Annotated in this window: 49 protein-coding genes; 27 read left to right on the plus strand and 22 right to left on the minus strand. The window is 62.0% G+C overall.

Features of this window, described 5'->3' with window-relative positions:
• Positions 1-62 precede the first annotated feature (62 nt).
• Together D3242_RS26815 and D3242_RS26820 are read left to right on the plus strand one after the other, a co-directional pair.
• A complete protein-coding gene (locus D3242_RS26815) occupies positions 63-1349 on the plus strand; it encodes an NAD(P)/FAD-dependent oxidoreductase (RefSeq protein WP_019860334.1) in 1287 nt (428 codons plus the stop codon).
• 359 nt (positions 1350-1708) lie between these two features.
• Positions 1709-2584, plus strand: a complete 876-nt coding sequence (locus D3242_RS26820; protein ID WP_027047236.1) for an SH3 domain-containing protein — start codon at positions 1709-1711, stop codon at positions 2582-2584.
• Between the two features lie 123 nt (positions 2585-2707).
• Here the strand turns inward: D3242_RS26820 and D3242_RS26825 are convergent, their stop codons facing one another.
• Positions 2708-3454, minus strand: coding sequence for an SDR family oxidoreductase (locus D3242_RS26825; RefSeq protein ID WP_020628988.1), 747 nt, complete (start codon positions 3452-3454; stop codon positions 2708-2710).
• Positions 3455-3763: 309 nt separating this feature from the next.
• Between D3242_RS26825 and zwf the strand changes: the two genes are divergently transcribed.
• The 3 genes from zwf to edd all read left to right on the plus strand — a co-directional run bounded on the left by zwf (position 3764) and on the right by edd (position 7827).
• On the plus strand, positions 3764-5233 hold the full coding sequence (zwf, locus tag D3242_RS26830; RefSeq protein WP_019860336.1) for a glucose-6-phosphate dehydrogenase: 1470 nt from the start codon (positions 3764-3766) through the stop codon (positions 5231-5233).
• Positions 5215-5931, plus strand: a complete 717-nt coding sequence (pgl, locus tag D3242_RS26835) for a 6-phosphogluconolactonase (RefSeq protein ID WP_019860337.1) — start codon at positions 5215-5217, stop codon at positions 5929-5931. Before zwf ends, pgl begins: the two co-directional genes overlap by 19 nt.
• 72 nt (positions 5932-6003) lie before the next feature.
• Entirely contained in the window at positions 6004-7827 is a 1824-nt protein-coding gene (gene edd / locus D3242_RS26840) for a phosphogluconate dehydratase (RefSeq protein ID WP_064980331.1), read from the plus strand.
• A gap of 65 nt (positions 7828-7892) precedes the next feature.
• Here edd and D3242_RS26845 read toward each other — a convergent pair whose 3' ends face one another.
• The 4 genes from D3242_RS26845 to D3242_RS26860 all read right to left on the minus strand — a co-directional run bounded on the left by D3242_RS26845 (position 7893) and on the right by D3242_RS26860 (position 14384).
• The gene (locus tag D3242_RS26845; RefSeq protein WP_038644625.1) at positions 7893-9554 is read right to left on the minus strand and encodes a vWA domain-containing protein; all 1662 of its coding nucleotides are present in this window, start codon (positions 9552-9554) and stop codon (positions 7893-7895) included.
• A 171-nt stretch (positions 9555-9725) separates the two neighbouring features.
• Positions 9726-10724, minus strand: coding sequence for a GlxA family transcriptional regulator (locus D3242_RS26850; protein ID WP_032920700.1), 999 nt, complete (start codon positions 10722-10724; stop codon positions 9726-9728).
• 28 nt (positions 10725-10752) lie between these two features.
• On the minus strand, positions 10753-11652 hold the full coding sequence (folD, locus tag D3242_RS26855; protein ID WP_019860340.1) for a bifunctional methylenetetrahydrofolate dehydrogenase/methenyltetrahydrofolate cyclohydrolase FolD: 900 nt from the start codon (positions 11650-11652) through the stop codon (positions 10753-10755).
• A gap of 182 nt (positions 11653-11834) precedes the next feature.
• Positions 11835-14384 (minus strand): GumC family protein, encoded by a 2550-nt coding sequence (locus tag D3242_RS26860; RefSeq protein WP_064980332.1) that lies wholly within the window; start codon positions 14382-14384, stop codon positions 11835-11837.
• A gap of 199 nt (positions 14385-14583) precedes the next feature.
• Here D3242_RS26860 and D3242_RS26865 point away from each other — a divergent pair, with 199 nt between their 5' ends.
• Positions 14584-15879 carry a lipopolysaccharide biosynthesis protein gene (locus D3242_RS26865; RefSeq protein WP_064980333.1) on the plus strand — a complete coding sequence of 432 codons (1296 nt, stop codon included), beginning with the start codon at positions 14584-14586 and terminating at the stop codon, positions 15877-15879.
• A 128-nt stretch (positions 15880-16007) separates the two neighbouring features.
• Here D3242_RS26865 and D3242_RS26870 read toward each other — a convergent pair whose 3' ends face one another.
• From D3242_RS26870 to D3242_RS26880, 3 genes are read right to left on the minus strand one after another with little or no spacing between them, the layout of a single operon-like run.
• Positions 16008-16937: a DUF6492 family protein gene (locus D3242_RS26870; protein WP_064980334.1), complete on the minus strand. Its 930-nt coding sequence runs from the start codon at positions 16935-16937 to the stop codon at positions 16008-16010.
• Positions 16934-17728 (minus strand): WecB/TagA/CpsF family glycosyltransferase, encoded by a 795-nt coding sequence (locus tag D3242_RS26875; protein WP_019860344.1) that lies wholly within the window; start codon positions 17726-17728, stop codon positions 16934-16936. The genes D3242_RS26870 and D3242_RS26875 overlap by 4 nt, the downstream gene beginning before the upstream one ends.
• The gene (locus D3242_RS26880; protein WP_064980335.1) at positions 17725-18897 is read right to left on the minus strand and encodes a glycosyltransferase family 4 protein; all 1173 of its coding nucleotides are present in this window, start codon (positions 18895-18897) and stop codon (positions 17725-17727) included. The genes D3242_RS26875 and D3242_RS26880 overlap by 4 nt, the downstream gene beginning before the upstream one ends.
• 171 nt (positions 18898-19068) lie before the next feature.
• On the opposite strand from D3242_RS26880, the gene D3242_RS26885 reads away from it, so the two are divergent.
• The 3 genes from D3242_RS26885 to proC are packed head-to-tail and all read left to right on the plus strand — an operon-like array spanning position 19069 to position 22258.
• Positions 19069-20067 (plus strand): glycosyltransferase family 2 protein, encoded by a 999-nt coding sequence (locus tag D3242_RS26885; protein WP_064980336.1) that lies wholly within the window; start codon positions 19069-19071, stop codon positions 20065-20067.
• Entirely contained in the window at positions 20036-21382 is a 1347-nt protein-coding gene (locus D3242_RS26890; RefSeq protein WP_064980337.1) for an O-antigen ligase family protein, read from the plus strand. The genes D3242_RS26885 and D3242_RS26890 overlap by 32 nt, the downstream gene beginning before the upstream one ends.
• Positions 21383-21442: 60 nt before the next feature.
• Positions 21443-22258 (plus strand): pyrroline-5-carboxylate reductase, encoded by an 816-nt coding sequence (gene proC / locus D3242_RS26895; protein ID WP_038652107.1) that lies wholly within the window; start codon positions 21443-21445, stop codon positions 22256-22258.
• A 4-nt stretch (positions 22259-22262) separates the two neighbouring features.
• On the opposite strand, the gene D3242_RS26900 is transcribed toward proC, so the two are convergent.
• The 4 genes from D3242_RS26900 to D3242_RS26915 form a co-directional block, all read right to left on the minus strand.
• Positions 22263-23579, minus strand: a complete 1317-nt coding sequence (locus D3242_RS26900; RefSeq protein ID WP_038644607.1) for an NAD(P)H-dependent oxidoreductase — start codon at positions 23577-23579, stop codon at positions 22263-22265.
• Positions 23580-23667: 88 nt separating this feature from the next.
• Positions 23668-25062, minus strand: coding sequence for a multicopper oxidase family protein (locus tag D3242_RS26905; protein WP_064980338.1), 1395 nt, complete (start codon positions 25060-25062; stop codon positions 23668-23670).
• A 140-nt stretch (positions 25063-25202) separates the two neighbouring features.
• Entirely contained in the window at positions 25203-26831 is a 1629-nt protein-coding gene (locus D3242_RS26910; RefSeq protein WP_064980339.1) for a peptidoglycan L,D-endopeptidase MepK, read from the minus strand.
• Between the two features lie 208 nt (positions 26832-27039).
• Entirely contained in the window at positions 27040-28182 is a 1143-nt protein-coding gene (locus D3242_RS26915; RefSeq protein ID WP_064980340.1) for a hypothetical protein, read from the minus strand.
• Between D3242_RS26915 and D3242_RS33660 the strand changes: the two genes are divergently transcribed.
• Entirely contained in the window at positions 28181-28555 is a 375-nt protein-coding gene (locus D3242_RS33660) for a hypothetical protein (protein WP_155772674.1), read from the plus strand. The genes D3242_RS26915 and D3242_RS33660 overlap by 2 nt on opposite strands.
• 440 nt (positions 28556-28995) lie before the next feature.
• On the opposite strand, the gene D3242_RS26930 is transcribed toward D3242_RS33660, so the two are convergent.
• The 8 genes from D3242_RS26930 to D3242_RS26965 form a co-directional block, all read right to left on the minus strand.
• The gene (locus D3242_RS26930) at positions 28996-29961 is read right to left on the minus strand and encodes a phosphatase PAP2 family protein (RefSeq protein WP_167470463.1); all 966 of its coding nucleotides are present in this window, start codon (positions 29959-29961) and stop codon (positions 28996-28998) included.
• Between the two features lie 159 nt (positions 29962-30120).
• A complete protein-coding gene (locus tag D3242_RS26935) occupies positions 30121-30840 on the minus strand; it encodes a methyltransferase family protein (RefSeq protein WP_081295853.1) in 720 nt (239 codons plus the stop codon).
• Positions 30812-31609, minus strand: a complete 798-nt coding sequence (locus D3242_RS26940) for a sterol desaturase family protein (protein ID WP_064980344.1) — start codon at positions 31607-31609, stop codon at positions 30812-30814. Before D3242_RS26940 ends, D3242_RS26935 begins: the two co-directional genes overlap by 29 nt.
• A gap of 193 nt (positions 31610-31802) precedes the next feature.
• On the minus strand, positions 31803-32327 hold the full coding sequence (locus D3242_RS26945; RefSeq protein ID WP_064980346.1) for a prepilin peptidase: 525 nt from the start codon (positions 32325-32327) through the stop codon (positions 31803-31805).
• A gap of 9 nt (positions 32328-32336) precedes the next feature.
• Positions 32337-32876 (minus strand): tetratricopeptide repeat protein, encoded by a 540-nt coding sequence (locus tag D3242_RS26950; RefSeq protein WP_064980347.1) that lies wholly within the window; start codon positions 32874-32876, stop codon positions 32337-32339.
• Positions 32877-32928: 52 nt separating this feature from the next.
• Positions 32929-33807, minus strand: a complete 879-nt coding sequence (locus D3242_RS26955) for a type II secretion system F family protein (protein ID WP_394811853.1) — start codon at positions 33805-33807, stop codon at positions 32929-32931.
• A gap of 82 nt (positions 33808-33889) precedes the next feature.
• On the minus strand, positions 33890-34861 hold the full coding sequence (locus D3242_RS26960; protein WP_064980349.1) for a type II secretion system F family protein: 972 nt from the start codon (positions 34859-34861) through the stop codon (positions 33890-33892).
• Positions 34861-36246: a TadA family conjugal transfer-associated ATPase gene (locus D3242_RS26965; RefSeq protein WP_064980350.1), complete on the minus strand. Its 1386-nt coding sequence runs from the start codon at positions 36244-36246 to the stop codon at positions 34861-34863. Before D3242_RS26965 ends, D3242_RS26960 begins: the two co-directional genes overlap by 1 nt.
• A 541-nt stretch (positions 36247-36787) precedes the next feature.
• On the opposite strand from D3242_RS26965, the gene D3242_RS26970 reads away from it, so the two are divergent.
• The 11 genes from D3242_RS26970 (at position 36788) to D3242_RS27020 (ending at position 45291) form a co-directional block, all read left to right on the plus strand.
• Positions 36788-36961, plus strand: coding sequence for a Flp family type IVb pilin (locus tag D3242_RS26970; RefSeq protein ID WP_064980352.1), 174 nt, complete (start codon positions 36788-36790; stop codon positions 36959-36961).
• Between the two features lie 150 nt (positions 36962-37111).
• Positions 37112-37285 (plus strand): Flp family type IVb pilin, encoded by a 174-nt coding sequence (locus tag D3242_RS26975; protein WP_064980354.1) that lies wholly within the window; start codon positions 37112-37114, stop codon positions 37283-37285.
• Between the two features lie 75 nt (positions 37286-37360).
• A complete protein-coding gene (gene cpaB / locus D3242_RS26980) occupies positions 37361-38425 on the plus strand; it encodes a Flp pilus assembly protein CpaB (RefSeq protein WP_064980355.1) in 1065 nt (354 codons plus the stop codon).
• A 54-nt stretch (positions 38426-38479) separates the two neighbouring features.
• Entirely contained in the window at positions 38480-39925 is a 1446-nt protein-coding gene (locus D3242_RS26985) for a type II and III secretion system protein family protein (RefSeq protein WP_019860367.1), read from the plus strand.
• A 4-nt stretch (positions 39926-39929) separates the two neighbouring features.
• Positions 39930-40217 (plus strand): hypothetical protein, encoded by a 288-nt coding sequence (locus D3242_RS26990; RefSeq protein WP_019860370.1) that lies wholly within the window; start codon positions 39930-39932, stop codon positions 40215-40217.
• A 79-nt stretch (positions 40218-40296) separates the two neighbouring features.
• Entirely contained in the window at positions 40297-41799 is a 1503-nt protein-coding gene (locus tag D3242_RS26995) for a TadE/TadG family type IV pilus assembly protein (protein WP_038644583.1), read from the plus strand.
• A gap of 5 nt (positions 41800-41804) precedes the next feature.
• The gene (locus D3242_RS27000) at positions 41805-42347 is read left to right on the plus strand and encodes a TadE/TadG family type IV pilus assembly protein (RefSeq protein ID WP_223217872.1); all 543 of its coding nucleotides are present in this window, start codon (positions 41805-41807) and stop codon (positions 42345-42347) included.
• A 2-nt stretch (positions 42348-42349) separates the two neighbouring features.
• On the plus strand, positions 42350-42985 hold the full coding sequence (locus D3242_RS27005) for a TadE/TadG family type IV pilus assembly protein (protein ID WP_064980357.1): 636 nt from the start codon (positions 42350-42352) through the stop codon (positions 42983-42985).
• Complete coding sequence (locus D3242_RS27010; protein ID WP_064980359.1) at positions 42982-44145, plus strand: CpaE/TadZ family protein; 1164 nt, start codon at positions 42982-42984, stop codon at positions 44143-44145. The genes D3242_RS27005 and D3242_RS27010 overlap by 4 nt, the downstream gene beginning before the upstream one ends.
• Positions 44129-44719, plus strand: a complete 591-nt coding sequence (locus D3242_RS27015; RefSeq protein ID WP_064980361.1) for a L,D-transpeptidase — start codon at positions 44129-44131, stop codon at positions 44717-44719. Before D3242_RS27010 ends, D3242_RS27015 begins: the two co-directional genes overlap by 17 nt.
• Complete coding sequence (locus D3242_RS27020; RefSeq protein ID WP_064980363.1) at positions 44716-45291, plus strand: hypothetical protein; 576 nt, start codon at positions 44716-44718, stop codon at positions 45289-45291. The genes D3242_RS27015 and D3242_RS27020 overlap by 4 nt, the downstream gene beginning before the upstream one ends.
• Before the next feature lie 87 nt (positions 45292-45378).
• Here the strand turns inward: D3242_RS27020 and D3242_RS27025 are convergent, their stop codons facing one another.
• Positions 45379-45915 carry a hypothetical protein gene (locus tag D3242_RS27025; protein WP_064980365.1) on the minus strand — a complete coding sequence of 179 codons (537 nt, stop codon included), beginning with the start codon at positions 45913-45915 and terminating at the stop codon, positions 45379-45381.
• A gap of 455 nt (positions 45916-46370) precedes the next feature.
• Between D3242_RS27025 and D3242_RS27030 the strand changes: the two genes are divergently transcribed.
• The 4 genes from D3242_RS27030 to D3242_RS27045 are packed head-to-tail and all read left to right on the plus strand — an operon-like array spanning position 46371 to position 51958.
• Entirely contained in the window at positions 46371-47819 is a 1449-nt protein-coding gene (locus D3242_RS27030; protein ID WP_081295854.1) for a TolC family protein, read from the plus strand.
• Positions 47820-47859: 40 nt separating this feature from the next.
• Positions 47860-49992, plus strand: a complete 2133-nt coding sequence (locus D3242_RS27035; protein ID WP_019860379.1) for a type I secretion system permease/ATPase — start codon at positions 47860-47862, stop codon at positions 49990-49992.
• Between the two features lie 45 nt (positions 49993-50037).
• A complete protein-coding gene (locus tag D3242_RS27040; RefSeq protein WP_064980367.1) occupies positions 50038-51327 on the plus strand; it encodes an HlyD family type I secretion periplasmic adaptor subunit in 1290 nt (429 codons plus the stop codon).
• The gene (locus D3242_RS27045) at positions 51317-51958 is read left to right on the plus strand and encodes a ribbon-helix-helix domain-containing protein (RefSeq protein WP_019860381.1); all 642 of its coding nucleotides are present in this window, start codon (positions 51317-51319) and stop codon (positions 51956-51958) included. The genes D3242_RS27040 and D3242_RS27045 overlap by 11 nt, the downstream gene beginning before the upstream one ends.
• Positions 51959-52043: 85 nt before the next feature.
• On the opposite strand, the gene D3242_RS27050 is transcribed toward D3242_RS27045, so the two are convergent.
• Positions 52044-52988 carry a transglutaminase-like cysteine peptidase gene (locus tag D3242_RS27050; protein ID WP_064980369.1) on the minus strand — a complete coding sequence of 315 codons (945 nt, stop codon included), beginning with the start codon at positions 52986-52988 and terminating at the stop codon, positions 52044-52046.
• Positions 52989-53310: 322 nt separating this feature from the next.
• Between D3242_RS27050 and D3242_RS27055 the strand changes: the two genes are divergently transcribed.
• Positions 53311-57222 (plus strand): VCBS domain-containing protein, encoded by a 3912-nt coding sequence (locus D3242_RS27055; protein ID WP_120145545.1) that lies wholly within the window; start codon positions 53311-53313, stop codon positions 57220-57222.
• A gap of 72 nt (positions 57223-57294) precedes the next feature.
• The gene (locus D3242_RS27060) at positions 57295-57663 is read left to right on the plus strand and encodes a hypothetical protein (RefSeq protein ID WP_027047245.1); all 369 of its coding nucleotides are present in this window, start codon (positions 57295-57297) and stop codon (positions 57661-57663) included.
• The last annotated feature ends 8 nt before the right edge of the window (positions 57664-57671 follow it).

Here is a 57671-nt window from a genome sequence, read left to right on the forward strand (position 1 = left end):
GCCCTACTGCCCTACTGCCCTACTGCCCTACTGCCCTACTGCCCTACTGCCCAGTGAGCACCATGCCTTACCAATCCCCCATTTCTCCCGGCCGCTCGTGGTATGAGGACACGGCCGGACCTAGACCGGAATATCCGGCACTCGATGGCGACCGGAGTTGCGATGTCGTCATCATCGGCGGCGGCTATACCGGGCTGTCGGCGGCGGTCCATCTAGCCAAGGCGGGGACCAATGTCGTCTTGATCGAAGCCTATCGCTTCGGTGACGGCGCCTCGGGGCGCAATGGCGGCCAGCTCGGCACCGGCCAGCGCTCCTGGGCAGAAGATCTGGAGGCCGAATACGGTCTGTCCCGCGCCAAGGCGCTGTTCGATCTCGCCGAAGAGGCGAAGGCGCATCTCATCGAATTCGCCGCCGCCAACCAGATCGATATCGACTACATGCCGGGCCAGCTCTCGGTGGCGCACAAGCCGCGCTATGTCGACGACTACAAGGCGCATGCCGAGATCATGGCCAGCCGTTTCTCCTATCCGCATATTTCCTTCATGGATAAGACCGAGACGGCGGAGCGGCTGGGTTCGACCGCCTATTTCGGCGGCACACGCGACACCGGCACGGGCCATATCCATCCGATGAAGCTGGTGATCGGCACGGCGCGGGTGGCGGCGCATGCCGGCGCGCAGCTGTTCGAAGGGACGCCATCGACCGGCATCGTTTCCGCTGGCGGCAAGGTCAGGGTTTCCACGCCAAGAGGTACCGTGACGGCGCAGAAATGCCTGGTCGCGGTCAACGCCTATGGCGGCACGCTCGAGCCGGTGAGTGCCGCGCACATCATGCCGATCGGCTCCTTCATCGGCGCGACCGTGCCGCTGGGGGCAGATTCGAAAGTGCTGCCCGGCGGCGAGTCCGTCGACGATTCCCGCTTTGTGGTGCGCTATTTCCGCAAATCGCGGGACGGCCGGTTGCTGTTCGGCGGACGCGAGGTCTACGGCGTCAACGACCCGAAGGACATCCACATCCATATCCGCCGCCAGATCGTGGAGCTCTATCCGGCGCTGAAAGACATCGAGATCACCCATGGCTGGGGCGGCTATGTCGGCATCACCGTGCCGAGGAAACCATTCGTGCGCGAAGTGATGCCCAATGTGATCTCGGCCGGGGGCTATTCCGGCCACGGTGTCATGCTGTCGAACTTCTTCGGCAAGCTCTATGCCGAAACCGTTGCCGGCAATCGCGACCGGCTGAAACTGATCGAGGATTTGAAAATTCCGCCATTTCCCGGCGGCCGCCGTTTCCGCACACCGTTGCTTTTCCTGGCGCTCAACTGGTTCGCGCTACGCGACCGGATCTAGGGGCACATTGGCCAGAAATGCCCCCCGCTTAGGGGAAACTATATAGGCCTGAAGTGAGTCGCATGGACCGGTTTCGAGGCGACGCGCCTCGTGCTGGATCCAATCGCCATCACGATCTGATGTAATATTGTAATATTCATTGCCCTTGCGACACATTGCGGAAATGGCGGCAAAGGCGCAGAATCGCTTATAATGGCGTACTGATGCCACAATCGGGGGCGAAAGGTTCGCGCTTCTGGGCGACTATTCGGGGATTGCTGCGGGCTTGCCCGTGTTGATTTTTGGGACCGATGCCGATTAGACGCCGGACTTCCGGCAACGATCGAAAGAACATCGGCCCGCGTATGGAGGTGGCGAGAGTGAGAGAGCCCTTCAGTTTCGGTGTCCCGGAACGTCGGCGCTTTGCCATGCAGTTTGGATACGACATGCGGCCGTCCTTCTGGCAGGGAGTCCGTTCGAACTCGCATCTGGTGATTGCCGCGGTCGGCACCGCCGCACTGCTCGGCGTGGCCGCGGTGGCGCTCTGGCTGGCATTGCCGACGAGCGAGCGGCAAGCAGCCGCCAGCCAGGAACAGAGCATTCCGACCATTCCGGTGAAAACGACGAAGATCGTCCCGGCCGGAACCACGGTGGCCGCGGCGACCGTGCCACAGCCCGCCCGCAAGTCCGACCAGGTCTCACCGACGATGGCGACGGCGAAAGCAACCATACAAACGCTAGCGGCCAATGATCCCCGCTGGACTGGAGCGCAGCCGAAGGCCGCTTCGGCGGCACCCGATCAGGCGGCTGCCCCCAGCCAGGCGGCCAATCAGGCTAAGCCGACGCCAGACAAGCCGGCCGTCGCGGCGGCATTCGCGCCATCGGCGACCGATACTGATGCCGCCAGCGAACTTGCCAAGGTTGCCGCGCCGGCACCAGCGGCAAGCAGCAATCCGGATGGAGCCAAGACCGCCGCGATCCCTGAAGTGCAGCCACAAGCGCCCGAACAGCAGCCGACGGCGAGTGATGATGGCAGCAAGGCCAAGGCCAAGCCACGCAAGGTGGCGGCGGCCGGCAACGGGCGCATCCTGAGACCGGTGACCATGCGCAGCGGCCCGAAGAAGAACGCAGCCGCCATCGGCACTGTGCCGGCAAGAACCTCGGTGCAGGTGATGAACTGCAAGCAATGGTGCCAGATCGTCTACAACGGCAAGACCGGCTGGGTCTACAAGAGCTACATCAAGACCGGCGGCTGATGTACCGGCGCATTTGCGGCTGAGGCCGGACTCGCCACCGCACGATTTGCGCCCTGCCGGTACAAGTCAAACTTGAAGTCACAGGCTCGGTCGAACCGACCTGCGCCACAATGACGATGCGCTTCAGATGCAGCGGCCGCCATCGACCTCCAGCGCCACGCCGGTGATGAAGGCAGCTTCGTCCGACGCCAGCCAGAGTGCGGCATTGGCGATGTCGAGCGGCGTCGAAAGCCGGCCGAGCGGGATCGAGGCGCGGAAAGTCTCGCGAATCTGCGGCGTATCGGCGCCCATGAATTTCTCCAGCATGCCGGTTTCGCCGGCGACCGGGCAGAGGCAATTGACGCGAATGTTCTTCGGCGCGAGTTCCACCGCCATCGACTTGGTGGCGGTGATCGCCCAACCTTTCGAGGCATTGTACCAGGTGAGGCCGGGTCGAGGCCTGAGGCCAGCGGTGGAGGCCGTGGTCAGGATAACGCCGCCACCTTGCCGCTCCATGATCGGCACCACGGCAAGGGCCGCGTGATAGATCGCCTTCATATTGACAGCGGTGATCAGGTCGAAGGTTTCCTCGTCGACCTTCAGCATGTCGCCGTTGCGGTGGGTGTAACCGGCATTGTTGACCATGATGTCGATGCGGCCGAAGGCGCTTTTGGCGGCATAGACCATCTCGTCGAATTCGGAGCGCAGCGAGACATCGGTCTGCGTCCAGATGGCCGCCTCGCCGATCTCACCGGCGACGCGCTCCGCACCCTTGGCGTTGAGGTCGGCCACAACGACCCTGGCGCCTTCCTGCGCGAAGCGCTTGGCCATGCCTTCGCCGAAGCCGGATGCCGCGCCGGTGATGATGGCGACCTTGTTTTCCAGACGCATGCTTTTCCCGCTCATCGATGTCTTCCTGGGACCAATAGAGCGGCTGACCGGCGCGGCCGATGCCGCGACAGACAAGGCGCTATTTCTCCCTTAGCTTTCGTCACATTCACGTTCTATGCTGCAACTGCGAAAGCTTCCGGAGTCTTCGTTCACCGACAAGCCTCCGGCAAGCGCCAGTGTCAAGCGCACATGTGGATCCAATCAATATCCAGCGATTGGTCCTCGATGTGACACCATGGCACTGGAAAATTTAAATCGATTAGAATATATCAGCCGCGTACTCGCGACCGGCGTCAAAGCGGACAGACCATGACCAGCCAAATCATTCCCGTCGACCCTTTCGACTTCATCATTTTCGGCGGCACCGGCGACCTGTCGGAACGCAAGCTTCTGCCGTCGCTCTATTATCGCCAGCGCGACCACCAATTCTCCGAGCCGACACGCATCATCGGCACATCGCGCTCGAAAATGAGCGACGAGGAATTCCGGGCCTTCGCCAGCCAGGCGATCTCCGACCACGTCAAGCCGGCCGATATCGACGCCAAGGAGTTGAAGACCTTTCTGGCGCGGCTTTCCTATGTCTCGGCCGATGCGACGAGCGGCGCCGGCTTCGACAAGCTTAAGAAAGCGATCGGCGAGAGCGAGAGCATCCGCGCCTTCTATCTGGCCGTTGCGCCGGCGCTGTTCGGCGATATCTCGCACAAGCTCAAAGAGCACAAGCTGATCACGCCGAATTCGCGCATCGTGCTGGAGAAGCCGATCGGCCGCGACCTTGCCTCGGCGCAAGCGCTCAACGATCTGGTCGGCGACGACTTCCACGAAAGCCAGATCTTCCGCATCGACCATTATCTCGGCAAGGAGACGGTGCAGAACCTGATGGCGCTGCGCTTTGCCAACGCGCTTTACGAGCCGCTGTGGAATTCCGCGCATATCGACCACGTACAGATCACCGTGGCCGAGACCGTCGGCCTGGAAGACCGCGTCACCTACTACGACAAGGCCGGCGCGCTGCGCGACATGGTGCAGAACCACATGCTGCAGCTGCTCTGCCTCGTCGCCATGGAGGCGCCGTCGTCGATGGACGCCGACGCCGTGCGCGACGAGAAGCTCAAGGTGCTGCGGGCGCTGAAGCGCATCAACGGCAACGAGGCGCCGAAGCACACGGTGCGCGGCCAGTATCGCGCCGGTGCATCGGCCGGCGGGCCGGTAAAGGGCTATGTCGAGGAGCTCGGCAAGGACAGCAACACCGAAACCTTCGTGGCCATCAAGGCCGAGATCGGCACCTGGCGCTGGGCTGGCGTTCCGTTCTACCTCAGGACCGGCAAGCGGCTGGCGACCCGGGTTTCGGAAATCGTTATCGAGTTCAAGCCGATCCCGCATTCGATCTTCGGCGACAGCGCCGGGCCGATCTTCGCCAACCAACTGGTCATCCGGCTGCAGCCCGACGAGGGCGTCAAGCAGTTCATCATGATCAAGGATCCAGGCCCAGGCGGCATGCGGCTGCGCCAGATCTCGCTCGACATGAGCTTCGCGCAGTCCTTCGACGGCCGCGCGCCCGATGCCTATGAACGGCTGATCATGGACGTCATCCGCGGCAACCAGACGCTGTTCATGCGCCGCGACGAGGTCGAGGCGGCGTGGAAATGGATCGACCCGATCCAGAATGCCTGGGAAGGCGCCAAGCAGGAGGCGCAGGGCTATACGGCAGGCACATGGGGGCCGTCGGCCTCGATAGCGCTGATCGAACGTGACGGGCGGACATGGCACGAGAGCAATTGAACGGCGCCAGCTACAACTGGAACGCTTTCCCCGACCGTCCGCAACTGGCAGCGGCGCTGGCCGGCCGCGTGGCCGACCGGCTAACCAAGGCGATCGCCGTGCGCGGCACGGCCGTGCTGGCCGTCTCCGGCGGCACGACGCCGGCAAAATTCTTCGCCGCCCTCTCGGCGATGCCGATCGCCTGGGACAAGGTGATCGTGACGCTGGTCGACGAGCGTTTCGTGCCCGCCTCCTCGCCGCGCTCCAATGCCGGGCTGGTGGCCGCCAATCTCTTGCAGAACGCGGCCAAGGCGGCGCGCTTCGTGCCCCTCTACCATGAGGCATCGGGCATCGAGGATGCAGCGGCATCCGACGATGCGGCGCTGCGCTCCCTGCCCTGGCCGCTCGATGTCGTGGTGCTCGGCATGGGGCCGGACGGCCACACCGCCTCGTTCTTTCCCGATGCCGACGATCTGGCCAAGCTGCTCGACCCGGCCTCGGACCGGATCATCCTGCCGGTCCACGCGGCCAGTGCGGGCGAGCCGCGGCTCACCTTGACGCTGGCGCGCATCATCGATGCCGGCTTCATCGCGCTGCACATAGAGGGCGAGGACAAGCGCGCCGCCTTCGACGGCGCGGTCGCGCCCGGGCCGCGAAAGCCGATCCGCGCCGTGCTCGACGCCGCGCCCAGGCCCGTAGAGGTTTTCTGGGCGCCTTGATTTCTTATATTTAGTGGTCCCGGCAACGGCGGGAGGATGTTTCCGGGACCTCGCCTGAAAGGACCGACCGCCATGACCGCAAGACGCGACATCGAAGCCATCACGGAGCGCATCCGCCAACGTTCGAAGGCGGGCCGCGAGCGCTATCTCGGCCGTATCGCCGAAGCGTCGAACCAGACCGCCAACCGGTCGGTTCTGTCCTGCGGCAACCTCGCCCACGGCTTTGCGGTATGCAGCCCCTCGGAGAAGCTGGCGCTCGGCGCCGACAAGGTGCCCAATCTCGGCATCATCACCTCCTACAACGACATGCTGTCGGCGCATCAGCCCTTCGAAACCTTCCCTGCCCTGATCAAGGAGGCCGCGCGCGAGGCCGGCGGCATCGCCCAGGTGGCCGGTGGCGTGCCGGCGATGTGCGACGGCGTCACGCAGGGCCAGCCCGGCATGGAATTGTCGCTGTTCTCGCGCGACGTGATCGCCATGTCGGCGGCGGTCGGCCTGTCGCACAACATGTTCGACGCCGCCGTCTTTCTCGGCGTCTGCGACAAGATCGTACCGGGATTGGTGATCGCGGCGCTGACCTTCGGCCATCTGCCGGCGGTGTTCATCCCGGCCGGACCGATGACGACCGGGCTTCCCAACGACGAGAAGGCCAAGGTCCGCCAGCTTTATGCCGAGGGCAAGGCGGGGCGCGCCGAACTGCTGGAAGCCGAGTCCAAATCCTACCACGGGCCGGGCACCTGCACCTTCTACGGCACGGCGAACTCCAACCAGATGCTGATGGAGATCATGGGCCTGCACACGCCCGGCGCCTCCTTCGTCAATCCCGGCACGCCGTTGCGTGATGCGCTAACCCGCGAAGCGACGAAGCGGGCCCTCGCCATCACCGCGCTCGGCAATGCCTATACGCCGGTCGGGCGGATGATCGACGAGCGGTCCATCGTCAACGGCGTCGTCGGCCTGCATGCCACCGGCGGCTCGACCAATCATACCATCCACCTGATCGCCATGGCGGCGGCAGCCGGCATCGCACTGACCTGGCAGGATATTTCCGACCTCTCGGAAGCGGTGCCGCTTCTGGCCCGCGTATATCCGAACGGGCTTGCCGACGTGAACCATTTCCATGCCGCCGGCGGGCTCGGCTTCCTGATCCGCGAACTGCTTGACGAAGGCGTGTTGCACGAGGATGTGCAGACGGTGTGGGGCGAAGGCCTGCGGCCCTATGCGGTCGAGGCAAAGCTCGGTGCCGACGGCTCTGTGGTGCGCGAGGCCTCGCCGCAGGCCAGCGGCGACGAAAAGGTGCTGGCGCCGTTCAGCAAGGCGTTCCAGCCGACAGGCGGCCTGAAGGTGCTGGCGGGCAATCTCGGCCATGCCGTCATCAAGACCTCCGCCGTCAAGCCGGAACGACGCCTCATCGAGGCGCCGGCGAAGGTGTTCGACAGCCAGCAGGGCCTCAACGATGCGTTCAAGGCCGGCACGCTCACTGGCGATTTCATCGCCGTCATCCGCTTCCAGGGTCCGAAGGCCAATGGCATGCCGGAACTGCACAAGCTGACCACCGTGCTTGGCATCCTGCAGGACCGAGGCCAGCGCGTCGCGCTGGTGACAGACGGGCGCATGTCGGGCGCTTCCGGCAAGGTCCCGGCGGCGATCCATGTGACGCCGGAAGCCGTCGAGGACGGGCCGATCGCCCGGATCCATGACGGCGACATCATCCGCCTCGACGCCGATGCCGGAACGCTGGAGGTGCTGGTGCCGGGAACCGAGTTCGCGCTGCGCCGCACCGCCGAAGCCGACCTCATCGGCAACGAGTTCGGCTTCGGCCGCGAGCTTTTCGCCGGCTTCCGGCAGCTGGTGGGCCGTGCCGACCATGGCGCCAGCGCCTTCGGAACCGCCTGATATTCCTGGCTTCCAAAAGAAAAGGGCGGCCTTGAGCCGCCCTTTTTTGTTTGTCCTGCTGGATGCTACTCGACTTTGAGTTCACTCCGCTCGCCGGCCTTGACCGTGAAGGGCGTCTCCTTGTCGGCCTTGTCTGTGGTGAAGTTGGTCACGAGCACGTAGTCGCCCGCCGCCAGCGTGGACTGCATCTTTTCGCCATAGGCGTAGGTCACCTGCTTGCGTTCGCCCTGGATGTTCTTCTTGGCCTCGTAGATCTTGAAGCCATCCGCGCCTGGCGCGTCGACGGCCAGGACGCCCGCGTTCAGCGTCACGTTGACATCGGTCATCTGCCCGACCGTCACGCTGAAAGGCTGTTCCGTGGACACGGCCTGCACGTCGACACCGATCACATAGTCGCCCGGAGGCAGATCGAACTGGCTGTCGGGGCCGTAGGCGTAAGTCACCTGATCGCGGCTGCCATCAAGCTTCTTGGCCGCCTTGTACACCTTCCAACCCACATCGGTTTCGGCCTTCTCGCCGCCCTTTGTGTAGAAGGCGTTTGCCTTGGCCTTGCCGACGCCGACGATCATGTCCTTGTCGACGACCTGGCCGGCGGCAAGCTGCATGGTTTCGCTTGCCTCGCCGGCTCCCAGCTTCACGGTGACCTTGGTCTCGCCGGCCGGAACGACGAACTTGACCTCGCCATAGTTGCTGTCCGACGTGCCGCCGGGATAGGCGATGCTGATCTGCGCATTGCGGTCGACATCGGCGCCTGGCGCCGGCCGGGCGTGGATGGAGAGCTCGGCGGCGTTTAGATTGAGCGAAAGCTCTGTTGCCTTGTCCGCCGTCAGCGTGACCTTCTGCTCGGCCTTGGCGCCGCCGCTCGAGGCGACGACGATGTAGTTGCCAGCGGGAACGTGGAATTTGACAGCATTGTAGCCGTCATTGACATGGTCTCCACCGACACCTTTGGCATCGTCCGGAAAGACTTCATAGTAGACGTCGATCTTCGGCACCTCGCCGCCCTCTTTCAAGAACGCTTGCGGGATGAGGTTGTAGTCGACCTCGGCGGCTTTCGGCGCAGGCGCCGGTGCGGGAGCCGGTTCAGGCGCGGGTGCCGGCGCCGGGGCAGCGACGGTTTCGACCAAGGCTTCCTGCAACGCCTTCTCATCGGAGGCCTGGATGTATTTGCCGCCGGTGTTTTCAGCCAGGCACGCGATCTGCTTGCCCTCGTCGGCTGTCAATCCGAAGCCGACGACATCGGCGGTGAAGTCGACGCCGGATGCCTTGAGTTCCTTGCCCAGTGCACAGGGGTCGCCGCCGCAGGTTTCGAGCCCATCGGTGATCAGGACGACGGTTGCCTTGTCCTCGGTGTATTTCAGCGCTTCCGCCGCCTGCTTGACGGCCGCCGTCAACGGCGTCTTGCCAAGGAATTTCAGACTGTCGGCGGCATCCGTGATGGCGCTTGCCGAGCCTGCCTGAGGCGGCACGATCAGCTGAATGTCCTCGCAGCTGCCTTTTTCGCGATGGCCGTAGGCCATGAAGCCGATCTCGTCGTCGGCGGGAACCGATTGAAGCACGGTCCTCAGAGATTCCCTGGCGATTTCGAGCTTGGGCTTGCCGTCGATCTGCGCCCACATCGAGCCGGACGCATCAAGAATGATGATGACCTTGTTTGCGGCAAAGCCGAACGTCGTCATCGACAAAAGGAGGATCGCCGCAGCGAAGCTCCGCGCAAATACCGCCATCGAAATCTCCTGAGTTAGCCCCCTAATCCGCACAGGGAAGCTATTTGAGGCGGCGTCAGGACACAAGCCCGGCGCGGCCGTGTCGCTCAGGCCTCTGGGCGGGGAAAAAAGCGTTCATGCGGCAGGATCGCCCGAGCAGCAGGCGTCTTGGAGCCAGACCGAAGCCCCGGCTCAGTAGGTGGTGCGGCGCTCTTCCGAAGGCGGCCTGCCGAACTGCAGCCGGTAGCTCTGGGCGAAATAGGAGTGCGAGGTGAAGCCGGTCGCGATCGCCACGTCGAGGATCGGCATGTTGGTCTGGCGCAGCAATTCGCGCGCCCGCTCCAGCCGCAACCGCATGTAGTAGCGGCCCGGCGTGACGTTGAGGTGGCGCAGGAACAGACGCTCGACCTGGCGCACCGAAAGGCCGGCCGATTTGGCGAGTTGCACCGCCGAGAGCGGCTCGTCGAGATGGTCGGCCATCAGCTCGACGATGCGCCTCAGCTTCTCCGACTTGCCGGTCAGATCGCGTTCCGGCCCGACGCGCTGGCGGTCGCCGGCCGAGCGGATGCGCTCGTGCTGGAACTGGTTGGCGACGCCATTGGCGAGGTTCGAGCCGAAATCGCCGCGCACGATCTCCAGCATCAAATCGATCGAGGTCGTGCCGCCGGCGCAGGTGTAGCGCTTGCGGTCGATCTCGAAGACATTGCCGGTGCAGTTGATGTCGGGGAAGCGCTCCATGAAGCCGGCGCGGTTTTCCCAATGGATGGTGCAGCGGTAACCGTCGAGCTGGCCGGCCTCGGCCAATAGGTAGGACCCGACCGACAGTGCTCCGAGCGCGTTGCCGCGCCGGCCCCAGCTGCGCAAAGCCGCCAGAACCTTGCTCTTGCCGGGAAATTCGGTTGTCAGCCCTACCGAAACGAAGAGGATGTCGACCGGCGGCAGGTCGGCTACGGCATAGTCGATCTTGAGAGGCAGGCCGTTGGACGCCATCACCGGATCGCCATCGGCCGACACCGTGGTCCAGCCATAGAAATCGCGGCCGAGCAGACGGTTCGCCGACCGGAACGTGTCGATCGCCGCGGCCAACGAGAACATGGAAAACTTGTCGACCAGCAGGAAGGCGAACTGCCGGCCACCTTGAACGGGATCAGTCGTGACCGGCCGTTCCGGGGAAATGGTGGGGTTCGGCAAAACTGGCGCTTTCAGGGTCAACCCGGGCTCAGAAGGAGGGCCGCTTCAATCCGGCCGCAAGGTAGGCAGAAGCTAACGTATTGGCCATCAGCATGGCAATGGTCATCGGCCCGACACCGCCGGGCACCGGCGTGATGGCGCCGGCTTGCTTGGCCGCCTCGGCATAGGCGACATCGCCGACGAGGCGCGACTTGCCCTCGCCCTTCTCCGGCGCGGGAATGCGGTTGATACCGACATCGATGACGGTGGCGCCCGGCTTCACCCAATCCCCCTTGATCATTTCCGGCCGGCCGACGGCGGCGACCAGGATGTCTGCCGTGCGGGCAAGCGCCGGCAGTTCCTTGGTGCGGCTGTGGGCGATGGTGACGGTGCAGTTGGCGGCAAGCAGCAGATTGGCCATCGGCTTGCCGACAATGTTGGAGCGGCCGACGACGACGGCGTTGAGGCCGGACAGGTCCTTGCCGCGCACGCGCTCGATCAGAAGCATAGAGCCGGCCGGCGTGCAGGGAACGAAGGCCGTGTCGAGCTCGCCCGTGCCGAGCTTGCCGACATTGATGAAATGGAAGCCGTCGACATCCTTCTGAGGCGCAATCGCCTGGATGATCTTGCCGGCGTCGATATGGGCGGGCAGCGGCAGCTGCACCAGGATGCCGTTGATGGCCGGATCGGCGTTGAGGTCAGCGATGATCTTGAGCAACGCCTCTTGGGAAGTCTCGGCCGGCAGCGTGTGCTGGAGCGAATGAAAGCCGCATTCCTTGGCCGTGCGCGACTTGGAAGCGACATAGACCTGGCTGGCCGGATCCTCGCCAACGATGACCACGGCCAGACCAGGCTTGGCGTTGCCCTTGGCGACCAGCTCGGCGGTCAACGCCTTGACCGTCCGCACCACATCCTCGGCAACGCTCTTTCCGTCAATCACTTCGGCCATGAACCATCCTCAACCCTGTTTCGCGCAACGCCGCTTTCGAGACGCGATGTCCCGGCGCCGGCAACATGCAGTGCGGCATTGTCACGAAAATTCCGGCACGCAATCCCGTCAAAGCGCCGTCCAATGCCGTTTACGCGAAAACCGGGAGGGTTTTATTCGGCCTCGGTGATGTATCTTGTGGCTCAGAAGTAGCGGCGGCGGGCGCGGCTCTCGGTGAGTTCGCGGACCGCCTCGCGGAATTCGCGCAGGCTGGCACGAATTTCCTCGATCGGCGCCTGTTCGGCGCCTTCCTCAACCGGCGAAGGCTCCACCGATGGCTGCGGTGGATAGGCCGGTGGTTGCGGCGGCGCGGGCTGCGGCGGATACGGCATGTGCCCGGCATAGGGCGCCATGGCTTGGGTATAGGGGTAACCTGCAGGCGGCGGCGCCTGCCAGGGCTGCATCGAGCCGGCCTGTAATGCAGGGGGATAGGGCGGCGGAGCCGGATAGATCGGCAGTGGCGGCATCAGGGGCGACCGTGACGGCGGTCCCATCGGCTGGGAATAGGTGGCATCGAAGCCTGGCGGGAAAGGCGGCCGCGAGTAGTCCGACGACCGCTGCATGAAGGCGGCATCCGGATTCGGGAAGCCGGAGGGCATAGCAGCATCCGCCGGCCGCGCCTTGTCGCCAAAGGCGGCGAATTCGCTGTCATCGTCCGCCTCAGTGGATGGCTTGCGGGACAGAGCATTGCGCAATTTCGCCATGAGCGCGGCGACCCGCCCGGGCCGCTTGGCGGGAGCGGCTTCGGCCTGTGCCAAGGGCGGTGGCGGTGCTGGTGGCGGGGGTGGCACCGGCGGCACAGGCGCTGCCGGCATTGGCGACGCGGGCGGCGGTGCTGCCCGGAATGCCTGGTCTTCGACAGGCGCCTTGCGGTCGCGGCGCGAGCGCGATGTGGCGGTCTCGCGCAGGCTTTCATAGGCGCCGCGCATGGCACCGAGACCAACACCGGAGGCAAAGCCCAGGAACAGGCCGGCAAGCGCCATCACGACCCGCGATGGACCGTTCGGCTCGAGCGGAATGGAGGGCGGCGAGATGACGGTCATATTGGCGGTATTGATACCCTTCTGCTCGCCAATCTCCTTGGCGCGCAGAAGATATTGTTCATAGACCGAGCGCTTGGCCGCGGCGTCGCGTTCCAGTTCGCGCATCGAGACCAGGTCGCTGTTGACGTCGCCGCTGCGGACCTTCATCTGCGCCAGTTGGGACGAAAGGTCCTGTTGGACCTGGATCGAGCGTTTCAGGTCAACCTGCAGCGACGAGGCGATGCGGCTGAGTTCCGCGGCAATGCGATCGCGTGCGCCGGCCAGCTGCGCATTGAGCGCCTGGAGTTCGGGATGGCGCGGACCCAGCCGGACCGCGGCACGATCGGCCTCCTGCTTGAGCGTGGCATATTGCGCGCGCAGATCGCTCATCGTGTTGGAATTGATTTCTTCCGGCAAAGTACCGCCAAGCACCGAATTGACATTGATCGAGCGGGCGGAGGCAGCGCGGGCGTTCAGTTCCGCCGTACGCGCGCGAGCAACCGACAGTTGCTCGTTGACCTTGAGCATCTGATCATCGCTGATCAGGTGGCCCTGCGCGTCGACAAGGTCGTGCGTGGCCCTGAAATCCTCGACCTTGCGCTCGGCCGCCTCGACGCTTTTGCGCATCTCCTCGAGTTTTGCCGTCAATTCGTTGTTGGCCCGGCCGGCGGTGAGGGATTGAAATTCACCCGAGGTCTGCAGAAAGACATCCGTCATCGTTTCCGCGATGCGCGCCGATTTCTGGGCGTTCTGGGTGGTGACGCCGATCATGATCGTGGAGGTCTTGCCCGCGCGCTCGACCGAAAGGCTTTCAGCCAGATTGCCGACGGCAAGCGACAGGCGACGCGGTTCATCGGCACCGCCTGGTCCGTCGTGGCGCAACAGGATCGAGCGGATCAGTGACATCGCGCCCAGGCCGCCCGAGCCTTGGCCATTGAACTCCGGATCGTCGGCGAGATTGAGCTTGTTGACGACCTTGCCCAGCACCGTGCCCGAGGTCAGCAATCTGATCTGGTTTTCGACATTGACGAGTGTCGCGTCGGGAACAACCGCCATCTGGGTGAGGTCACGGTCCGAAAGTTTCAGGTCGCGCGGATCGACGACCAATTCGGTCATCGATTCGTATTTCTTCGGTGTCGACAGCGCGATCGCGATGCCGAGCCCGGCACCGATCAGGGTGGTGGTGACGATCAGCAGTTTCGACCTGGCAATGCCACGCACGACCTGCATCGGATCGATCAGCGGCTTCCACTGTTGATCGTCCCTGCGATCGTCAAAGGATGCATTGGGCTCGCCTGCCTGGCGGGATCCGGCCGTGTCATGCGAGCGAGTGCTGCCGGAAGGTTCTCCAGCGGACTGCCTTGAATCCGGCATGGCCGGCTGCAGATTGTCGGCGTCCTCTTGCGAGCGCCAGGCGTCGTCTTGTGCAGCCGCTTCCCGCTCTGGCCGCAAGCGTTCTGTTCCGGCGGCGGCGGACGGCGTTGGGTTCGTCCGCGCTTCGCGCCGTGAACGGGCAAGGCGATGGCGCGTGGCGGCATCCTCGCGCCATGCCGAATCCGCGCGATCGCCTATCGAGACCAGGGATGCGTCGTCCTCACCGCGCATGGCCTGGCCGAGCGCCAGCAACGAACGCTCGCGCCTCCAGTCTTCACGGTTTTCCCTGTCGACCATTGTCTTGGAGCTTCACTCTTTGGCCGCTGGGCAGCGGCGGTCGGCTATTCGTTAAGCCACGCTAAACAAGCATAGGAAACAAAAGGTTAATTTCGGCAGGCCGGCGTGTAAGCTTTCCATAACCTCAAGTGCCGGAATTTCAGCGCCTTCGGGCCTCAGAACGGCACGTTAAGCTTTCCCGCCTATGGCTTCCCGGCACATGACCGAAGCTCGCGGCATACCGCAAAGGCGCACTTTCGCCCGGATCGGCACTTTCGTGGCCGAGCGACGGGGGCTGGTGCGCGACTATTTTTCGGCGATCAGCGGCGCCGGTGGGCGACTGATGTTTTCGCTGGCCTATTTCATCGCCCTTGCCAACACTTTGTCGATCTCCGAATTCGGCATGTTCGCCACAGCTTCGGCGGCGGGCGTGATGCTGTCGCGGATCCTGGCCTTCGGTTTCATCTCGGCGCTCTATCGCACCGCCACCATCCGCCCCAATCTGATCGGCACCTTCACGGCCGGCTTCCTGCTGCTCGGCGTCGTCTCGCTGCCGCTCCTGGCGTTGGCCTCGTTCGGGGTCTACCTGATCTTCTTCGCCGGCACCGTGCCGCTGTCGGTGTTTTCGGCGATCGTGTTTGCCGAAGCGCTGTTGTGGCGGCCGGTCGAGGTGGCGCTGATCGTCAACAACGGGTTGGGCAAGTTCGGCCGCGCTGCGATCCTGGCGATCATGGCGACGGCACTGCGGGCGCTTGGCGCGGTGCTGTTCATGGTCTCGGCGCAACACAGCATCTGGGCGTGGTCGTGGTTCTATATCGGCGCCAACGCCGCCTCGCTGGTTCTGGCTTTCGGCTGGTTCTATCCGCGCCAAAGACTGCGGCTGCGCATCGAGCTCTATCTCAGGCGGCTTGCCGATTCCATCTACGTCGCCGGCGCGGAAGTGTTGTTCTACCTGCAATCGGAATTCGACAAGCTGCTGGTGCTGGCGATCGGCGGCCCGCATCTGGCCGGCATCTATGCCATCATCATGCGGCTGGTCGACCTGACCGCGATCCCGATCCGCACCTTCTCGATGATGCTGGTGCAACGCATGATGCGCGCGCCGGACCTGTTGTCGCGGCTGGCGGTCAAGAGCGGCATAGAAGGCGGCGTGTTCCTGGTTTCGACGCTGGCGCTGCTGGCGCTCGGCATCGTGCTGCATTTCTTCCCCAACGCCCTCGGCAGGAACGTCTCCGAGGCCGCGCCGCTGGTGGCGCTGGCAATCTGCGTTCCGGGATTGCGCAATCTGGTCGAATACCAGGCGGAGCTTCTGTTCGCGCGCGGCCAGACGGCGGTGCGGGCGCTCAATCTCGGCTTGTTAGCCGCCCTGAAGGCGCTGCTTTTGACCTATGTGCTAACCACCATCACCGATACGTCAACGCTGGTGCTGTCGCTCAACATCGTCTTCCTGCTGCTCTATCTCGCCTCGATGCTGCTGACCTATTCGGCGCTGCGCAGGCCGGCGAAAGCAATCTGAATTCAGGTGAGGCCGGCCTGCAAACAGCGGCTCCCTGCGCTTCCGGTGCTCACGTACAGTGGTACGCTCCGCTCCGGTTCTCGGAAGCCACTGTTTTCGGCTCGTCCTGACCTGAATTCCTGCTCAGGCTAACCCAGCCCGATCAGACGACGGATGCGGCCGATATCGGTGCCGATGAAGGATTGCATGCCGATCGCCACCTGCTGCGGCGCCATGCCGGCAACGAAGCGGCGAAACTCGTCGTCCGATAAGGCCTCTCCCGTCCAGTGGACGCGGCAGAATTCCTCAGAACCGTGGAAGTGGCCGGCACCGTCCTGCAGATCGTCGACATAGCGACCATAGATCATACATTCGGAGAATCTGCGCGCCGAGCCGACCACCTCGACCCAGGCGCGGCCATGGGCCTTCTCGATCTGGCCGCACATGGCAAGCACGGTGTCGCGGCGCCAGGCGATCAGCGTCGAGATATAGTCGTGGGCCGACGCGCGCGACGGGTCGATGCCGAGCGCGGAACCCGCATTGCGCGACCAGATGCGATGCTCGTCGTGACCGTCATCGGCAAGCACGCCGTCGCGGCGGAACAGCCGCGCCTTGCCGTCGCGCCAGAAGGCGCCGCAGTCAAAGGCCTTCAGGAAAGCGACGTCGGAATCGCAGAAGACCAGAACGTCTTCCCGGGCATGCGCCGCGATGGCGATGCGGCGCAGCTGCTGCACGTGCCAGCCACGCAGCGGTTGCGTCTTCAGGCTGAACCAGACACGCCGGCGGAACAGGCTAAGCGGATCGTCGAAAGCGCGCAGCCAGCGCGGCAGCAGGTCACGCTCGTCGAGAACTGTGCGCCGGTTGGTCTCCAGCTGCCGGAAAAGCGCGACGTCGCGGTGTTCGACCAGGATGTAGTGGTGCGCGGCGCCGGAAACATGCCGGTCAAGCGTTTCGCACAACAGGCGGCAGCGCTCGAAATCCGGCGCGTAGCTCGCCGTCACCACCGCCGCCGTCGGCGTCTCCGGCAACAGGCCCGGGCCCGGGCCGACGAGAGCGTCTGGAACGAACCTTTTGTTCAACGGAGCTCTCCGGCCGTTTCGGCGCCGCGCGACCATCTCTGCTTGACGACCCGCCACAGGAACACCGGATTGCCGACGACGTAGCGGCGCCAGAGCCGGCCCGGCTCGACCGCCAGCCGGAACAGCCATTCCAGGCGCATGCGGCGCATCCACAGCGGCGCGCGGGGCACCGAGCCACTCAGGAAATCGAGCAGTGCGCCGACCGCGACCGGCATCGTGCAGTGGCGTTCGTCGATGTGGCGGGCGATCCACAGTTCCTGGCGGGGCACGCCCATGGCGACCAGCAGCATATCGGGCCGCAGCGCCGCGATCCGGCCGATGATCTCCGGCTCCTGCGCGGCGGAGAAATAGCCATCATGAATGACCACGAAATTGTGCTGCACGGCAAGGGCCGCGAGCTTGACCGACGCCGCCTCGGCGTTGACACGCGTCGCGCCAAGCAGGCCGACGGTCAGCGGCCGCGTCGAGGCCTGCAGGAAGGCCGGCACGAAATCGGTGCCGTTAAGATTGTCCGGAAAGGGCGCGCCATAGAGAAGCTGCGCGGCGAGATCGACGCCGATGCCGTCCGGCAGGATGAGGAAATCGTCGAGCGCCTCGGCGAAGACCGGGTCTGAATAGGCGATGTTGGCATTGTGGGCGTTGAGGAAACTGACCTTGGTGAAGCGCCGCTCGGCAATCAGGCGGGCAAGCAGGGCGATGGCATCGTCCCAGCGGATGGCGAGCACGGAGATGCCGAGGATCCTCTTCAAGCTGTCGAGCCCGAAGGCCGCGCGGGCGGTGTGCATATTCATGCAAACACCTCCTGCCTGACGGCCCCGAGTTTTTCCAAGCCATGCCGGATGGCGACATCCAGCGCCTTGACCTGCCGATGACGGAACGCGCCGCCATCGACGTCCCTGATATCGGCGGCCGCGGCCTCCAGGGCCCTGGCGAAGCCGGCCGGATCGTCGGTGACGACGCAATTGTCGGGGCGATGGTCGATGCCGCGCAATGAGCGGCTGGTGGCGACCGAAGGCAGGCCGAGTTCGAAGGTCTCGATGGTCTTCAGCTGCACGCCGCTGCCGGCGGTGCTGATCAGCGGGACGACGGCCGCGCCGCACACGAACGCCCTGGCATCCGGGACACGGCCGACAAACTCGACGCCCGGATGCGCCGAGGTGACGCCCGAAGGCACGCGGCCGGCGATGCGGATGCGGAAATCGGGCCGCAGTTGCGGCACCACCTTGCCCAGGAACCAGTCAAGGCCAATGCGGTTCGGCTGCCAGGTCCAGGTGCCTATGAGGGCAGCGTCGCATTCAATCCGGCGCGGGCCGTTCCGGGTTGGCGCCTCGGCGCCGGTCACCAGCGGCAGCACCGCCGATCGGTCGGCGGCGGCGACACCGAGTGCCGCCCGGTCTTCCTCGGCCAGCGTGAAGACATAGCGTGCGCGGCGGCAGAGACGCTCTTCCACGACCTTGAGCAGCCTTGCCTCGCGGCGGAACAGCAGGCGCTGGAAGGGGCCGGCGGCAGCAGCCGCGTTCTCCCGCGCCGAGAGATGCTCGACATTGTGGGCGACGAAGATCGAAGGCTTGTCTTCGAAGAGCTTTTCGAAGGCGCCGGCGAACTGGACGGAATTCAGCACATAGCCATCGAACGGCCCGGCCTGTTCGAGAGCGGCCTGCACTTCGTGCTCGGATACCGCACGCAGCTTGACCGAGGCGAAGGTAAGGCCCGACAGCATCGCCTTGCCGACCCAAGCGAGCTTTTGCGGCGCCGAGGCGCTTTCCGTGCGCACGTCGATCGCACCCAGCACAACGGTGTTTTCCGGGTCGGCCGCGGCCTTCCCGGGCCAGGTGAAACCGATGACCGTGACGCGCGCGCCGGCCCGCCGCAACGCAGCGATGATCGCAGCATTGGCGATCTCGTAGCCCGAGGCGAGAGCGCCGTCGGGCACGATCGATGTGGCGAACAGCAGATGCATCTCACCTATCCTGTGGTGTAGCCGGTAGCAAAGCGCGGTGAACCCTTGATTAAGCGAGCACAATCAACGGCCGAAAGCCCCTGCCCGACGGGCCTCTCCGTGCAAGGTGATTAACGAAACCTTATCACCGTGGTGCTACCAGAACGCGACTCACCATGTGGCTGGACACGGATGATCCCTTTGCCATCGGATGGTTCGGTATCGATCGCTGGACGGTCTCCCCGGCTTAACGTCGAGGCTGTCGAAGCGGTCGTCACCTTGCCTACCTTCAAGCGGCCCGAACAGGTGCTGGAAACGCTGGTTTCGCTGCGCGCGCAGCGGACCGGCAGGCGCTTTGCCGTCATCGTCATGGAGAACGAAGCCGAGGCGCGGGAAGGCGCCAAGGCGGTGCTGCCGCTGTTCGAGCGTGGCGGGATGCCGGGCATGGTCATCATCGCGCATGAGCGCGGCAATTGCAGCGCCTACAATGCCGGCTGGCAGACGGCGATGCTGCACTTTCCGAACTTCAGGCATCTGCTGGTCATCGACGATGACGAGATCGCCGATCCGCACTGGCTGGAACGCATGTGCACGGCTGCCGAGACGCTCGGCGCCGATATTGTCGGCGGCCCGCAAGTGCCTGTCTTCGCAGACGCTGTCCATGCGAGATGGGCGGAGCATCCGGTGTTCGCGCCGCCCTACCGGGAAACCGGGCGCGTGCCGGCGCTCTATTCGTCCGGCAATCTTCTGGTCGGGCGCAACGTGCTGATCGCCATGGGGCCGCCCTTCCTCGATCTCAGATTCAACTTCATGGGCGGCGGCGATTCCGACTTTCTCAGCCGTGCGGCGCAGAAGGGCTTTGTGCTCAGCTGGTGTGCCGAGGCCAAGGTTCGCGAGACCGTCCCGGCGCGGCGCGTCGAGCCCGACTGGATCCGGGCCCGCAGCCTGCGCAACGGCGTGATCTCGACGCTGGTCGAGAAGAAGAAGCGCGCCGGCACGCCGCTGGCCGGCGCCAGGGTGCTGGCGAAAAGCCTGGCGCTGCTGGCCGCCGCGCCGTTTCGCGGCCTGGTCCGGCTGGCGCGCACAGGATCGCCGGCGATCGCCATCTACCCCGTCCATGTGGCGCTCGGCCGCGTGCTGGCCGAATTCGGATATGCCAATGAGCAGTATCGCCAGCCCGAGAAAAACTGAGCGCGCCCCGCTCAGCGACGCGTTCACGCGCGACGGCGTGGCGACGGCCGTCGCCGCACTGCTGTTCACCGTCATCATGGTGTCCTTCCGCCCGTTCCAGCCGGCCGGCGCCGAGCTGACCGGCGACGGCGGCGACATCGTCAACCAGCTCGGCTTCGGCTCGCTCGGCGCCGTTTCGATCTTCTCGTTGATGGCCTTTGCCGATCCGCGCATCGTGCGCTCGCTGCTCAGCCCGTCCTGGGCGCTGATGCTGGGCTTCTTCTTCCTGTCGGTGGTGCTGGCGACCGACCCGCCCTCGGCGATGCGCGCCGCGTCCTTCACCATGATCGGCATCCTGACCATGGCAACGATCCTGGCGCTGCCGCGCGATGCCGAGTCCTTCTCGAAAGTCATCGTATTCACCGCCGTGGTGGTGATGGGCCTCTCCTATGTCGGCCTGATCGTCTTTCCGCACGAAGCGCTGCACACGGCCGATTCCCAGGAGCCCGAACATGCGGGCCTGTGGCGCGGCGTGTTCACCCACAAGAACATCGCAGGCCCGATCATGGCCTGCTTTAGTTTCGCCGGCCTCTACCTCTACCGGCGCGGGCAACGCTGGTGGGGCGCGGGTATCTTCTGCGCCGCGATGATCTTCATGCTGCACACCGGCTCCAAGACCACCGCCGGCCTGGTGCCGTTCTCAATCCTGATCGTCGTTCTGCCGAGCCTGATGGGCATGCGGCTCGGCACGCCGATCCTGTTTACGCTGGCGATCATCGCCACCGCGGTCGGCACGCTGGGCATCGTCTTCCTGCCGCCGGTGAAGCATCTGGCGGCGATCTATTTTCCCGACATGACCTATACCGGCCGCACGACGCTGTGGGAGTTCGCCGGCTCGATGCTGGCGAAGAAACCATGGACCGGCTACGGCTATGAAAGCTTCTGGGGCACGCCGCTGCTGCTCAACCAGGACCAGCCCTTCGACCGGCCATGGGATATCAGGACCATCGTGCACGGCCATGACGGCTATCTCGACATCGCCGTGTTGATGGGCATCCCCGCCCTTTGCGTGGCGGTCTATACTTTCCTGATCGCGCCGCTGCGCGACTACATGCGCATTCCGCTGCGCAAGGAAAACATCTATCTCGGCGACTTCTTCATGATGGTGGTGCTGTTCACCGCGCTCAACGCTTTCCTCGAAAGCTTCTTCTTCCATCGCGGCGACCCGGTCTGGCTGTTCTTCGTGCTCGGCGTGCTTGGCCTGAGACAGGTGTCGCTACGGCCGATCCCAGTGCGTAGCTCCAACCGTAACGTGCGATCGCCCGGTCCGTCCTGACGGGGCTTCCCCCCTGAACCGTGAGCGTCTATGTCAAAGCCTTCCTTCGGAGGGCTTTCGATGACGATCAGGCTTGTTCTCGCCGGCTGCGGCAATATGGGTTACGCCATGCTTTCGGGCTGGCTGAAATCCGGCAAGCTTGCACCCTCGGCGGTTTTCGTGGTCGAACCCAATTCCGAGCTGCGCCAGCGCGCCGCAACGCTTGGCTGCGCCACATCAGCGGATGCCAGTGAGATTCCAGGCGACGCCGTGCCCGACCTTGTCGTCATCGCGGTAAAACCCCAGGTGATCCGCGATGTCACCGCCGCCTACAAGCGTTTCGGCGACGGACGCACCACATTCGTCAGCATCGCCGCCGGCACGCCGGTCGCCACCTTCGAGGACATCCTCGGCGGCCGCGCGCCTGTCGTGCGCTGCATGCCCAACACGCCCGCCTCCATCGGCAAGGGCATGATGGTGGTGTTTTCCAACCCGCTCGTCTCGGATGATACCAAGCGCTTTGTCGCCGACCTGCTGTCGGCCAGCGGCGAAGTGGCCACCATCGACGACGAGGGTCTGATGGATGCGGTGACCGCCGTGTCGGGATCCGGGCCGGCCTACATCTTCCACTTCATCGAAGCGCTGACCGTGGCCGCCGAGAAGGCGGGCCTGCCGAAGGCAACCGCCAGGCTGCTCGCCATGCAGACGGTCTATGGGGCCGCCTCGCTGGCCGCCGAAAGCCAGGAGGAACCGGGCGTGCTGCGCCAGCAGGTGACCAGCCCGAACGGCACGACGGCTGCGGCGCTTGGCGTGCTGATGGGCGAAGACCGGCTGACCAACCTGCTGACGCAGGCCGTGGAAGCGGCGCGGCTGCGATCGATCGAGTTGGGGAAGTAAGCGCTCAGTACGCCCCGTACAGCATCTCGTCCTGCAGCCGGCGCAAGGCGAACAGCCTCGTCGTCTGGTCGGGCGCGGCGTTGTCGGCGGTCAGCAGTTCGCCCTTCCTGACCGGTTTCAGCACCTTGCCGCCCTCGAGCAGGCCGACCGGCACGGCGCGTTGGGCTCGGGCTTCGCCGACGGTCATCGTCCAGGAACGGTAGCAGGTCTCGCCGATCGCATCGAAGGTCTCGCCGGCCGCCAGGTCCCGCTTGGCGACCGCGCAGACCTCGGCGACCGGCCTTGGCAGCGGCACCATGTCGGGCTTGCCGGAAAGCACGATGCGGGCAGCGGTGAGCGGCACTTCCAGCGATGTCAGATGATAGGGCCGGAACAGGCTGTAGTAGGGACCATGGCCGATATGCAGATCGTCCATGCGCTCGATGATGCGCGGATGTGTGGCCTCGACGATGACGAAGACACCGGGCGCCACACCCTTGCCGATCGTGTAGTCGACGACGCCCTTTTTCAACAACAGTCCGCCATCCTCGCGCGGGATAAGCACCTTGACGAGATCGTCGCGGTCGGCCTTCGGGCCATGCATGCCGGGCACATCGGGCACCAGCCCGGTGGCGTTGGCGATGGCGCACATCTCGACCATGGTTTTGGAGCCGTCGACGAACTCGACCAGCATGCGCGGGTTCATGTTGCGGCGGATCGCTTCCTCGCGATAGTCGTCGGGCATGGCGTCGTGGTTGAGCGGGTTGTTCTTGCCCTTGCCGGCCGAGACGATGGTCAGGCCGAGGGCGGACGCGAACTCGATCAGTTCCATGCAGCTCGACGGCTCGTCGCCGGCGCCAACCGAATAGACGACGCCAAGCCGGTCGGCCTGCTGCTTCAGATAGCACCCGATGGTGACGTCGGCCTCGACATTCATCATCACCAGATGCTTGCCATGCTCCATCGCCATCAGGTCGAAATCGGCGGCGACGCCCGGTTTTCCCGTGGCGTCGATGACGACGTCGATCAGTGGATTGGTGACCAGCAGCTCATTCGAGGTGACGGCGATCTTTCCTGCCTCGATGGCCGCGGTGACTTTCGACGCCGCGTCTGCCTCGACTGCCATCGCCTCGTCGCCATAGGCGATGCGGATGGCGTCACGCGCGGTGTGCGGGCGCCGGGTGGAGACGGCGCAGACCGAAATGCCCGGCATCAGCATGCCTTGCGTGACGAGGTCTGTTCCCATCTCGCCCGAACCGATAACACCGATGCGCACCGGACGACCGTCGGCGGCACGGCTGGCGAGATCGCGGGCAAGTCCGGTCAAGGCGACATTGGTCATGCGTGAGATGTCCACAGTTTCTTGATTTTGGATGCGGCAATAGCAGGGAACCACCCGCTTTTGCCAACGAAACCGTTCGAACCTGGCTTCAGACCACCCTGACGTAACTCGTCATGCCCGATTTCTGGTGCTCGATGATGTGGCAGTGCAGCAGCCAGTCGCCGGGATTGTCGGCGACGAAGCCGAGCTGAACCTTCTCGTTGGGCTGGATAAGATAGGTGTCGGAAATCAGCGGCTGCACCGGCCGCGTCGAGGACGACAGCACCTTGAAGCTCATGCCGTGCAGATGCATCGGATGCGATTGCGGCGTCAGGTTCTCCATGTCGATGACATAGCTCTTGCCGAGCTTCAGTTCGGCCAGCGGCGCGGTCGGATCGGATGTATCGCCTGGCCACGGCACCTTGTTGATGGCCCAGAAACTGTAGCCTAGCGAACCGCAGATGCCGTCGCTCGGGACGTTTTCCGCCGTGGCGCTGAGCGCCAGGGAAATGTGCTGGGCGGCGGCGAGATCGACCTCCGCCACCGGATTGACCTCCAGCGGCGCAACGTCGCGAAAATCCCGCTTGAGCGAACTGCCCGTCGCCCGCACGGTCGCCAGGATTTTGGGCCTGGTGCCCCTGACATCGCGCAGGCTCACCACCGCGCCTTCCTGGTCGGGCATGCGGATGGCGAGCTCCATGCGCTGTCCCGGCCCAAGCAGCAAGGCATCGGGTGAAAAACGCTCGGGCACCGGATTGCCGTCCAGCGCCATCACGATCGCCTCGGCGCCGTCGACGCGAAAGGCATAGATGCGGGTGACATCGGTGATGGCCACGCGCAGCCGCACCAGGCCTCCGGCCGGCGCGTCATGTTGCGGCTGGTCAAGCCAGTTGGCGGTGCGCACGGTGCCGTAGGTGCCGGTTTTCGCGGCGTCGCGCGGCCGGAACTGGTCGATGAACTGGCCGTCGTCGCCCAGGCGCCAGTCACGCAGATTGAGGACGAACTCGGCGTCGAATTTCGGATCGTTCGGGTTTTCGACAACGATCACGCCGGTCAGGCCGTGGCCCATCTGCTCCAGCGTGTTGCAATGCGGGTGGTACCAGAAAGTGCCGGCGTCGGGCGGCGTGAAGGCGTAGTCGAAATGGTCGCCGGTGTAGACGTAAGGCTGCACCAGGAAGGGCACTCCATCCATCTTGTTGGGCAGGCGAATGCCGTGCCAATGGATGGTCGTGGGATCATCGATGGCGTTGACCAGGCGCGCCGCGAAGGGTTCGCCCTTCCTCATCCTCAGCACTGGCGGCATTCCGGCATTGCCATAGGTCAGCACATTGTTGGTCGGGCCGATATCCATCAGCCTGGCCTGGATTTTGGCCGTCTGCAGCACCACCGGTTCCGGGCTGGCGGCGGCGAGGCTGCCAAGCCTGCCGATGGCCGAGAGCCCCACTCCGGTTGCGCCAGCGATGGCGGCCGTTTTCAAGAGCCCGCGGCGTGTCCATCCGGTCATTCAGCGCTCCAAATGCAAAGCCTGGATTTATCGTCGCCTTGGATCACGGGCGAGCCACCAGTGCAAATGCCGATATTGGCACACGGCGTCTGGCCAATGCCATGGCGACGCGGTGGCATCCGCTCGGAAGCCTTCGCCCCCTATTTGAAACTGGCGATGGGCAGGAATTTCACGGCGGAACCTGTGAAGCGGCGGTGATCCGACGTCTGTCCCCGCGGCTGGAATCCGTCGAGATAGACCTGCTGCGGGGCCGTGCGGATGAAATTGGCTGCAATGACGGGCGCCGCTGCCGCGCCGGTTCCCCCGGAAATGCCGCGCTCCGCCACGGGCACAATCACGGCGGTGGCCTCGGGATCGAGGCGTGGCTGGACACGATCGGCCTTGGGGCTGGTCCTGACACGATCCTCGGATTTCGGTGCCGGAACGGCAACCCGCCGAGCGGCCGATCCATCAAGGACGGCATCGGGATGGTGCATGGCCAGCAAGGCAGCGACGGCATCGGCGGATTTGACCGCTTCCGGCTGACGCGCCAGGCTTGCCTCATTCTGCGGCCGCCATGTCGGCAAGGGGACGTTGAGCGCCACCACGTCCGGCGCGCTCGCGGCAGCGGCTTCCGTCTTGCCCAAGGGCATTTCGGCATTGGCCACCACCGGCTTGGTCACGGAGGGTTCGGCCTGCGCCGTGGACGCGCGAGCCATCGCGAACGGCGCGGTTTGCGGGCCCGGAATGCTGGCCGTGGCAACGGCGCGCGGGGCGAAGGCGGGCAACGGCACCGCGCTGGGCGCCATGGCCATGACGATCGCTTCCGGCGTCCTGCCCTTCTGCTCAGCGAGCGGTTCTTCGGCCGCACCGGCGGAAGCCATCTGGATGTCCGCCCGCTGGGCTGCCTCCGGCGGCACGACGGCGATGCCCTGCCCCGCGGTCTTGGGCTCAACGGACTTGGCCGGTTTGCGTGGCGCGGGTGCGGCTTCGGCGATATCCTCGGACTCGTCGGCGCCCCGACCGCCCAGAAGCGTCGCCAGCAGGCCGCGCGACTTGCGCTGACCGCCGTCGGCGCTTGCCAGCTCGATGTTGGGCGTGCCGGCGGCCTTGCGCGATTTGTAGGCGGCAAGCGCTTGGTCGTAGCCGGGCAGCGGCCTGCCGTCGCTCGGCACATGCAGCGTGTTGCCGTTCGGGAAGACCCTGGCAAGTTCCTGGCGGCTGATGCCCGGCCAATGCCGCACATTGCCGACGTCCATGTGAATGAAAGGCGAGCCGGAGGTCGGGTAGTAACCAACACCGCCGCCCTGCATCCTGAGGCCGATGTCGCGCAGTTTCTTCAGCGGCACATCCGGCAGGAAGAAATCCATGGCGCGGCCGACCATGTGCTGGCTTTCCCGTGCCACGCCCTTCGAGCGGCTGCGCAGCATGGCGTTGGTCGCCGGCGCGCGATAGGCGCTGACGACATGGATATAGCCGCTCGAGCCGCTGGCGCGATAGGCCTGCCAGACGAGGTCGAGCAGGCGCGGATCCATCCTGGTCGGCTCGTTGCGGCGCCAGTCGCGCAGCATGAAGTTGATCTTCTTCAATCCCGCCTGATCGTAGCGACCGTTGCGCTTGAAGACGATCTCGGCCTTCTCGCCGGTATGGAGATGCTGAATCTTCAAGGCGCGCGTCTCGGCGAACGCACTGGTGACGCACAGGCAAAGCAACGCGACGACAATGGCCGGCAACCATGTCCAACGATGGGAGGCGCCGGGCGCGTTCTGTTCGCTTTCAGTCACGTTCATGCCTTGCACATTGTTCTTGTTTCGGGCGATTTGACGACTTCGCCGGAGGCGGAGCCTTCTTTTCGAAACCTGGACACGCAGGCTTCGCCGGCTAGGCGGGCATCCGTCCTACGAACTCGTCCTGTCGATGAACAGCATCTTGGTTAACGAATCGTGTTCGCGCCGGGAACGAACCTTCCCTACCCCGGAGTGACTTCAACCGACCGCTTCAGCGGAACAGATATTTCGAGACTTCCGGATTGCCGCGCCGCCACATCACATTGTCCAGGAAGTAGTGGTGCACGTTGATGAAGATCCAGGCGATGAAGAGGAAGAGCGACGAGCCGAGCACCGCCTTGTTGTAGGGAACCATGGCCGTCAGCGCCATCGGCACCAGCCAGAAACCGAGCGCCCCAAGAATCCCGCCGAAGACCACGAACGCCAGCACGCGCAGCCTGTACAGCGGTCCAAGAACGGACAGGGCCTTCAATGCCGGCCTCTCGACGGCATCCGCACGGTCGCGCTCGACATTGGTCTGGTAGCGCCAGACCACGGCCAGGTACTGCAACGAATGCATCGCCGGCACGACGAGCAGCCAGAGCGGGTTCAGCGTCACGAACAGGATCCAGGCATAGAGGGACACGACGTAGGCGACGACGCCATTATAGGGCAGCGCCCCACCATGTTTGCGCCAGCGGTTGATGAACATCACCGCGGTTGCCGCCGAGGAGGCGGCGGCGATCGACATGGCGATGGTGATGAGCCATGGCGGGACCGCGAAAGTGTAATAGTCCAGGCCCCAGAACTGCCTTTGGGTGATTACCACGTTCGTCTGAAGCCAGGCGAACAGCCACACGGCATATCCATTGAACAGCAACACCTTCTTGTCCTGATCACTGAAGAATTTGCGCTTTAGCACGGCATCCACCATCAGCATGCCATAGCCTTGCTTGACGTAATGCCAGCCGACGAAAAAGCCCATCGCGTTTGTCGCATTGCCCAGCAGGCGGGCGTTGCCCGTCAGCGCGCCGTAGGCAAAGAAGGCAATCATCGCCAGCGGGACGACGATGCCCGCGAGAATATAGCGTATCTGAAGGCTCCGGCCGTAACCCTCGCCGCGCACCTTGCGCGCGAAATTGCGATAGAAGATCTGGTACGAATGACCGAAATGCGGCTGGTTTATCAGGTGCGAGAGCAAGAACATCGTCAGCGTCACGGTGGCTTCATACCGCAGCGGCAGGAAATACAGGACCGGCAGGATGAGAAGCGCGCTTCCGCCAAGCATGAAGAAGTCGATGAACGGCCCGAAGAGATATTTTTGCGGGGCGGTCGCGACTGAAGCCGGGGCATCCGCCGAAAGGTGAAGTGCCATGATGCCTTCTCCCCCTGTGGTGGTCTATTTAGCCATCGACCCGCTTATCCGGCAAGGTGTCGGCGCAGCTATCACGATGGCTATCCCATCAAGTATCCGGTACGTGAACCATTTCACCGACATGATCGCCGGGGCTTGCCTCTCATTGTTCTGGAAGCGTGGCGGTCTTATCACTGGCCAGGTGCTGGCACTTCCGAACGACGATAACGCGGCAGAAGCATCGGAACGCGCCGAGCATATTCATCATATTCGGAGAACGTCTGCCGAAGGATACCTTCCTCGTTCCGTGCACGTCGATACTGCAGAAGAAATTGGACCGCGCCTAACGCCACCATCAACACCGATAAATGCGAAAGGATCATCCCAAGAATGAACGTCGCTCGCAGATGTAAAGCGGATGGCGAACAATGGAATATGGGCCAGAGGCAACCAACTGCCGGGCCGTAGCCATAATGGAGACGAGCGGCCGAGCCAGTAAAGGCAAAACACGGAGCCCACCATGCCGATGAAAATCAGGCACAGCGCCACCATTTGCGCTGCCTCGCTTTCCAGTGGTGGGGTCACAAACGTTGCAATGATCATCAGGAAAGTTCCGGCTACAGAAGTGACCCTTGGCTCGATTCCCTGCGCGGTTCCTTTTGGCGGGAGGCGGCCGACCGTCAGGAAAGCCTGCAGGGCGGCGGCAGCGGCAATGGTGTCTCGGCGTCTTGGTACTGAGAAGGTGACGATGACAGTGAGCGGTCAGGCGACATGGCTCCAGGTCATAGAGATCATCATCCTGGCCGATCTGGGCGTATACGCCTCGGGGGACGATCAGCTTCCGCCCATAGAAATTGGGCGTTGCGGTAAGTTCGTACCCTGAATACCCATGCCGGTACGATAGGCGACCGATCTCACGACAAAGACGGAAACTCCCGCGACGGCTGCCCCGGCAATCAGGTCGACCAGGTGATGTCCACCTTCCGGCATCGTGCTGACGATCATGGTGATTTCCAAGAGCACCACCGGCCAAAAGACGACCCGGAAGTATCGCATCGAATACGCGATCAGAACGCCAAGGCTCGTGTGGAAAGACGGGAATGTGACGAGCGGTTGGGCCTCACTCAAAAGCAGGGCGAACGGTTCGCCGGATCGCAACTTCAGCAAAGTCTCGTGATGCCACATCCCGGCATGAGCGGTGAAATTGCTGAACGTGGCGGTCGATGGCTTGAAGAATGCATAGGCACCAGCAGCCGGGACCATCGCCACAACGACGCCCACGATCGTCAAACAGACCGCGCTGACGAGATAGTATTCAAGCAGTCGATCCAGCCGATGCATGGACGCGTGAACCACCGCGACAACTATCATCTGCAAACCGATCGAATGATACGCCGCCACAAGTACAGCACTGGCAGTCGGGCTGCGATTGGTCAGTTCCAAGAAGGCAAGCCAGTCGAAACCGAGCGTTCTGTCAAGAGCCGCCAGGTCTCCATCAAGCAATGGCCTGTTGTTGGCCGAAGCGAGGCAAATGAAGACCCCGACAGCAAGCCCGAACGGGATCGCGAGAGCACACAAATGCAGCAATGTCTGTCCTGTGCCGACCAAAGTTCGGATCAATCGAGCAGGACGAGACTCGTCGCCCCGGATGCGGTGGGCGACCAGTGCGACAACTCCATATAAAACAACGACAAGACCTGTTACCTTCGCGACGATCCAGCTGTTTGAAGGATCAAGATAGACGCTCGAATAAGGCAGCCAAACGCACACGGCTGCTGCAACAAGTGCTGTCAAACCCAATGATAAAAAAACTAACCGCCGAACTTCCCCCATTTCAATAATAAACCATGTCGTCGGCGCTCCGGCAAGAAGACGGGTTTCGGACGGTTAATTTGCACTGTCACGCCCTCGCGAGGTGTCGGGAGAACGTTGCAACATCAATGGCGGACGCCAATGGCCTCAGCGGGGCGGTACCTGCATCGTTTTTGGAGACGGGGGCGCATTTCGCCACCTCCAAGATAACGACAAGAATGGAATTAGCATGGGGGTCCTTCGACTGTACGCATCGTATTCGGAGAACGCCGCCCGCAAGACCTTCTCCTCGTTGATCAGACGTCGATATTGGAACGCGAGAGCGGTCGCGCCGATTGCGATCGTCATCCATGTTGGATTACGCAGGACAACGCCGAGAAGTACGATTGCTTCGCAGGCATAGAGCGGGTGCCGCACAATCTGGTAGGGGCCCGCCGTAACGAGCCGTCTGGCCTGCGCAGTGATGCTAAACGATCTGCCGAGCCACCACAGGCACCAGATGCAAAGTCCAAAACCCACGATGGTAACGAGGTCCGCAACGATCTGAAGCTGTGGAGGCGTCTGTAGGCGAGGGACAGCAATCAAAGTTACAGTGGCGAAGCACCCGATCAGTGCAGAAACCCGGGGTTCAATTCCCCGCGCCGTTTTCAACGGCGGCAGACGCGTAACTGTCGTCGCAACAATAAGCACGAGGAAACCGAGAGCGGCAACGTCTGCTATCCCGTCGATAATCCGCGGAATTGTCCATTCTGCGTAGCGAAGAGCTCTGACCAGAGTTCCGGCCTTCAAGGTCGCGCAGATCGTGAAGTAGAGTATCATCGTTGCGCGCCCGATGAAATCACGCGTCGTTGGTGGCGGGAGCTTCATTGGTTTTACCCTTCGGGATCAATGGGTACGCGAGTTGCTCGACATAAGTTGGCGGAATGGGACTATCGACGCCATAGCGCTCAGGCACTGCTTTGCCAGGGAGGTACATCGTTCCAAAGAGTATATCGATGAATGAAAGCTGGCCGGCGAAATTCTTGTCGTACGCCGCGCGCTCATGAGCGTGATGCCAGTGGTGGAATTGTGGTGAAGCGATCAGCCACCGAAGCGGGCCGACGTTCAGCCTGATGTTGGCGTGCAACAACAACCCGTGGGCGTGAAAAATGAACCCGAACAGAGCTATCGCAGGGCTGCTGAAACCCAGCAAGAACACGGGCACGAAAGACGCACTCTTCGTCAAAACCTGGTCAACAGGGTGAACCCTGTGCGCTGCCAGCCAGTCAAGTTCTTCGATGCTGTGATGGACTGCATGGAAGCGCCACAGAAACGGAACGGCGTGAAAGGCGCGGTGCGCCGCGTAAAAGCCAAAGTCCGCAATGACGATGATCTCTATCACCTGGAGCCAAACCGGCTGTGACGACACGGTGCTACCGACATAGCTCGGCACCACCGTTCCCACAGTACTTGTTGCCAGCGTAACAACCGCGACCAGACCAAGCGTTATCGGAATACCGTTGAACAGCGCATAAATCAGGTCGTTGAAAAATGCTTTCCGCAGTATCTTCTGATTTGGTCGCAATGCGAATAGGTATTCGATCGGAACGAATATCAGAACCGCAATCAGAAGCGCTTTGAGGTTGAAAGGATCCATATGGCGCCCCGCCGACGACAACCAATCCAATCACTTCGCCGGTTTCAGCGCAAGTTAATGGTTTCTAATAGGTTAATGCGGGCGCCCGCCCACACCCCTAGAGCACCAGAGGGCCAAAGCGGAACTGCGCAAGACGCCTGCGGCGTCTATGGTCGAAGCACTCCGATCCCAAGTGATTTTGCGGCGCTGCGAGTCAAACAGATAGGCCGCCGAGAACTATCAAGTTAGTATAGATCTGAAATGCTAGCGTGCAGATCGACGCGAGCGAGATCGGCACGCCAAACGGCACAACGCCCTTACGATCAAGATGCTGAACGTAAAGGCGGAAGGCGCTTTGGGGCAACATCAACGGATTTCTCACGATCAACGCCGTGGCGAGGGCGAAAACCAGCAGCAGCAGGGAAAACAAGACGAGATCGGTGCCGCCGATCAGGAGCGGCGTGACCGCCATCAGCTTGACATCGCCGGCCCCGACCCTGCGCAAGGCCCAGAACGGGAATAGCGCAAGAAACAGCACTAGGCCGGCTAGCGCGCTCAGGCCCATGTCCCACCACGATCCGGTCTGAACTGATGCAAGTTGCAGCGATCCAAGCGCGAGGCACAAAAGCAACAGCACGTCGCGGTTGCGTATTTTCTGGGTGGTGAAGTCGCGCCAGGCAATCCCCGCCAGCAGCAGGATGGCGATCGCCTTCAGCAGCAGCGACGCGACGAGCAACATGCAGGCGCTCTAGCGCTCGATATTCTGCACGCTGGAGGCCAGGAGCTTCAGATTGTTGGCTATGGTCGGATCGTTGGGCGCCAGCTCATAGGCCTTTAGGAAATTACTGCGCGCGTCTTGCAGCTTGCCGCGCAGCAGATATGAATAGCCGACATTGTTGTAATATTCCGGCGTCGCGCCAACCAGCTTGAAGGCTCGGGCGTAGGCGCGGTCGGCGAGGTCGAAGCGGTGGATCCGGTCGCAGGAAGCGGCCAGGCCCATCCAGGCGCCACCGTCATTCGGTGCCAATTGCGTCGCCTTGAAGAACAAGGCCCCCGAATTGCCGTAATTTTCGGCGCGGAACTGGTTCTTGGCCTCGGCGACAGCCTGGTCCGAAGCATAATATTCGACATTGCCGACTGTCTTCAGTCCGTCGAATGCGTCGCCAAAAGACGTCACATCGCCCTTGGAGGGTTCGTTCGTGCGAACGACACCGTCGACGGGGTCAGTTTGGCAGCCCGTAAGCACCATGATCAACAGGCAGGCTGTGGCAGCAATCAGCTGTTTCATACATTTCCCCAAGAGTCCCCCGACCCATATTAGGACCAAAGCATATGCGCAACTAGAAGAAAATGCCTTTCATGCGGATGACCACCGGTAACATGATCACCATCATCACGACAGGGAAGATGCAAAGGCCCAATGGAATCATCATCTTGACCGGCAAAGCGTTGGCGCGCTCCTCAGCACGGAGGATCCGCTGTGTGCGCATCTCGTCACTATAAACACGCAGGGCTTCCGTCAGGCTGGTCCCTAGTTCTTCAGATTGCCGAAACAAAACCGCCAAGGCCCGCGCCTCCTCGAGGCCGATGCGGTCGGCAAGATCACGCAGCGCTTCACGCAGCGGTTTGCCGGCTCGCAGTTGCAGATTCATGATCGAAAGCTGGATACCGAGCCATTTATGGGTGCCGGCCAGTTCAGCGCCGACGCGCTCAACCGCTGCCTCCAGGCTCATGCCGGCGTCGGCGCAGGTGATCATCATATCCATGAAGTCCGGAAAGGCGCGACGATAAATCTGCTTTTGGCCATTCTCGAATCGGTCGAGCGCTATGCTCGGAATGACGATGCAGCCAAGTCCTAATAGGGCCGAACCGGCAAAGGCCACGACGCCTGGCAATTGATGAGGCAATACGCGAGAAAGAAGCGCGTATGTCACCAAGAATCCGACACACACGGCGGCAAGGCGAGAAAATGTGTAAATGATCGGGGCGCTAGATTGATAGAATCCGGCCCGGAACAACTTGGCTTCAAGCGCGTTTGGCTCGCCGCGTTCCTTCTCCACAGCGCGAAAATAGGCATCGACAGGCCGCTGCGCCGAAATCTTAGTGAGTTCCTGCCGCGCGCCGAGCGATCGCCGATTGCTGATACCCTCGGATAAAAGGCTTTGCGCAACCATTCTTCTGGTTTGGAGAGCCGGCATCAAAACCAACGCGGCCACCATGAAAAGTGCAGCCGCCGCCAGAAAGACCGCAAGCGAGAGCAGAAGGGCCGGGTTTCCAATATTGGTGAACAAGTCCGCTCCCTCAGAAATCGAAATTGACCATCCGGTACATGATAAAGTCCCCCAGCAGCGCCCAGAGACCGAAGATCAGAAACACCGGAAAAATCAGTGGGCTTCCCCATACATCTCCATAGTAGCTCGGGGCGAGAGCCGCGAGGATGCCGAGCATCAGAACCGGAAACAGGGAAATGATCCAAGCAGACATGCGTCCCTCGGCGGAAAGGGCCTTTATCTTCATCCGGAGCGTCCGCCGCCCGCGCAACACGGAGGCGAGATTCGACAAGATTTCCGTGAGGTTACCACCGGTTTTGGCCTGGATTGAGAGAGCCACCGACAGAAGGTGAAGCCCTTCAAAGCCGACCCTTTCCGAAAGCTTTCGCACCGCTTGCTCTAAGCTCAGGCCGAAGGTTATTTCGTCTGACACGATACCGAATTCGGTCCCGAGTGGGTCGGGCATCTCGCGCGCGACAAGACCAATGGCGACGGTGGTTGGGTGGCCGGCACGCAGCGACCGAACAATCATATCGAGCGCGTCGGGAAGCTGTGACGCGAATTTCTGAATTCGCTTATTCCGGGCACGTCGCAGAACGAGAAGTGGCAAAGCGAACCCGACAAATAGGAAAGCTACGGTCGCGACGACAACTGAGAAGCCCAGAAGCAATAGCAGCAACAATGCTAACACCAAGCCAGCGAGCAGGAACATCGACGCAAATGCGAGCGGATTGCCCGTGATACCTGATTGCGTGTAAAGCCGATTCAGCGCAACCGCGCCGAAAAGGTAGTCGCCAGATGCGGTCAGGCCGCGTTCCTGTAACAGTCCTTGCAAACTCTGTTCCGCCGGCGATTCCTCTCCCAGTCGCTCGAGACGCCGATTGATTGCGCCTGCACGCGCCCGCCGCCCCGCAAAGGACAGATAGAAGGACTCGGCGGCGAGAATGACCGACGCCGCCGCCAACACATAGATGAAGTAGAGTAGGGTCTGACCGGTCGGCATCAGAGTGGTACCTGCGGATTGAACGCATCTTTTGCGAAATGGTACCCCATCGCCGCGGCTTCAGTCGCAAAACGCGGCCGTACACCGGTGGCGCGAAATTCACCGACAATCGCGCCATCGGCGCGGACGTCGCGGCGAACGAAGTGATAGATTTCCTGAAGCTGGACGACATTGCCTTCCATGCCGGTCAGTTCCGATATGGAAGTGACGCGCCTGCCGCCGTCCGAGAGCCTTTGTGTCTGTACGATGATATCGATGGCCGAGGCGATTTGCGCACGGATGGAATCATTGGTCATTGGCATGCCGGCCATGCCGACCATCTGTTCGAGCCGCGAGATCGCATCGCGCGGCGTGTTGGCGTGGATGGTGGTCATCGAGCCTTCATGGCCGGTGTTCATCGCCTGCAGCATGTCGAAGGCCTCCTCGCCGCGCACCTCGCCGACGATGATGCGGTCCGGCCGCATGCGCAATGCATTCTTGAGCAATTCGCGTTGACGAACCTCGCCCTTGCCCTCGACATTGGGCGGGCGCGTCTCCAGCCGGCCGACATGCGGTTGCTGCAACTGTAGCTCCGCCGCATCCTCGATGGTGATCAGGCGTTCCCTCGACGGGATGTAGCTCGACAACGCGTTGAGCAAGGTGGTCTTGCCGCTGCCGGTGCCGCCGGAAACCAGGATCGATTTGCGCGACTGTACCGCGATGCGCAGCAGATCGACCATCGGCTGCCGGATCGAGTTGAACGCCATCAGACGCTCTAGAGAATAAGGGTTCTTGGAAAATTTACGGATGGAGACCAGCGGGCCGTCCACCGAGATCGGCCGCACCGCGATGTTAACGCGTGAGCCGTCTGCCAGCCGGGCATCGACCATCGGTGCTGATTCGTCGACACGCCGGCCGATCGCCGAGACGATCTTGTTGATGACGCGCAACAGATGCGCCTCGTCGCGGAAGCGAATCGCGGTTTCCTCGATCACGCCATATCGCTCGATGAAGACACGCTTGTGGGTGTTGATCAGAATGTCGGCAATCGAATCGTCTTTCAACAATGGCTCGATCGGCCCCAGGCCAAGCATTTCGTCGGCCGTGTCGCTGGTCAATTGATCGAGTTCGCGCGCGTTCAGCGGAAGGTTACGACCACGCACGAACTCGCGCACGATGGGGCGGATTTCGTTGAGGATCTCGTCCTTCGACGCAGTTTCGAGCGACGCGAGATTGAACCGGTCAATCAGATGTCGATGCAGATCGACTTTCAGCGCCAGGAACTCGTCGCCATGCGGTTCGAGATCCGCGACAGGCGGGGCGCCGCTGGCAACTTGGAGGACCGCCACTGACTCCTGCTTTGGCTCGATCCGCGTCTCGCCACCCTTGATGAACCGCCCCAGCATAACCCCTTATACCCCTCCAGCGCATATTAGCGGAAACTAAACGTTAACCAAGCGCCGCACAAGCGCCGGGACGGCTCACGGCCAGGCAATACTTTCAACATAGTTAAGAAGCGGCGCTAGAAAATATCGTTTTTGTTTCCGGTCTCCACGCCGTCAATCATGAGTGGAGTACCAAGCCTCGGGGCGCCCGAGTCCCTTGCACGCCCAAACACCGATATCCATCCCATAATCGGCTATAACCCCTTAGATATAAAGGAATATGTCATATTGCTAAAATAGAGACAGCTTAATTAGCTTGGCGGCATAATTATGAACGAATGGTTAAGAGCGCTTGAAAAATCAGACGAATCAAGGTGTTGCTGAAATTTAGGGCCGGGCTCAACTCGACAGTTCATGTATTGGGAAGTTAAGGAACCGTTAATCCCGTTTGACTCTGCAATTTCTCGGGACCTAGGATCGAGATGACGGGGGATGCTTGGGTATGGGGTTCATCCTTGGCTCTGTCTCGTCGGGTTCAAACCTCCAAAAGGGAGAAATTGACATGAAGAAGCTCATGACGATGACCCGGCAGTTCCGCGACGACGAAAACGGCGCTGCTATGGTCGAATATACGATCTTGCTCGGTATCATCACCATTGCTGTGATCGCGTCGATCATAACTGTCGGCGGATGGGTCGGCGCCCGGTGGGTGACGCTGGCGGCGGCGCTGCCGTGATCTGACTCCAATCGGTCCTATCGGCGCCGAGGACATTTTCGGCGTCGATCATTGGGTAAGGCAGTAAACTTGAAGAAGACGGGGGATGCTTGGGTATGATTTCATCCTCGGCTCGTCTCGTCGGGTTCGACTCCAAACGGAGAAATTGGCATGAAAAAGCTCATGACGATGGCCCGGCAGTTCCGCGATGACGAAAACGGCGCTGCTATGGTCGAGTATACAATCCTGCTCGGCATCATCACCATCGCGGTGATCGCATCGGTCATAACCGTCGGCGCATGGGTGGGCACCCAGTGGACATCGCTGGCGGCAACGTTGCCGTGATATCTTGAAACACGTCGACGCCGGGGAAGTTACCCGGCGTCGATGAACCAAAGCAAACGCGGGCGGGGCAACAAAATGCGCGCAAATACTGTCATAATGGTCGTTCTCGCTGGCGTGTTCGGCGTGCTGGCGGTGGTGCTTGCCAACATCTGGCTGGCCAATCAGCGCAGCGCCATGGCACGAACAGGAGATGTAGAGCGCGATACTGTCGTGGTAGCGGCTGTTGCGCTGAAGTTCGGCGACACCTTGTCCACCGACAAATTGCGTGAAGTCGCGTGGCCGGCAGGCGCGGTTCCGGCCGGCGCTTTCAGGACGGCAGAGGAACTTCTGACCAAGGACCTTCCGGCTGGCGGAGGCTCCAAGCAGGCGTTGCAGTCGATCGGTGTCAACGAACCGGTTCTCGCCAGCAAAATCACCGGCCCGGGCCAGCGCGCCACGCTTTCGGCGGTGCTTGCCGAAGGCATGAAGGCAGTTTCCATCCGCGTCAACGACGTGCTTGGTGTCGCCGGCTTCGTCTTTCCGGGAGACCGGGTCGATGTGCTGCTGACGCGCACCGTGCGTGACAGTGACGGCACGGACCAGAGTTTTGTCGACGTGCTGCTGCAGGGCATGAAGGTGCTCGCCGTCGACCAGGTAGCCGACGAAAGCAAGGACAGCCCGACCGTGGTCAAATCGGTCACGCTCGAGGCCAGCACCAAGGACGCGCAGAAGCTGACGCTGGCGGCAGGCGCCGGCCAATTGTCGCTGGCGCTTCGCCAGGCCGCCGCCAGCAAGGGCGAAACGACCGAGCGGGTGACGCTTTCCGACCTGACCGGCGAAATGCCGGCCGACGTCGCCAAAAAGCAAGCGGAACTCGCCAGGCAGGCAGCGGCCGACGCTGCTGCGGCAGCCGAACGTCAGCGCGCGGAAGATGCACAGAAGCGCGCCGACGACAAGATCGCAGGATTGGCACAGGCCGTGGACCGGGTGGGAAGCAAGCTCGACGAGTTGGGCAAGGTCAAGCCGACTCCGGCGGTGGCCTCCGCGCCGGAAGCCCGGGAAGTTGTCAAATATGTCACACCTGAGCCGCCGTCGCGTGCCACCGTGGGCGTTTTCCGGGGTGTGAAGCTCGAGACATATGACGTGCCGCGACAACCGTGATAAGCTGCAGCTAATAAAATGGGGTTGCCATAGGCAGCAATCGGGGAGACGGGGATGCAGGGGTTTTGGGTAAGGATGGCGGCGGTCGCGCTGTCCTGTTTCGCGACGCTACCAACGTGGAGTCACGTGGCCGAGGCCGCAGACCGCTTCATCGATGTGTCGAATCCCAGCGTTCATCGTGTTTTCCTGCCGATGTCGCAGTCGGTGACGATCGCGGTGAACGCCACACTTGGCGATATCGTCGTCGGTGACGAAAAAATCGCCGACGCGCAGCCGATGACCGACCGCACGCTCTATGTCATCGGCAAGGGGGCCGGCACCACCACGGTCAATCTGTTTTCAACGGATAAGCGTTCACTCGGCGTCATCCAGATCGAGGTCGGCGTCGACGTCAGCGACATGGCGCAGGCGATCCGCCAGGTGGCGCCAAGGTCGCGCATCGAAGTCGCCTCGGTCAACGGCAGGGTCAGGCTTGGCGGTCATGTCAAGGACGGCGCCACGCTGGCGGCGATCATGGCGGTTGCGCAGCAATATGGTCCTGACGCCATCATCAACTCCGTGATCGTCGACGACAGCCAGCAGGTCAATCTGGAAGTGCGCGTGCTGGAGGCCAAGCGCAATGCTGGCCGCGACCTGGGCGTGTCGATCAGGAGCACAAACAGCCGGGGTACGACTCAAGTCGGAACCGGTATTACCGCCGTCGACAAGGACAATGTGGTGCTGGGCACCGGCGGTTTTCTCAGCGACCTCCTGTCCACCTCTACTCCCTTCGGAGCGCTGCTCACCCGCGTCATCGACAGCAACATCAAGGTCGATCTGTACATCGAGGCGCTTGAGGCCAAGGGCGCGGTGCGCACGCTTGCCAATCCCAATCTCACCACGCTCTCCGGCGAGCAAGCAAGCTTCAACGCCGGTGGCGAAGTTCCTATCCGAACTCTCGACAAGAACGGCGAGATCAGCATCGTCTACAAGCAATTCGGCGTCAATCTTCTGTTCACGCCGGTCGTGCTCGACGACGGCAAGATCCACATGAACCTGGCGCCGGAAGTCAGCGACCTGAACGGCTTCACCACCGCCGGCGACCCGATTTTCACCAACCGCAAACTGTCCACCGTCGTCGAATTGCGCGACGGCCAGAGCTTCGCGGTCGGCGGGCTTTTGTCCAGCAGGACCACCAAGCTGCAGAACCAGGTGCCATGGCTCGGTCAGGTGCCGGTGATCGGAACGCTGTTCCGCAATTCGAGCAACCAGAAGGAAGAGACGGAACTGGTCGTCATCGTCACGCCGCACATCGTGCGGCCGGTGAAGCCCGGCGAACAGCTGGCAACGCCTTTCGACAAGACGCGGCCCGCCAACGACCCGGAATTCTTCGTGCTCGGTCAGCTCGAAGTGAACAAGGACATGATCCGGAAATATGAAACGGGCGACGGCGTCACCGGCCCCTATGGCCACATGCTCAACTTCAAATCGAAGGACAAGATGCTCTATGTCAAAAAATAGCGCCTTGATCCTCGTCCTGAGCGCCGGTCTGCTGACGGGCTGTGCGGCGGACTATTTGAATCACTACGATTCAGTGACCTTGGCCGCGGGCGACTCGCAGAAGTACAATTCGCTTCTGCAGACGGTCGATCCGTTCAACCCGGCCTCCAGGAATACACACATAGGAGGCGATGGTGCGCGCGCAGCCGCTGTTGCCAACAACTACAAATTTCCACCACCACCGCCGCCACCGCCTGCCATCACGGTCAATGTCGGCGGGGCGGGGTCGGGTGTGACGACGACGACGCCGTAAACTGAAACGGAAGGATGCGGTTTCAGCGCGCCAGGCCATACGAGGAAACCTGGCGTCAGGGGAGCAAAGAGTAAGAGCCATGCTGCGAACCATTCGCGCGTTCTGGCACGATCAGAGGGGAATAGCGCTGCTCCTCGTCAGCGTTACGCTGCCGGCGATCATCGGCTTTTCGCTGTTGGCGATCGACATGAGCCGGGTCAACAATTTGCATAACGACCTGCAGAAGGGCGCCGATGCCTTTGCGTTGGCCGGAGCCGCCGAGCTCGATGGCTTGCCCGGCTCATGGGCTAGGGCCGAACGCGCCATGGCGACATTGGTTGCCAACCAGGCCGCATTCTCGACCGTTGGCGCCAATGGTCGGTTCACTTTGACGTCCGGGCAACCGGGCGGCACCGCACAGTGCAACAGCGCCGGCAACATTTCGTGGTGTTTCCTCAAGAGCTTACCCGCAACAGACGGAGCCCCGGTCACCAGCGCAAATTATGCCAATGCAACGCAATCCATCGGCGAAGATGAAACTGCTTTCATTGAAGTGAAGGTGGCGCCGACCGGTTTCGCCGCAATATTCCCGGCGTCGTTTCTGACGGGCAATTCGGCCAGTAACGGTTTCAACGTTGCAGCCCGGGCGACTGCCGGGTTCACGTCGGGCGTCTGCGATTACACGCCCGTTTTCATGTGCAATCCGTATGAGGACACATCCATCACCGGCGGCGTCACGCTCGAACAGGCGGCACAATCCAGGCAATACCGTCGCCGTCAGATCGTGCTGCGCGGCGACGGATCTTACTTTCCCGGCAACTTCGCTTTCCTGGCTTCACCATTTGGCAATGGCGCCAATCAGCTCGAAAAGATGCTCGCCGACTCCAAGCCGCAGAATTGTTATTCGCGCGACGGCGTCAATACCGAGCCTGGACAGAATGCCGGGCCTGTAGAGAATGGCATCAACTCGCGCTTCGGCATCGATTCGTCAAACTATTCGGACGGACCTGGAGTCAATGTGCGCAAGGGTGCCAAGAACGGCAGCCAGTTCGTCAAGAGCAACAAGGTCGACTACGAAACAGACCCGACAAAGGGTGTCGGGCTTGAGCGTGACTCGTGCCAGATCGCCGGCAACTGCACCTTGATGGGCGGCCGCATGGGCGACGGTAACTGGAATTTCGCGCGCTACTGGGCCGCCAATCATCCCACACGTGCCGTGCCATCGGCTCTATCCGGAACCGGCGCCAATCTCCCGACACGTTATGAGGTCTATCGCTACGAGATCGACAACAATATCTCTCAGGACGCCGCAGTCGGTGGCGAAACGGGTGTCCCGCCTGCGGCGGCAGGCACCCCGATCTCGATCCCAGACCGCCGGTTGCTGTACGGCGCAATCCTCGACTGCAATGCGCTTCAGGCTTCGGGCACGAATTTCAGCGGCCGCCAGACGGGGATTCCCGTGAGGAGGTTCGGTAGCTTCTTCATCACCGAGCCTATCAAGGACGGGAAGAATATCTACGTCGAGTTGGTCGACATCACCGGCAAAGGCGGCAACGGTACGCTCGACAACTATCTGCGCGACGAAGCGCAGCTCTATCGGTGACCGCGATGTTCAAGATGCTGTCCCGATATCTCAGTCGATTTCGTCGCGATCAACGCGGCGCGGTGATTGTCGAGATGACACTGATCACGCCGCTGATGCTGGTTTTGTCCGCGGGAGTGTTCGAGTTCGGCAACCTGATCCATGACAAGCTGCTTATGGAGGCCGGACTTACAGACGCCGCTCGCTATGCCGCGCGCTGCAACAGTCAGCTTTATACCGACTCCGGGCTGGCGGCGATCAACTGTACCACCATTGCCGCCAACATCGCCGTCTACGGCAAGCCATCTGTAACCGTTGTCAACGGCGTCGTGACCGATACTCCGCGCGTCAGCGGCTGGCAGACATCTAATGTCACCGTGACCACCAACAACTCCTGCCAGGATACCGTGGTGGGCGGCGTTACCCAATATCGCTCCACCACGGCACAAGTCTGCACCGTGCGCGCATCCGGTACCTACCCGTACACCGGTGTCGGGATGCTTGCGTTCATCGGCATCGGGCCGATCACGCTTCAGGGCTCCCACGACGAGCGGTTGATCCGGTTCTGACCATGATCCAGCGTTTCGCAAAATCAGAAGATGGCGCGGCGATGGTGGAAATGACCATCGTATCGACGCTGCTGTTCTCGCTTGTCCTGGGCTTCGTCGATTTCGGCTATGCGTTCTACCAATGGAACGCGGCCACCAAGGCGGTGCAGGTCGGCGCCCGGCTGGCGGCGATATCGGATGCGGTGGCAACCAACCTCGCGACCGCGGGTCCGATCTCGTCTCCCGGCGCCCCGATTGTCGCCGGCGCCTATGGTCCCTTCGTCTGCACCTACACCGCCGGCACGGGCGGCTGCAGCAACGGCGGCGGCTTCAGCGCCGCCAATTTCAGTCGCATCTTTCGTGGCGACACCGCCAACACCAATGATGACGCCTGTCCCAATGTGGGCACAAACCAGCGGCCGGGCATGTGTCACTTCTTCCCAGGCTTGCTGCGCAGCAACGTCGTCGTCACTTACTCCGCCACCGGCCTTGGCTATCAGACCCGGCTAAGCGGTCCGGTGCCGACAATCACCGTCAGCCTGCAGAACAGAACCTTCCAGTTCTTCTTCCTCCAGGGACTAATGGGTTTCGCCAACATCAACATGCCCTCCATGCTGAGCACGGTCACGGGCGAAGACATCAAGAGCACCTGGCCATGAATGCCATCAACACCAAGGTTACACCGACCAAGCGCAAGCAGGTCGCGCTGTTTTCGTCGGATCCGAATTTCAAGCGCGACGTGGCGACGCGGCTCGATGCGCTGGCGATCTATGACGTCAGGGTTTCCGAGACGGACGATTTTCTCAAAGGTCCGCCGGCCGATACGCGTCCCGGCATCGTCATCCTCGATCTCGGCGCTGGCGAGTTGCTCGGCAAGGCCGGCATCGTCGAGGCGCGCGCGCTGTGGGCGACGGTGCCGCTGATCGCGGTTTCCGATGAGCTGACGTCGGAACAGACGCGCGTGCTGGTGCGCATGAACGCCTCGGACTGGCTGCACAAGCCGCTAGACGGCAAGGAACTGCTCAATGCGGTGACCTTCCACGATACCGGCAACCAGGGCACGAAAAGCCGGATCATCACCTTCATCAGCGCCAGCGGTGGCGCCGGTGCCACGACGCTCGCTTTGTCGGCGGCCGAATTCCTGGCCTCGAAATCGGCCGAGCGCGCGGCCTCGACCTGCCTGGTCGATCTCGACTTCCAGAGCGCCAATTGCGGCGCCTATCTCAATCTGTTCAACCAGTTCGATCTCGCGGGCATTATCAATCAGCCGGAAAGGCTGGATGTCGAGCTGATGGATGTCATCAAGCTCACGCGCCCGTCCGGTCTCACCCTCTATGCGTTCGAGAGGCCGCAACTGCCCTTCGAGCCGCACGGCAGCGATTTCGTCTTCCGGCTTCTGGACCTCGTCGCCTACCGCTTCGACGACATCGTCATCGACCTGCCCAATATCGAAACGCCCTGGCACAATTCGGTGCTGTCGACCAGCGACGAGATCTTCATAGTCTTCGAACTCAACGTCGCTTCGCTGCGGCAAGGCAAGCGGCTCTACAAGAAGATCCGCGAACTGCGCGGCAATGCGGTCAGCATCACGCTGGTCGCCAACAAGCACAAGCGCAAATGGTTCGGGAACCATTTTTCGCGCAGCGAGCTCGAGAAGATATTCAAGGCGCCGCACATCAAATCGGTCGCGCTGGACAATGCCCTTCTGACCGATGCCTTGAACCGGGCGATCCTTCCCTCCGAAGTGGACGGCAGGGCGCGCTTCAACAAGGATCTGAAGAAGATGTTCAAAGAGCGGCTCGATGACGCTGCCCGGTAGAGATGGCCTCGTCTCCAGGCTGGCCGGCACCTGCGTGCTCGGCCTGGTGCTGGCGATGTCCGCCCAGGGCTTCGCCGAGGCGCGGTCGGGGCTTTCAGACCGGCCGCCGCTGCCGGCGATGGGCCCCAGCCTGCGCAAGGCGGTTGCCTTTGCGACCACCGAGCAGCCGGGAACGATCATCATCCGCAAGAGCGAGAAGGCACTTTACCTGGTGACCCGCCAGGGCCAGGCATTGCGCTACCAGATCAGCGTCGGGCGTGACGGATTTGGCTGGACCGGGGTGGTGAAGGTCGGCGCCAAGACGGAATGGCCGCAGTGGCGCCCGCCCCGGGAAATGCGCGCCCGCCAACCGGAACTGCCGGAGTTGGTGCCTTCGGGTCCCTATAACCCCTTGGGCGCGCGGGCGCTGTATCTGCTGCGGGACGGACACGACACGCTCTATCGCATCCATGGCACCAACGATCCCTCGGGCGTGGGATTCGATGGCACGTCGGGCTGCTTTCGCCTTACCAACACGGATGTGATCGATCTTTTCAAGCGCGTGCCAGTTGGCACCAAGGTGGTGGTTCAATGACGACGATCAGCGACCCGCATGTACCGACTGTCTCCGCCGAGCCGATTGAACCGCAACTGCTCGGCAAGGATGCGAGCCGGTCGCGGCTGGCCGTCGTCGTCGGCGTTGGATTGACCCTGTTTGCCGTGCTGAACGCAACCGCCGCCATCTACCTCTATCGAGGCATCAATGACCTGCGCACCGTGGAGGGACGGCTCGAGGAACTCGGTGCGTTCGAGCAGCGGATCGTTGCCCGGCTCGATACGGTCAACAACGGTTTTCAAAGCCGATTTGAACGGCTGGACAGCCAACTGCAGGGCAATTTCAACGAAATCAACGGCAGCATATCCAGGTTGGAACAAAACCCGCCCTCGGCGCGTGACGACAGCAGCACCAGTACGGCGGAACCCGTCGTCGTCACCAGCACCGTGGCGGACGCTTCTTCCGACAACAGCGATGTCGCGGCCGAACCCGCGGCTGTCGAGACGCCACGGCCAATCAAGCGCAGGAGTGCCGCACCCCCTGGCCCGAACCCCGCCTACCAGCGAACTGAAACGCCGGACGGCAAGGTCTATTATCGCAAGATCAATTGAGGCGTATCGGGGTTCCGGTGAAGCCGGACGGAGCTGAGCCTCATGCAATTGCCGACGTCCGGACGTTTCGAAACGCCCTATGCCAGACTAAAGATCCCGTCCCAAAGTCATGAGCCGCAGGGCCAGAGACTCACCGCGCAGTCGCGTCTCGCGAAGGAACGCGACATGACAGTACGCGCAGGCCACGAAGCCCAGAACGAGCACCAGGCTGTTCTGCCAAGTAAAATCGATCTTCAGGGCGAATTGGAGGCCGTTGGACATCGGAAATGCCGCGACCGTGCTCGCCGTCTCCGAATGACTGCTGGAAGCGATCATCAGTCCGGCAAAGAGCAGCGCGACGTGGTTGGCCAGGAAGAAGGCGGCCGCCGGTCTCACCCGGCAAGCGCTCCAGAACACCAGTGCCGCGGCAACCAGGATGACGGCATCCAGGGCCATCGAACCATAGAGATACGGGTCGATCTGTTGCCAGAACATCGCCGACAAGGGGCGCAGTTCAAGCCAGATCCTCCACATTGCGGGGCTTGCGGGATAACTCCCGAGTAGCATGGTCGCTATTCGCTCGCAGGCCAAAACGACCAGGATGAAAGCCGGAAAAGCGAAGAGTAGTATCGGCCTGCGCTTCATTTTGACCTCGACAATCTGGCATCAGCATAGATTGCAGAGATTGAGCGAGGCTTAACGCAAGGGCGCCACTATGCCCGTGCTTGGCAGTTCATTCGGGCAGCCCTCAATCCAGTATCGGCCCTTGATGCCGTGGTCGCATGGTCTTGGCCGAACGCCGTCCAATTTCCACGGCTGCCTTCCGGCCATGCAGGCGTCATACGATTCTGCCGGCATTGAGCCGTATCTGCGTCTGGACTTTTTCCACGCCAGGCGGCGTTTGGCTGAAGCCGCGGCCAACCCATTTTGTGCCATTTTTGCTACATTTCCCAACCTTGTGGATCAGGTGCGTGATTTAGGCTCCCCTAAATTAATAATAACTCACATATTTTCTTGAAATTGTTGGATAGTTGCCTGAGACAGGCTCAGGCTTGGGTCAGCGCCCGCAAGGGCGCAGGGGAAACGTTGGGGCGGGTTAGATGAATACGAGAAGCATCTCGACTGTGGGCAAGCGCCTAGGTCTTTTGATGGCGGCTACGATGCTGACATGCGCAAGTGCGAGTGCGCTTACGCTCAAGGAAGCGATGGCGGTTGCGGTCGAATCCAATCCTGAAATCGGCCAGGCCATAGAAAATCGCGAAGCAATCGAGTTCGAGCTGCGTCAGGCCAAGGGCCTCTATCTTCCCAGCGTCGACGTGGAAGCGTCGGCCGGGGCTCGCCGTCTCGACAATTCCTCCCGACGCGCGCTCTCGATAGAGGATGACGCACTTTATCCGGCGGAAACCGATCTGACGGTTTCGCAGACGCTCTATGACAGCGGCGCAAGGCGGGCCGAATTGAACCGCCAGGCCTCGCGCGTCGACGGCGCGTCGTTTCGTGTGCTGGAGCGGTCTGAATTCATCGGACTCTCGGTTGTCCAGGACTACCTCGAATACATGCTTCAGGCTTCGATCGTGGCAGAGGCAAAGAAGAACCTGGGCTTCCACCAAGCAATCCTCCACGACATCCAGGAAGGCATTGCTGGCGGTGGCTTGAACGAGGCCGACCGGCAACAGGCCGAAGAGCGCCTGTTTGCGGCCAAGGCCCGCATGCAGGAAGCCTCGGAGGAACTGGAGGCCTCGAGGATCCGGTTCTTCAAGACCGTCGGGAAGCCGTTGACCAATGCATCGAGGCCGGCCGATGTTTCCGGCACGCTGCCAAGGTCGCTGGACGATGCGATTGGCCTTGCGCGGGAGAGCAATCCGCGCGTCCATATGGCCAACAGCGATATCGCCGCCGCGGCCTCGCTGGTGGATGCGGCTCGCGCGAAATACGGCCCCTCGATCGTCGCCGAAGGCGTCGCCCGGGCTGGGTATGACATCGACGGTGACAATGGCGACACATCCGACCTGCAGGCACGCCTGGTGCTGCGGTGGAACTTGTATCGGGGCGGCATCGACAAGGCCAATGAGCAGGAGCAGATCCGTCGCACCAGCGAGCAGCGGCTTGCGCAGCACCAGGTGCTGCGGGAAATCGAAGAAGCCGTTCGCACATCGTGGGATCGCCGCTTCCGGCAAGCCGACCTGGCAAAGACGCTGAAGCTGCAGGCCGCTTCCAACGAGAAGCTGGTCGCGTCCTATCGCGAGCAATTCAAGGTCGGGCAGCGCTCGTTGCTCGATGTGCTGGATGCGCAGAATACGCGTTTCAACACGGCGACACTGGCCGACACCGCATCCTACGCCTCTCTCTTTGCCCAATACCGGCTTCTCGCGGCCACCGGGCAGTTGCTGAAAACGATGGACATCCGCCCGCCAAAACAGGCCGCGGCCTATGCGCGGACCGAGTTCGGCGCACCGGAAACGGCCGACACGGAAACCTATGCACGCACGCCGTCGGAACAGAAGAACGACCTGCCATTCGATATCCTGGCCCCGGTCAGGAAAAAGTAAGCGGATGTAAGGACCGATCGAAAGTCCCTAAGGGCAGATCGTGAATCAGCAACCCAACATCCTCTCCCCGAAGGAGGCGTTCAAGGCCTGCTTCTCGGCCATTGCCGGGTATCTCGGCAGGCCGAGCGCGCAAACGGTGCTGTTCGCCGGCGTGCCGCTGTCGGACACGCGTATCGACATCGAAGCCATCCGGCATATTGCCGAGCGCATCGGCCTCGAAATCACCGAATTCAGCCATCGCGAGTTTCTTCGGGGACGCATCGACCTCCCCGCCATCGTGTTTCGCGTCAGTCAATTGCCGGTTGCCCTGCTGGCCGAAACGGAGGACGGCGCATTCACGACCGCTCCCCAGGAAGACGGCCGCGTAACCATCACGAAATCCGAATTGGCCGCCAGCTACATCAGTGGCGGCGTTTCCTTCTCGATAACATATGCCAACACTGCCGAAGGGATGAATGTCGGTTCGGCGCCGAAGATCGAGCGGCGACATTGGCTGACGGGAACGATGGGTCCGTTCTGGCGCACCTATTCGAAGGTTATCCTGGCGGCAATCTTCATCAACATGCTGGCCATCGCCTCGCCGATCTTCACCATGAACGTCTATGACAGGATCTTGCCGAACAAGGCGATATCGACGCTATGGGTGCTGTCGATCGGCATCGCCGCGGTCATCCTGTTCGACCTGCTTCTGAAGACCGCCAGAGCGTCCCTCATCGACTATGCCGGGCGCAAGGCGGATCTGCGCATTTCCTATTTGCTGTTCGAGAAAGTGCTGAACTCGTCCCTGTCGGCGCGGCCAGGCTCGACAGGCGAATATGCAAATCGGGTGACGCAGTATGAATTCGTGCGCGAATTCTTCACGTCCAACACCATCAGCGTGTTTATCGACACCGCCTTCGTGTTCGTCTTTCTCCTGGTCATCTATGCGATCGGCGGATGGCTGGTCATCATACCGGCGCTGGCCTTTGTGGCTTCCGTGATCGTCGGGCTGATCACGCAACAGCGCATCGGCAAGCGTGTCGCGGCCTCCATGAACGAGGCCTCGCAACGGCAGGCCCTGCTGGTCGAATCCATCTCCACGCTGGAGACGATCAAGTCGCTGCGGGCCGAGGCGTATCTGTTGCGAAAATGGGGAGAGCATTCCAAGAACGCGTCCAACACATCCGAGAAGATCAAGCAGCTTTCGGCCGCCGCTGGCAACATAACGCAGGCCATCCAGCAGATGGTCACCGTCGCCCTGATCGTGGCCGGCGCCTACGCCTTCTCGGAAGGACACGTCTCCACCGGAGCCATTATCGGCACCGTGATGCTGGCCAGCCGGGCGGTGTCTCCACTCGGCCAGATCGCCATCACCTTGTCCAGGCTTCGCCAGGCCATGCTCTCCCTGCGCATGGTGAACTCGATCATGGCGCAGCCGGAGGATCGCCCGGATACGGTGGGTTTTGTCAACCGGCCCATTCGCAACGGCGCCATGGTGTTCAGGAATGTCGGCTTTGTCTATCCGGGCTCCGAGAACGAGGTCCTGACCGGTCTGAATTTCTCGGTGAAGCCAGGTGAGCGCATCGGCATCATCGGCCGCATAGGTTCGGGAAAGACAACGATGGGCCGGCTGATCGGCAGGCTCTTCCTGCCGACATCAGGCGAGCTGCTGTTGGACGGGATCGACATCCGCCAATACCACCCTTCGGAGGTTCGCGCCGCGGTCGGGATCGTCGCGCAGGCCAACGATCTGTTTTCGGGCACTATCAAGGAAAACCTCCTGATGGCATGTCCGGAGGCGACCGATGAGCAGATCGTCGAAGCGGCAAAGGCTGCCGGCGTCGACGATTTCGTCTCCCGTCACCCGCGTGGCTACGACATGAATGTCGGCGAGCGCGGCACCAATCTCTCGGGCGGTCAGAGGCAGACGATGGCGATTGCCCGTCTGTTGCTGACCAAACCGAAAATCGTCTTCCTGGACGAGCCGTCGGGTTCGATGGACCTGGCTTCCGAGCGGCAGCTGATCAAGCAGCTCAAAGTGGCTTTCGACCGGAACACGACGCTGATCGTTTCAACGCATCGCTTCAGCATGCTCGAACTGGCCGACCGTCTTATCGTCATCGAGCAAGGCAGGATCGTTGCCGATGGACCAAAGGACCAAGTGATACAGGCGCTGCAGAAAACAAGCACCTGAAAAACAGACTTATTGAACGCATTCAATGCGTTGGGGTTGTAGGACATGCTTGCAAGGGAAGACCGGCCGCCGCTTTTCGCGTCGGCGTCCTTGTTCATCATAGGGGCACTGTTTGTGTCTTCCGTCGCCTGGGCGTCCTTTGCCGAGGTCGACGAAATCGCGCGCGGCGAAGGCAAGGTCATACCGGCTTCCAAGACCCAGATCATCCAGGCCAGCGAGCCGGGCGTCGTTCAGGAAATTGCCGTGAAGATCGGGCAGATCGTCAAGAAGAACGATCTCATCATCCGCCTCGACAACACGATGAACACGTCCAGCCTCGGCGAGCAGCAGGCCAAGGCAAGGGCGCTCCGGACGCGCATTGCACGGCTGAAATTCGAGCAGACCGGCAATATAGAAGGTCCATTTCCCTGTCCGGCCGAAATTCAGAAGGTCGCGCCGGAAATCTGCGACAACGAGCAGAAACTGCTCGTTGCGCGCCGTGACAACTTCCAGGTCAAGCTGTCGGTCCTCAAGTCGCGTCTCGATCAGCGCCTGAACGAATTGGACGAAGCCAACGCCAATCTCGATCGCCTCACCAAGAATCTCGAAGTCAGCGACCGGGAAACGGCGCTGGTCGAATCCATGGTCAAGAAGGGGCTGATGGCCAGGACCGAGCAGATCCGCGTCGAGCGGGAGCAGACCGAACTGCATGGGCAGCTGAACCTCGCCGGTGAATCCATCAAGAAAGCCAAGGCGGCCATCACCGAAGCCCAGCTTCAAGTCAACGAGCTCGGCCTGCAGCTGCAACAGGAGGCGCTGAGCGACCTGACCCAGGCGCTGGCCGATCTTTCGGTCGTCGATGAGACCATACGCGGCGCCACCGACAAGGTGGCGCGCACGGACATCCGCTCGCCTGTCGACGGTATCGTCAACACGCTTGACATCAACACGGTCGGCGCCTTCGTGCAGCCCGGCGCGGTCGTGGCCGGCATCGTGCCCACATCCGAGACGCTGCTGGTCGAAGCGCGGGTTTCACCGCGCGATGTTGCCTTCATCCGGCCGGACCAGGACGCGCTGATCAAGATTACCGCCTATGATTTCTCGATCTTCGGCGGTATCGAGGGCAAGGTCTCCAACATCACCGCCGACAGCCTGGTCGACCAGAAGACGGGCGAGCCCTACTACCAGGTACGCGTCGCCACCGAGAGGTCGACGCTGACGCGAGATGGCAAGACCTATTCGATCATCCCCGGCATGATCTGTTCGGTCGATATCAAGACCGGACACAAAACCATCCTCACCTATCTGCTGAAGCCGATCAACAAGGCACGCGAGGAGGCAATGAGTGAACGATAGCGTCACGTCTCCCGCCGCCGATCGCGAGCAGCTGCTGCCGCCCATGGCGACAGAGGATTTCGGGCTGGAATTCCGGGTCGTGGCACGTGGCGGCACGCGACGCGGCATTCGTCTGGAGCGGGCGTTCTGGACCGCGCTGAAGCAGATGGCCGAAAGCCGCAAATGCACGATCGGCATGCTGATCGACGAGATCGCCGACAGCCATGCCCACACCGGAAACCTGACATCGGCAATCCGGGTGGCCTGCATGCGCGGACTGGCCGACGAAAACCAGACCTTGCGAAGGCTTGCGTCGATCAAGACGATCAACGCCATTCTGGTCGCCTGCCCGTCACCGGCTTTTGCGCTCTCATCGTCGAAGAGGATCCTGACCTTCAACGCGCCGTTCCAGCAGCTGGTCAGGCGCCAATTGCCGGTCGCGCCAAGCGAAGATGCGCGCCACGACCTGAAGCTTGCCCTGGATCTCAATGTCGCTGACATATTCGCGCGGCTCGACGCCAATGGCGAAACGCCGGTCGCCACCGGTTTCGTCATCGGCGCGGGCGACCGCCGCTACCGGGGGCAATTGAATGCGGCGCGGGCGCCGGTGCTCGAGCCGGAGCTGCTGATGGCCTTCGTCTTCGGCGGCTAATGCATATCGCCCGAAAGTGACCCCAGTTCTGGGGAGAAGACATGAGAGCGAAGGCGTGCCGAACCGGGTGCGTCGCTTGGCTATGCTATGGCTGCAGGCCCTCGCCAGGTGCGACCGTCGCAAGTCCGCCCTTGATATCGGCGACTTGGGCCGCGCCGGGCCTGGTGCCGTGGATCCACGCTCGGTCGGTGCTGAACGAGTACAATGGCACGTAGTCTGGAAGATCGCTGTCGCGCGAGACGACGTTGCTCAGGCTGTCCAGAATGAAGACGCCGCTGCCGGTGCTGACAGACAGCACGGCATGAAAGAAACCACGCTTGCGATCCTGCAAGACGACGAGCGACATGCTCTGCGCCGGAATGCCGGCACGCAGCAGCGCCGCCATCTTGAGAATGGCGAAATCCTCGCAGTCGCCCGCCCGCCGCTCGAGAATTTCGGAAGGTTTGGCCCAGTAGTCGAGCTTGCCGTAAACCACGCTGTCCTTCTTGTAGGCGATCGCGTGATTTATGCTTGAGTTGATGAAGGACAGCTTGTCGACAAACCGCTTGTCCTTGGCGGCGTTGACGATCGCGGTGAAGATGCTGTTCTTGCCGTCGCACGCAGTGCCCGCGGAACAGTCGACGATTGCCTTGTAGACCGGTGCCCAACGCGCGGAAACCGGAAAATTATGCATGGACAGCGCAACCGATCCGAACACGCCGGGAATGATCGCCGCCGTCTGGATGGGATCGATCCCGGCATTGCCTTGCGCCGTCGAAAGGCCGGTTTCCTGACCGCTGGTGGCCGGACCGTAGCTGCCGAGAACCATGCCTATTCTGTAGGCCGAGGCCGGCTGCCAAGGCTGCCGCCGCAGCAGCGAAATGCCCCCGAGGACAGGAGGCGTTTCGACGTTCGCCAGCAGCGAATCGACACGATCGGCGCCGGCTGGGACCGTGCTGGCGAACGATGGATGCGACAGGCCGAAAATGCCGATTGCCAGCAGCAGCGCTTTGAGCCCGCTTGCCCCCAGGGCAGATTTTTCTTTTGTCATAACGCCCACCTTTGACTGTGGACGCTACCAATCTCGTCTCAAATTATTGGAAAAGAAGGTGGATAAATTTCCTGTACTTCATGTCAGTTGTTTTGTGTAAAATTTTACACAAATTTATACTTCCATTTGCCAAGCAACCGAGGCCGGACCCCGCCAAGCGGATTGCACATCGGCCAATGTATATCAGGTTATATGTTTCGAGTTTACCACGCATAAAAAATGCCGAGGCCCGCATATCATAATATATGAAACAGATTGCGGGATAGTTGCAAAGTAGAAGTGGCCCATGTCTCTTTCCGGGAAATACCGAAGGGGTTTGGCTATGACCACCAGTAACGATTTGGACACCGTCTCTCATTCCTGGGACGAGCACTCTGAACATAACGGCCTGCCGTCGCAGGCGCAGGTCGCGGAGGCCAACCCGGCGCAAAAGGCGGCTCCGGCCGCCGCTGAACCGGTTCCCGTCGATGTCGGCAACGGCACGCCCGTCAAACCGGAAGCACCCGCGGAAGCCAAGGCCCCGGCGGCAGCCGCGCCGCACGAATATGTGGCCGACGCCAACCATGTGGTGAAGCTTCCGGCCAACGTCTCGATCGACAACATCAAGGTCGATGGCCATAACCTCGTGCTCGAGCAGGCGGACGGTTCGGTGATCGTCATCAAGGACGGCGCCCTCAACGTGCCGACCTTCATCATCGGCGATGTCGAAGTGCCGCGCGTTGCCTTGATCGCGGCGTTGGAAGCAAGTCATGTCGACGTCGCCTTCGGCGCCGACGGATCGATATCGGCAGGCGCCGGCGGTTCACCCTCGAGTGCCGGCGGAGACTTCTCGGTTCCCCCTGGCGGTATCGGTGACGGCTTCGGCCTGTCGGCGCTGTTGCCGCCGACGGATCTTGCGTTCGGCCAGCCGGAACATCGCGAACTGTTCCCGAGCCTGCTGCCCAATTCCACGCCGACGATCCTCGACCTGAACCCTGAGACCAGCGGCGGCGACACGATCGTGTATGAACACGGCCTGACGTCGGTTGCCGACACCAGCGAGATCAACACCGGAACCTTCGCCATTTCCTCGCCCGACGGAATCGGTTCGCTGACCGTCAACGGCCAGGTGATTTCGGGTGCCGCGCTTGCCAACAGCGCATCGGCGCCGATCAACATCACTACGCCGCTCGGCAACACGCTGACCATCAACGGCTACGACGCCGCGACCGGCCAGGTAAGCTACAGCTACACGCTTGAGCATAGCGAGCAGCATCCGGCAGGCGCCGACAACAATTCCATCTTCGACAACATGACGGTGACGGTCACCGACACGGACGGCGACGTCTCGGCTCCCGGCACACTGTCGGTTCAGATCGTCGACGACGTGCCGGTTGCGCACAATGCGAATGCCGGCGCGCTGACCGAGGACGGCGCCGCGACCACCGTCGGCGGCAACGTCACGACCGACTACAACAACACGTTCGGCGCCGATGGCCCGGCAGCAGCGAGCCCAGTGAACTGGGGCACGGCGACCGCCATGCTGAACGGTGGCGCTGTCAACCTGACCGACTACGGCACGCTGACGCAGAACGCCAACGGCACCTGGAGCTTCGTGCTGGACAACAGCAAGCCCGCGACGCAGGCGCTGGAGACCGGCGATACCATCAACGTGTCGCTCGGCTATACGCTAACCGATCACGACAGCGACGCCGACAGCAAGACCATCACCTTCGAGATCAATGGCGCCCACGACAGCTCGACCGTCACGGTCACGCCGAGCGACGACGCCAATGCCGGTGGCGCTTCCAATGTCGTTTACGAACACGGCCTGACCTCGGTTGCCGACACCAGCGAGACCGACACCGGCACGTTCAAGGTCACCGCCACCGACGGCATCAAGGACGTGACCATCGGCACCGAGACCCACACGCTGTCCGACTGGCTCGGCAAGACCATCAACACGGGTGAAGGCACGCTGACGATCACCGGCGTGACGCCGGCGGGAGCCGGCACGGAAGCCACCTTCGCCTACAGCTACACGCTCAATGCCGCGCAGGCCCACCCTGCCGGCAACGGCAACAACACGCTGCCCGACAGCGTTGCCGTCGCGGTTGACGGCATCGGCGGGACCCACGGCGACGGCACCATCAGCATCGTCATCGTCGACGACGTGCCGGTTGCGCATGCCGACACCAACAGCGTAACGGAAGGCGCATTGCTGAGTGTCAACGCAGCAGCCGGCGTGCTGGCCAACGACGTGGCCGGTGCGGACGGCTTTGCCGCCGGCGGCGCGGTGACCGGCGTGGCCACCGGCTCGAACGTCTTGAATCCGGTGAGCGGCGGCATCGGCGTCGGCATCGCAGGCCAGTACGGCACGCTGGTGCTGAACGCCAACGGCTCCTACGCCTACAAGGCCAATCCCGACGCGGTCACCGCCAACGCGGTCGACCACTTTGTCTACACCATCACCGACGGCGACGGCGACACCTCGACCGTAACGCTCGACATCACCGTCAACAACGTGACGCTGACCCCCGTCAATCAGACCGGCCAGGTCAACGAAGCCGCGCTCGACACCACCACCACGGGTTCCGACCTGACGCATGGTTCGGTGACGGGGTCCAATCCAACGAGCCCGCTGGAGACGGTCACAGGCCAACTCGCCGTCACCGGCACCGGCATCACCTACACGCCGATCAGCACCACGACCGCGCATGGCGTGTTCGAGTTGCAGGCCAACGGCGCCTGGACCTACACGCTGACATCGCCGTTCAACAGCGGTGCGGTGCAGGGCGCCAACACGCTGACCGGCGCGGAGAGCTTCACCTACACGGCGAAGGACACCAACGGCAACACGGTGACCGGAACGGTGAAGGTCGATGTCGTCGATGATGTACCTAAGATCGCCTCTATCGAGAGCCAGATCGTTGCCAACGCTGCTGGCGCGCATGCCGGCGACTGGACATATACGTCTGGTGCCGACGGACTGTCGACGATTGCGATTTCGCTGGCCAATCAGGCGAGCATATCACAAATCGACCATTCAACATCGACCTACGACGCTGCGACCGGCACGGCCAAATACACGGCGTTCTTCGACGCCGCGGGTACGCAACCTTACTTCACGGTCACGATGAAGGCGGATGGCACCTACAACTTCGAGGTGATCAATCCTGTACCCACGATAGTGGTAACAGATACGACAGCACTCAACGCCGGGAGCTTTGGCGGCAATAATTACGGCCTGTATCTTGAGCAAATAGCCGTAAAGAATAATATACCAACCCCCCTCCACACTGATATATTATTCACTGGTAATTCAGGATGGACTTCAGGCCTAAACCTTGGCAGTCAGGCCACCATAAACTCGAACAACCATGGTTTGGGCATAGGTTCTGGTCAAACCCTGGACAATAAAGAGTCGATAACGCTAAAATTTCTTCAGGGAGATGGCGACAAAAACTCTTCAACTCATCCAACGACCGCAGTTGGCATGGACCATGTCACGATCAATTTCCTGCAGGGATCCAACGGCGATGCAATGACAGGCAGCTACGCTGTTCGTGTAGTCACTTATGATCAGAACGGAGTTGCCCACGATCAGGGTAGCATGAACATTGTCAACGGCGTTCTGGACATCAGCTCGGCCAGCCTGATGTATGGTGTCTCAATTATCAATACCGGCAATACAGGACTGCTTGTTGGCGGTACCACCACCAGTGTGACAACCGCCACCGAGATACCGCATGACGTCGGGTTGCATTTCAACGTCGATGTCGTGGATGGCGACGGCGACAAGGCCAGCCATGGCTTCGACATCGTTGTCGACGCCAATGATGGGCACCAGGCCACGCTCACCGGTGACGCTGCCTATGATCCCAATATCCTGTCGGGCGGACCGGGCGACGACCTTCTCATCTCTGCTCCGGGCTACAACATACTGACCGGCGGCGCAGGCGCCGATACGTTCAAGCTCGACCATCTCGATATCAAGGATCTGATCGCCGACTACCATGGCGGCGAGGGCGACAAGATCGACTTGAGCGCGCTGTTCGACACGGCGCCAGCCAATAGCATCAGCAACTACGTGCACTACAACAGCGCGACCAGTACTGTGAGCGTCGACACCAGCGGTTCCGGCAACGCGGCCAACTTCGTGGATGTTGCCGTTCTGCAAAACGCGCCTGCCGCTGGAACGATCAACATTCTCTACGACGACTCGAACCACGTGCAGCACACGGCCACGATTTAGCACTTATGCGTGGCCGAGCTGGCGTGCTATATATTAGCGAAGAATAAAATGGCGGTTTGGAGAGGGACTTAAATGAAGCGTTGTACAAAATTGCTGGCTTCGGCCGCGCTGCTGCTGCTGGCTGGAACGGCGAGCTTCGCCGCCGACATCATCGAAGGGCCAACAGGCGACTATTGCCGCGTCGTGGGGACGTCCAACCTGGTCCTGAACGACAACATCGTCGACCTCAAGCAGCAGGTGGTGAAGCTGATGGACGAATCGGTTGCCGTCGCCAACAGCTCGGAATGGATCAACTCATCCCGGCCTGCCTTCGTCTGGGCTTCGGAAGCCAAGGTCGCCTGCGGCATGGCCTATGGCTATCTGAAGACGAACTACAAGGACGAAGACACGCTCAACAAATGCGAGTGTTTCCACGATCGCATGGTCGAGTACATGCACTGACCGGATGA

It is taken from the genome of Mesorhizobium jarvisii, assembly GCF_003601985.1.
Classification (GTDB): Bacteria; Pseudomonadota; Alphaproteobacteria; order Rhizobiales; family Rhizobiaceae; genus Mesorhizobium; species Mesorhizobium jarvisii.

Coding starts and splice junctions, on each gene's coding strand:
- D3242_RS26815 (WP_019860334.1), top strand. CDS start 63: ATGCCTTACCAATCCCCCATTTCTCCCGGCCGCTCGTGGTATGAGGAC.
- D3242_RS26825 (WP_020628988.1), bottom strand. CDS start 3,454: ATGCGTCTGGAAAACAAGGTCGCCATCATCACCGGCGCGGCATCCGGC.
- zwf (WP_019860336.1), top strand. CDS start 3,764: ATGACCAGCCAAATCATTCCCGTCGACCCTTTCGACTTCATCATTTTC.
- pgl (WP_019860337.1), top strand. CDS start 5,215: ATGGCACGAGAGCAATTGAACGGCGCCAGCTACAACTGGAACGCTTTC.
- edd (WP_064980331.1), top strand. CDS start 6,004: ATGACCGCAAGACGCGACATCGAAGCCATCACGGAGCGCATCCGCCAA.
- D3242_RS26845 (WP_038644625.1), bottom strand. CDS start 9,554: ATGGCGGTATTTGCGCGGAGCTTCGCTGCGGCGATCCTCCTTTTGTCG.
- folD (WP_019860340.1), bottom strand. CDS start 11,652: ATGGCCGAAGTGATTGACGGAAAGAGCGTTGCCGAGGATGTGGTGCGG.
- D3242_RS26860 (WP_064980332.1), bottom strand. CDS start 14,384: ATGGTCGACAGGGAAAACCGTGAAGACTGGAGGCGCGAGCGTTCGTTG.
- D3242_RS26865 (WP_064980333.1), top strand. CDS start 14,584: ATGACCGAAGCTCGCGGCATACCGCAAAGGCGCACTTTCGCCCGGATC.
- D3242_RS26875 (WP_019860344.1), bottom strand. CDS start 17,728: ATGAATATGCACACCGCCCGCGCGGCCTTCGGGCTCGACAGCTTGAAG.
- D3242_RS26880 (WP_064980335.1), bottom strand. CDS start 18,897: ATGCATCTGCTGTTCGCCACATCGATCGTGCCCGACGGCGCTCTCGCC.
- D3242_RS26885 (WP_064980336.1), top strand. CDS start 19,069: ATGATCCCTTTGCCATCGGATGGTTCGGTATCGATCGCTGGACGGTCT.
- D3242_RS26890 (WP_064980337.1), top strand. CDS start 20,036: ATGAGCAGTATCGCCAGCCCGAGAAAAACTGAGCGCGCCCCGCTCAGC.
- proC (WP_038652107.1), top strand. CDS start 21,443: ATGACGATCAGGCTTGTTCTCGCCGGCTGCGGCAATATGGGTTACGCC.
- D3242_RS26900 (WP_038644607.1), bottom strand. CDS start 23,579: ATGACCAATGTCGCCTTGACCGGACTTGCCCGCGATCTCGCCAGCCGT.
- D3242_RS26905 (WP_064980338.1), bottom strand. CDS start 25,062: ATGACCGGATGGACACGCCGCGGGCTCTTGAAAACGGCCGCCATCGCT.
- D3242_RS26910 (WP_064980339.1), bottom strand. CDS start 26,831: ATGAACGTGACTGAAAGCGAACAGAACGCGCCCGGCGCCTCCCATCGT.
- D3242_RS33660 (WP_155772674.1), top strand. CDS start 28,181: ATGATGCCTTCTCCCCCTGTGGTGGTCTATTTAGCCATCGACCCGCTT.
- D3242_RS26915 (WP_064980340.1), bottom strand. CDS start 28,182: ATGGCACTTCACCTTTCGGCGGATGCCCCGGCTTCAGTCGCGACCGCC.
- D3242_RS26935 (WP_081295853.1), bottom strand. CDS start 30,840: ATGAAGCTCCCGCCACCAACGACGCGTGATTTCATCGGGCGCGCAACG.
- D3242_RS26940 (WP_064980344.1), bottom strand. CDS start 31,609: ATGGATCCTTTCAACCTCAAAGCGCTTCTGATTGCGGTTCTGATATTC.
- D3242_RS26945 (WP_064980346.1), bottom strand. CDS start 32,327: ATGTTGCTCGTCGCGTCGCTGCTGCTGAAGGCGATCGCCATCCTGCTG.
- D3242_RS26950 (WP_064980347.1), bottom strand. CDS start 32,876: ATGAAACAGCTGATTGCTGCCACAGCCTGCCTGTTGATCATGGTGCTT.
- D3242_RS26955 (WP_394811853.1), bottom strand. CDS start 33,807: ATGGTGGCCGCGTTGGTTTTGATGCCGGCTCTCCAAACCAGAAGAATG.
- D3242_RS26960 (WP_064980349.1), bottom strand. CDS start 34,861: ATGCCGACCGGTCAGACCCTACTCTACTTCATCTATGTGTTGGCGGCG.
- D3242_RS26965 (WP_064980350.1), bottom strand. CDS start 36,246: ATGCTGGGGCGGTTCATCAAGGGTGGCGAGACGCGGATCGAGCCAAAG.
- D3242_RS26970 (WP_064980352.1), top strand. CDS start 36,788: ATGAAGAAGCTCATGACGATGACCCGGCAGTTCCGCGACGACGAAAAC.
- D3242_RS26975 (WP_064980354.1), top strand. CDS start 37,112: ATGAAAAAGCTCATGACGATGGCCCGGCAGTTCCGCGATGACGAAAAC.
- cpaB (WP_064980355.1), top strand. CDS start 37,361: ATGCGCGCAAATACTGTCATAATGGTCGTTCTCGCTGGCGTGTTCGGC.
- D3242_RS26985 (WP_019860367.1), top strand. CDS start 38,480: ATGCAGGGGTTTTGGGTAAGGATGGCGGCGGTCGCGCTGTCCTGTTTC.
- D3242_RS26995 (WP_038644583.1), top strand. CDS start 40,297: ATGCTGCGAACCATTCGCGCGTTCTGGCACGATCAGAGGGGAATAGCG.
- D3242_RS27000 (WP_223217872.1), top strand. CDS start 41,805: ATGTTCAAGATGCTGTCCCGATATCTCAGTCGATTTCGTCGCGATCAA.
- D3242_RS27005 (WP_064980357.1), top strand. CDS start 42,350: ATGATCCAGCGTTTCGCAAAATCAGAAGATGGCGCGGCGATGGTGGAA.
- D3242_RS27010 (WP_064980359.1), top strand. CDS start 42,982: ATGAATGCCATCAACACCAAGGTTACACCGACCAAGCGCAAGCAGGTC.
- D3242_RS27015 (WP_064980361.1), top strand. CDS start 44,129: ATGACGCTGCCCGGTAGAGATGGCCTCGTCTCCAGGCTGGCCGGCACC.
- D3242_RS27020 (WP_064980363.1), top strand. CDS start 44,716: ATGACGACGATCAGCGACCCGCATGTACCGACTGTCTCCGCCGAGCCG.
- D3242_RS27025 (WP_064980365.1), bottom strand. CDS start 45,915: ATGAAGCGCAGGCCGATACTACTCTTCGCTTTTCCGGCTTTCATCCTG.
- D3242_RS27030 (WP_081295854.1), top strand. CDS start 46,371: ATGAATACGAGAAGCATCTCGACTGTGGGCAAGCGCCTAGGTCTTTTG.
- D3242_RS27040 (WP_064980367.1), top strand. CDS start 50,038: ATGCTTGCAAGGGAAGACCGGCCGCCGCTTTTCGCGTCGGCGTCCTTG.
- D3242_RS27050 (WP_064980369.1), bottom strand. CDS start 52,988: ATGACAAAAGAAAAATCTGCCCTGGGGGCAAGCGGGCTCAAAGCGCTG.
- D3242_RS27055 (WP_120145545.1), top strand. CDS start 53,311: ATGACCACCAGTAACGATTTGGACACCGTCTCTCATTCCTGGGACGAG.
- D3242_RS27060 (WP_027047245.1), top strand. CDS start 57,295: ATGAAGCGTTGTACAAAATTGCTGGCTTCGGCCGCGCTGCTGCTGCTG.